Below are 55,706 nucleotides of genomic sequence, written 5' to 3'. Positions count from 1 at the left end.
GTGCCTGCATTGGCACGGGACGGGTTGAAGTCTGGCGCTGTCTGAGCCGATGCGACGGTCAGACCGGACACGAGGAAAGCCGCCACGGCGGCGGCTTGGGCAAAGGAAGCCCCGACGCGATGGCAGATGGAAGAAAAAACCGAAACCCGACCCGACATTCTTGTCCTCCCCGGAGGTGCCTTGTGGCTGTTGTCGCTTCGATCGTTTCGTTTTCAGGACTGATGAATGAAATGAAGTTAGAGACAAAGAATAACGAAACGAAAGAACGGTCATCGTATGCTCATGTAACCCATGGTCAATCGTGCTTAGCGTCCGGATTAGTACTCATGAAGTGATAGAGAATAATCAAAAAGAGATAGGTTTTATCTTTATATTCCTTGTGGAAGCTGAATTTCTTATCACCCTGTCTAGGTTTGCGGATCGGGCATCGCGGCGGATCGGCTGCGGCATTAAGAAATTTATGAGCGCCCGGCGCTCCCTTTAACCGTCCGTTAACCATAAGCGGTCGAAATCATAGGGCATTAAAGGAATCTGAACTCCCGTGACCATTGCCGTTCGAAATCGCCCGTCTCTTCGCTTCCGCGGCAGGTCCTTCATGGCCCTGGTCCTCGCGCCCGAAGTGCCGCTGAGGGACTGGCTCGAGGATCTCGATGCCGTCTCGGAGCGGTCCCCCGGATTTTTCACCGGGCGTCCCATCATTGCCGACGTCTCGTCCCTGAAGCCCTCGAAGTCCGAGCTGAAGTTTCTGCTGGCGGCCTTCAAGATGCGCAACATCCGCGTCATCGGGCTTGAGGGAGCAGCGCCCGAAAACGTCGATGCCGACATGCCGCCGCAGATCAGCGGCGGAAAGCCCACGGGCGAGATCGACGTGCCGGACGCGGCCAATGCGGCCATCGCCGCCGCGGGCTCGCCCTTTGCGGACGCTCCCGTACCGGAGAAGTCGCTCCTCATCGAGGGCTCCGTGCGGTCGGGCCAATCGATCCTTCATCCCGAAGGCGATGTGACGGTTCTGGGCTCCGTCGCCTCGGGCTCGGAGATCGTCGCGGGCGGCTCGATCCACGTATACGGTAGCTTGCGCGGCCGCGCCATCGCGGGCTGCACGGGCAACGGCAAGGCCCGCATCTTCTGCCGCAAGTTCGAAGCCGAATTGATTGCGATCGATGGACTCTACAAGACCGCTGACGATCTCGGCGGCAAGTTCCTCGGTCAGCCTGTGCAAGTGAACCTGGATGGCGATTCCATCATCCTGAAAACAATGGATTGAGAGAAAGAGAGACGACAATGGCCAAAGTCTTGGTCGTAACTTCCGGCAAGGGTGGCGTTGGCAAGACAACGTCTTCGGCAGCTCTAGGCGCGGCTCTGGCGCATGGCGGCGACAAGGTCGTGGTCATCGACTTCGACGTCGGCCTGCGCAATCTGGATCTCGTGATGGGAGCCGAGCGCCGCGTGGTGTTCGATCTCATCAACGTGGTGCAGGGCGATGCGAAGCTCAACCAGGCGCTCATCCGCGACAAGCGGCTCGAAAACCTGTCGCTGCTTCCCGCGTCGCAGACCCGCGACAAGGACGCGCTGACGGAAGAGGGCGTCGCCCGCGTTCTCGACGAGCTGCGCCAGAAGTTCGACTGGATCATCTGCGACAGCCCGGCCGGCATCGAGCGCGGCGCCACGATGGCCATGCGCCATGCGGATGTGGCCGTGGTCGTGACGAACCCGGAAGTGTCGTCCGTGCGCGACTCCGACCGCATCATCGGCCTCCTCGATTCCAAGACGGAGCTGGCCGAGAAGGGCGGGCGGATCGAGAAGCACCTGCTGCTCACCCGCTACGACCCCGTTCGTGCCGAGCGCGGCGAGATGCTGAAAGTGGACGACGTGCTGGAGATCCTCTCCATCCCGCTCATCGGCATCATCCCTGAGAGCGAAGAGGTTCTGCGGGCGTCGAATGTCGGCTCGCCGGTGACGCTCAACAATCCTGCCAGCGCGCCGGGCCGGGCCTATTTCGATGCCGTGCGCCGGCTCAAGGGCGAAACCGTCGAACTCACGATCCCCACCGACAAGAAGGGCCTGTTCGGCAAGTTGTTCGGACGGAGGGCTGCATGAATCTCCTGAGCTTCTTCAACCGGCGCACCTCCGCGCCTGTGGCGCGCGAGCGCCTGCAGATCCTGCTGGCGCACGAACGCGGCATCGTCGGAGGCAAGCCCGACCTCGTCGCCCAACTGCGGGAGGAGATCCTGGCCGTCGTCCGCCGCCACGTAATGGTGGAGCAGGACAACGTTCAGGTGAAGATGAACCGTGATTCGGATATCTCGACCCTTGAGATCGAGATCGAGATCCCTGCTCCGGTCGCCGCGCGCGCCTGAGATGCAGTGTCATAAAGGATGAGCGGCCCCGCCTGACGGGGCCGCTTTTTCATGGCTGCTGCTTGCCCCACACGCCGATCTTGGCCTCGCGGGCCTTGTCGGCTGCGGCCTTCAGCTCCGGCGTCGCATCGTTGGTCGGGCGCCCGCCGCCGTTGAACAGCACGACCCGGGACAGATCCTGATTGCCCACCTGGCACCGATAGACATCGTTGGAGCCCACGGGCTCGCAGGCGACCTCGCGGCCCTGAAGATAGCTGGTCAGATCCTCCGGCTTGCCGCCGCCGGGAGCCCATTCGACGCCGAACAGACGGACCACTTCTCCCTTGAGGGACAGGGTGGCCGTGTCGATCACGTCCGGGACCCCGCGAAGGGACGCTGACGTCGCAGTCGAGCCGGTCGTTGAGGGCTCGGGATCCTGAAGGGTGCTGGCCGTTTCATTGCTGGCCAGCGCGGGCTGTGCCGCGCTGGCCTGCGGAGCGGGTGCATCCTCTCCCTGGAACAGCAGGGCACCGACGCCGAGAAGTGCCAGGAGCGCAACAGCGCCCAACGCCAGGCCGGGCCGTGCCCAGGAGTGCGTGCGCATCCCGCCAAAGACAACCTGCTCATGCTCGGCTGCTGCCGGGGCAGATGGTTGTCCGGCCTCACTCCGCGAGCCGAGCTTTGGCGCCAGAGAGGTGCGCAAGCTGGCCAATGGGTTGCGGGACCAGTCGTGAATGCGTGGCTGTCTGAGGGGAGGGTTCTCAAGAGGAGCGGGTTCTGCCCGTACTGGAGGCGCTTCGACCTCGGGCTTCTGTGCTCCGTCGTCCAGCTTGAGCCAGTCCCGCTGTGGCTTCTCACGCTTTTCCGGGCGTTGCTCGGCGTGCACGCGGTCGGCCGAATCGGACTTGGCCGACCTGAACAGCACGCCATACCGGCCGCGCAGTTCCTCCAGGAGATCCTGAAGGGTGAACTCTCTCTGCTGCCCGTCCTTCGCGATCGTCCGGGGTTTGCCGTCCTGGTCGATGACGGTGAGTTTCAGCGCTCCATCCACCTCCGACGGACGCAGCGAGGATTCAATGATGAGTTCCAGGGCACGGCGGGCGTCATCGGTCGGGTTGATCTTGTCGAGCTCCGCATGGATGACCTCGCGCATTCTCTCCCTCGTCTGATTCCAATTGCGGCGCGGATCTGCGGAAGAATCGTGGGTCGTGGTTTCATCAATCATTGGAGGCACCCTCCAGGGCAAGATTTCGCTTGCGCTCCTGACCGAGCAGCGTGCTGTGTTCGGCAACGATGACGGGCCTGTCGCCGATAAAATGAACGACGAGCTGCAGGGCGCCCGTGCCTTGCGAGACCCGCCGGCGCCTGGGATGGGACGCCGTGTAGTCGAACACCGCGTGGACCGTGCAGACCTCGCCTGCCGGATTGCACGTTGTGCCCACCCCGTCCTCGCGCGGGCGGTAGTCCCGTTCGGGCCAGCGCTTCACGAAGCGGCGCTTCTCATCGAACAATCGCTTCATCGACACCTCACGCCCGTGAAAGAGCACACGCGGCGCATAGAAGGCTGCCGTCGATTCGAGAGCGGTGTCGTTGGGGGCCGACCATGAATTGAGGTAATCGACGGCGAATCGCTTCGCCGTGTCGGCCCGTGCCTCTCGCCTGTCGTCAGGGGGATCCTGCTTGGGCCGGGCGGTCGTCACAGGTGCGGGAGCGGCCGGTGCCGGAGCAGGTGGAGCGGGAGCCGCTTCAGGCTGCTGCGCCTGACGGGTCGCAGGCGTCTCGGGCCGGACAACGGGAGTCTGCGGTTGGGCCGTTTGTGCCGGTGGTGCCGCGGGTGCGGGCGGCGGTGGTGAGGCGGCCTGCTGCGGAGCGGCAGGAGCCGGCCTGACGGGTTCAGGAGCTTGAGGTTCAGGCGCCGGGGATGGCGCCGCCTGGCCCCCTGCGGGAGGGTCGACCCAGGGGCGTCCTGTTTGCGCCGCAGCCATGGAGCCCACAGCCATCAGCAGGGTCACGAGAGCGGATTTCGTTGCGAGCGGCCAGCCGGTTTTCATGCGTTTCCTAAGGCCTCTTCTCAAGAAAAGGTGACTGGGGAAAAGCGGGTGAAAGGCGTCCCGGTTCCATGAATATCCTGGCCGGAAGCTCCGGCCAGGATGGATGACAATGATTAGGTGATGAAATGAACTTGGCTAAAAGGCAGGTAAAATCAGAGCTGGGCCAGGGTGACGGATCCCACGCCTGAGATCCCGAGCGCCTGCGCGGAGGCTTTCGAAAGGTCGATCACGCGGCCATGAGCGTAAGGCCCGCGATCGTTGATGCGCACCACCACCGATTTGCCGGTCTTCTTATTCACCACCTTCACCTTCGTGCCGAAGGGCAGGGTGCGGTGGGCGGCGGTCATCTCGTTGGTGTTGAAGGTTTCGCCACTCGCCGTTTTGCGTCCGTGAAAGCCCGGTCCGTACCAGGAGGCGGGACCGCTCTGAATGACCTTGCCGGAGGTCTCTGCGGGTTCAGCCTGCGCGACAGGAGCAGAGAAGAAAGCCGATCCGGCGATGAACAGACTTACGAGTGTGAGCGTTACCTTGTGTTGATCCACGATGCATTCCCTTGTTTGTTGTGTTGGGTGTGCAAAATGGAGGCTAATGGGGCAACAATAAGACGTTCAACATGGTTGAACATCGTTTGTTGTAGCCTAGGCTGGCGCGCGGCTATGTAGATATACTAGATTATATATTATAACAATATGTAGATATAGCCTCGAAAACCGTTGTATTTCAACAGAAGATCGCTGTTGAAGTGCTAAGACGCCGTCGACCCCGGCTTGGTGCGGCTGGATGGAAGAAGCATCAGCCGAAAGGCTATCGCCAGAGCTGCGACGAGCAGAACCGCAACGAGACCCGCGACCCCAGGCCACGCGCCACGGGCCCAGAACACGCCGCCCAGGGTGCCGATCGTGCTGGAGCCGAGGTAATAGCAGAACAGGTAGAGCGCCGAGGCCTGCGCTTTTGCGCTCACGGCCCGGCTGCCGACCCAGCTGCTGGCGATGGAATGGCCGCCGAAGAAGCCGAACGTCACGGCGACGATCCCCCCAATGATCAGCAGGAGGTGGTCGAAAAGGGTCAGCGCCAGCCCTGCCAGCATGATCACGATCATCACCCAGAGAACCTGCTTTCGGCCAAGCCGGTCGGCCAAGCCTCCGATCCAGGCTGAACTCCAGGTGCCGATGAGATAAGCCCCGAAGACAGCCCCGATGGCGCTCTGGCTTAAGGCATAGGGTGGTTCCGTCAGGCGATAGCCGAGATAGTTGTAGAGCGTCACGAAGCCGCCCATGAGCAGGAACGCCTCAGCGAACAGGGCGCGCAGGCCCGGATCCCGCAGGTGCTCGCCCATGGAGCGCAGCAGATCCACCGGGCGACCCCGTCGCGGCTGGAAGTGCACCGAGGCCGGCAGGCTCCGCCAGGCGGCGAATGCCGATGCCAAGCCGATGCAGCCGATGAGCCCGATGGCGAGCCGCCAGGAGCCCAAATCCGTCAGCACGCCGCCGATGATCCGCCCGGACATGCCGCCCACCGCATTGCCGCCGATGAACAATCCCATGGCAAGGCCGATGGATTTCGGATCGACCTCTTCGCTCACATAGGCCATGGCCACAGCCGGCAGCCCACTCAAGGTGACGCCGATCAGCATGCGGGCGACGAGCAGGCTGGTCCAGTTGGGCGCCAGGGCGGACAGGATGGTCAGGAGAGCCGAGAGCAGGAGCGAAGCCACCATGATCGGCTTGCGCCCCAGCACCTCCGACAGGGAGCCGGCGACCAGCATGGCCACGGCGAGAAAGCCGGTGGACAGCGAAAGCGACAGGCTGCTCGCGGCAGCACTCACCTGGAACTCGCGCGAGAATTCCGGCAGCAGGGGTTGAACGCAGTAGAGGATAGCAAAGGTCGAGAAGCCGGACGCGAACAGCGCCAGGTTCAGGCGGCGAAAGGCCGGTGTTCCGCTCACCAGGCGGCTCGGCTTCTCCGGCGAATCATCCGTCATCTGGTGTTCCCGCACCTGGCATCTTCGATTGGGTCTGAGAGCCGTGAGTGTCTGTTATCCCATGCTCATGGCGCAAGGGTATGTGTGCTTACCACATCATCCATTCGCCAAAGGCATGCGGCATCTGCCGAGTTTGCACTTCTCTGCGGGTGAAAACAGTATTCTATGAGAAGCAATACCCTCCAGACTCGAGACCCTCAGGCTCGTCGCGGCCCCCGCGCGAGCCTCATTTTTTGAGCGCGTCATGACCTCCTCTCCCGCCGCTCGGGCGAGCGCTCCTCCCCTGGAGCCCTCGAGCCTGCCGGCCCCCTCGCCGCTGCGGGGCGTTCTGTTCCTGATCGCCTCCACCATCGTGTTCTCGGTGGCTGACGTGATCACCAAGCAGCTGGCCTCCACCCTGCCGCCACCGGAAGTGGCGTGGATGCGCTATGTGACCTTCGCGCTCGTGATCGTTCCGATTGTGCTCCTGAAGGGAGGGCCTGGGCTCCTGCGCTCCCGGCGTCCGAAGCTTCAGGTGCTCAGGGGCTTCGGCATGGTGGGCTCCTCGCTCCTGTTCATCGAGAGCCTGCCCTATCTGCCCGTGGCCGACGCCACGGCGATCTTCTTCGTCTCGCCCATCCTGATCATGGCCTTGTCGGTTCTTGTCCTCGGCGAGACGGTGGGCTGGCGGCGCTGGACGGCGGCGGCGGTTGGCTTCGTCGGGGTTATGATCGTCGTCCGACCCGGTACGGGAGCATTCCAGTTCGCCGCGCTGCTGCCGATGATGGCAGCTTCTAGCTGGGCGGTAGGCGCCGTTGTGACCCGCAAGATCGTCGGCGACCATGCCTTCACGACACTGGCCTATTCAGCCCTCGTCGGCACCTTGGTGCTGAGCGCGCTCATGCCGTTCAACTGGGTGACGCCCGATGCGACGGAGATTAGCCTGGGCCTCAGCATGGGCGTGCTGTTCGCCATCGGGCACTGGTTCATCGTGCTCGCCTACCGGCATGGCAATGCGTCGATGATCGCGCCGTTTTCCTATGTCCAGCTCATCTGGGCCGGCAGCCTGGGCTATCTGGTGTTCGCCACGGTTCCCGATGCCCTGACCATCACCGGTGCCGGAATCATCGCGCTCAGCGGCCTCTACACGGCCTATCGTGAGCGCGTGCGTGCGATGGAGAGGAAGTTCTCGGCTTGAAGGCCGGGAGTTCGGAAAGCATCAACCGCCCGAATGAACGACCCGAAGGCGCGGGCGCGCCGTCCGGCTGAGGAAGTTGATCTCGATGAAATCCCCCTCCTCGGAGCCTTCGACGAGGCGGTAGCCGAACTGCTCCACCAGGGCGCGCACTTGACCTAAGTTGTCGCGCGAGATCTTGCGGGTGAATTCCGTCAGATCCTGGCTCATGAGCGCCGCCACGATCCCGATCTCGACGCCCTGGTCGAAATCGGCGCTGCGTGCCGGAAAACGAAGCCGCATACCCTCAGCGAGATGGATGTGGTGCATGGGATCCTGGTCAGTTCACGTCCTGTGGGGCGGTGTTTATCGGGCCAAAAATCCTACCGGTTGCTTAAAGCAGGCGGGATGGCCCCGGGGTGTTCAAGGCGTGGTTAATCCTTCGTGCAGGGTGGATCCCGAAGCTGAGCTTTGCATTTACCCTGCATGACCCGCCCTGTGCGAGCAGGGGCGCGGCAAGGCAATGCAATGAGGCGCAGCATGAAGCAGCTTTTGGTCGGGATGGCACTTGCCGCAGGTCTGGTAGGCCCGGCGGCCCTGGCGGCGGATGTAACGACGGTTGTCGGGGTTCGCTCCAGCCAGGTCCAGACGACCCGCCCCATCGCGCGGCTCGCCGACCAGGGGCTCGGCTATTCGGTGCTTCATGATGGGCCGGGCGTGTCGCAGCGAGGCTATCGCGTGCACGTGACCTGCGCCATCGACGAGAGCTTCATGCAGACCTACTGCCCGACCCCGGTCTATGTCTCATCCTGCCCGCGGGCTCGCATCACCTGCGCGGGCGGCACGCAGGAGGTTCGCGCCCTGCGCCTGAAATATTGAACGGCTTTGAGGTTTGCCGCGCGGGCTGTGGTGGACTAGAACGCCCTCGTTCACCCATTAGGCCAATAGTTTGCACACCACGACACGAAGCGGCGTCTACGGCACGCCACCGGCCGAACTGGCCGAGGCGCCGGAGGGTGCCACCCAGTTCTCGCCTCTGATTCCAGGCTCCGCGAAGCTGGAAGAGCAGCCGGAGGGCTTGTTCAGCGATATGCTGGTGCTGGCGCCGCCCGGCACCGTGGAGCGGCGATACACCACCGCGCTGGCGCTGCGGGCGCTCGCCCCAGGCGGCGCCTTGACGATTCTGGCGCCCAAGGACAAGGGCGGCTCCCGGATCGCCAAGGAACTCAAGGCGTTCGGGTGCTCGGTCACGGAAACCTCCCGGCGGCACTATCGCATCTGCACGTGTGAGCGGCCCTCGTTGGTGACCGGGCTCGACGAAGCACTGGCTGAGGGCGGGCCGCGCCTGGACGAGGCTTTGAACCTTTGGACCTGGCCTGGCGTGTTCAGCTGGAACCGCCTCGATCCCGGCAGCGTGCTGCTGGAGCAGACCCTGCCCACGTTCAGCGGCCGTGGCGCGGATTTCGGCTGCGGCATCGGCGTTCTCGCCCGCAAGATCCTGGCCTCGCCGACGGTCGAGCATCTTGCGATGCTCGACATCGACCGCCGCGCCATCGACATGGCAGCCTGCAACATCGCCGATCCGCGTGCCGAGATGCGCTGGGTTGATGTCCGCAGCGGCACCGGGCTCCAGGGGCTCAACTTCGTTGTCATGAACCCGCCGTTCCATGATGGCGGCGCCGAGGACCAGAGCCTGGGCCAGAGCTTCATCCGCCGGGCGGCCGAGGCCCTGCGCCCCGGCGGAGTCCTCTGGCTCGTGGCCAATCGGCATCTGCCCTACGAAGGGGTTCTGAAGCCCCTGTTCCGGCGCGTGACACCGAAAGGAGAGGCGGGCGGTTACAAGATCTACGAGGCCATGAAATGAGCAAGACACCGACCCTGCGTCTCGACCGGCTCCTGGCCAATCTCGGCTATGGCTCCCGCCGGGAGGTGCAGCAACTCGTCCGTGCTGGGCTTGTAACCCTGGACGGGGAGGTGATCGAGGATTCCGACCAGCGCATTGCCGTGACCCGCGATCTTTCGGAGCGGATGCAAGTCCAGGGCAAGCCCCTCGATCCCTCGCCGGGCCTCATCCTGATGCTGCACAAGCCTTTGGGCGTCACCTGCTCGCACAAGGAGGCGGGCCCCCTGGTCTACAGCCTGCTCCCCGATCGCTGGCGCCGGCGCGATCCGGCCCTCTCGACGGTCGGTCGCCTCGACAAGGAGACCTCGGGGCTGCTGCTGATGACTGACGACGGCAACCTGCTCCACCGCATCATCTCGCCCCGCGCCAACGTCTCCAAGCGCTATCTCGTGACCCTCGACCGCGCCTTGCGGGGTGACGAGGCGGAGATCTTCGCTTCCGGGACCCTGATGCTGGAAGGCGAGGACAAGCCGCTCCTGCCGGCGCAGATGGAGGTGCTGTCCACGACGAGCGCCCATGTCACGGTCACGGAAGGGCGCTATCATCAGGTCCGGCGCATGTTCGCGGCCGTGGGCAACCACGTCACCGCCCTGCACCGCAACCGAATTGCCGCCCTGGACCTGCCGGCGGATCTTGAGCCGGGGCAGTTCCGGCTGCTCGGCGAGGCCGACCTCGCCCTCATCCTTCCGCCGTCCGGAACCGCCGCTCGGCAAGCTTCGTGAGCGGAGAGGTTGCCCTGAAGCCCGTAATCAGGTAGGGAAAGTGCAGGCGAACCGCCGCAAGCACCCGTAGCTCAGCTGGATAGAGCGTTGCCCTCCGAAGGCAAAGGTCACACGTTCGAATCGTGTCGGGTGCGCCACTTCTCGGCTCTTACAGCGCGGGAAGTCGGGCGCAACAGGTCGCTCCTTCCAAGGCAGTCATTAGCCCTCACGGACGACGCGATCAGCAACTGAGAGATTGGCGGGATCCGCGGCCGCCCGGACAACCCATACCTCCTGGATGAACCTACTTCCCGATGAAGGCGGATGCCAGGATTGTCGTGGCGTAGGCTGAGATCACGAAGAACGGACCCAGCACGGAAGCCGACACAAGCAGGACAAGCGAGTTCTTGAGGGTAGGCATCGTGAGGCTCCTATACTTCTGAGCCTCGATCCTAAGAGCGTTAAAGTTAACCTCAGACTAACCTTGGCAGGAAAATCAGATCGCGAGGATAAGGACCCCCGCATGCGCCGGAAGATCGGCTGACATGCGAGGGTCGAAATGCGATCAGTCGCAGCGGCGAACGCGACGCGTCACGGAACCGCCCCAGCGGTCCTCTTCCACGATGGTGACATTCCGGCAGTTTTCTTCGTAGGCGCCATAGCGCCGCTCATTGCGGCGAGCGTCACGCCGTCCCTGCTCGTAGGCACGCTCGGCATCCCGGCGATCACGCCACCGCTCACGCCGCTCGCGCTCCTCCTGCTGAGGATCACGAACGCCGATCTGAGGGCGACCATCAGGGCCGATGCCGAACTGAATGGCCGGTTGGGCCATCAAAGGCGTGCCGATGAAGAGACCAGAACCGATGGCAGCTACAGCCAAAAGGGCAAATTTTCTCATGGGTTCAATTCCTTAGGTGATCGCGACGTAACGTCCGATGACCAAGGCAGTTCCAACCCACAGCCGCGTCGCGGCACCTTGCCTCATACTCAATCAGAGCTCTCAAGTTCAACCATCTATGCCGGTTTTCAGGCCTCACGCTTTGCAGCGCTTACGGGAAGCGCTCTGACAAGGCAGATCGGGAGACATCAATCCTTCTCCTGCGCGCGATACCTGGCCTGCGCGAACCTGTTGCTCTCCTTCGGTGGAGCATCTCTGTCGAATGATCGACCGGTATGGCTTGCCTGAAAGATCAATCGTGATCTGACGGCCGGAGATGGGATCGAAGATCGTCATGAAGGTGTGCTCTCGTCGAGGCGCAAGGATCTTGCGGCCTGCACGAGAGAAACGGCCAAACCTGAACTCTGTTCGGATGACGCATCCTGCGGTGTGCGCTCCAGCACCGGGAAGGACTAAGGTCTTCAGCGGTAGGGCGAGGGGTTCCGCCTAGCGATGATCCAGACCGCGTGGACGATGCCGGGGATGTAACCCAGGATCGTCAGCAGGATGTTGAGCCAGAACTGGCCGCCAAGGCCCACGGTGAAGAATACACCGACGGGCGGCAGAAGAATGGCGAGGATGATGCGAAGCAGGTTTCCCATAGGTCAGATCATTGGGCTCAAGGTCTTGATGAGGATCATGAGTGGAACGGGATCGCGCTCGTCCTGTTCCAGTCCGTCATGCAATCGTGACGCCGCCGTCGACAACCACAGTTTGTCCCGTCATGAAGCTTGCCGCCGACGAAGCCAGGAAGGCGGCCACGGGGCCGATCTCGTCGGGCGTGCCGATCCGGCGCAGCGGAGTCTGGCTGTTGCGCTGCTCCAGAGCCTGCTGGTCCTCCCAGAGCGCGCGGGCGAAATCCGTTTTGACCAGGCCCGGCGCGATGCAGTTGATGCGCACATTCTGCGGCCCCCATTCCACCGCGAGGTTGCGCGCGAGCGCAAAGTCCGCCGCCTTCGAGATGCCGTAGCCGCCGATCACGCCGGTGCCGCGCAGGCCCGCAATCGACGAGACGATCACCACCGCTCCGCCACCGCGCGCAGCCATTTCCGGCATGACAAGATTGCAGAGCCAGAGATTGCTCTTCACGTTCGCGCCCATGATCTTGTCGAAAGCCTCGTCGGTGAGGTTGCTCATGGGGCCGTAGACCGGATTGACGGCTGCGTTGCAGACCAGGATGTCCGCCGGGCCAAGGCGATCCCGCGTCTGAGCAACGAGGGCTTCGACCTCGGTTTTTCGCGAAATGTTGCAGGCAATGGCAATGGCCTCGCCGCCTCTCTGGTGGATACCGTCGACCACAGGCTCGCAGGCTTCGATCTTGCGACTCGACACCACCACCCTGGCTCCGAGCGAGGCCATGGTCTCGGCAATGGAGCGGCCGATGCCGCGGCTCGAGCCGGTGACGATGGCGACCTTTCCGGTGAGATCGAAGGGGTTCGTCATGCGGCAGGTCCTGCATTGTGCGGCCGGTCGGTGGCCTTGTATTTGGCGAGCTCGATCTTCGCCACGGTCTCGCGATGCACCTCGTCGGGACCATCCGCGAGTCTCAGCACGCGGGCGCGGGCATAGGCGTATGCGAGATGGAAGTCCTGGGATACGCCGCCGCCGCCGCACACTTGAATCGCCCGGTCCACGACCTTCTGCGCCACGTTCGGCGCCACCACCTTGATCATGGCGATCTCGGCGCGCGCCGCCTTGTTGCCGACCTCGTCCATCATGCGCGCCGCCTGAAGCGTGAGTAGGCGCGCCTGATCGATCTCCATGCGCGACTCGGCAATCCAGTGACGCGTCACGCCGTGATCGGCCACCTGCCTGCCGAAGGTGCTGCGCGACAGGGCCCGCTTGCATAGGGTCTCCAGCGCGCGCTCCGCGAGGCCGATGGAACGCATGCAGTGATGGATGCGGCCGGGACCTAAGCGTCCCTGCGCAATCTCGAAGCCGCGTCCCTCGCCGAGCAGGATGTTGGAGGCGGGCACGCGCACATTCTCGAACAGAACCTCCGCATGGCCGTGTGGTGCATCGTCGTAGCCGAAGACGGTGAGCGGACGGACCACTGTCACGCCGGGCGTATCCATCGGTATCAGGATCATCGATTGCTGCTGGTGCTTGGGCGCATCCGGGTTGGTCTTGCCCATGACGATGGCGATCTTGCAGCGCGGGTCCATGGCGCCGGAGGTCCACCACTTGCGCCCGTTGATCACGTAATCGTCGCCCTCGCGGCGGATCTCAGTGCGGATGTTGGTGGCATCCGACGAGGCAACTTCGGGCTCCGTCATGGCAAAGCACGAGCGGATCTCGCCGTCCATCAGGGGCTTGAGCCAGCGCTCCTTGTGCTCCTCCGAGCCATAGAGAATGAGCGTCTCCATATTGCCCGTATCGGGCGCGGAGCAGTTGAACGGCTCGGCCCCGATGGGAGAGCGCCCCATGATCTCGCACACCATGGCGTATTCCAGGTTCGACAGGGAATCCGGATAGTGGCGCTTAGGGAGAAACAGGTTCCACAGCCCTTGAGCCTTGGCGCGCGCCTTCAGATCCTCCATGACCGGCGCCACGCCCCATCGGGTTGGCATGGCGTTGAGCTGCTGCTCGAAGACTTCTTCGGCCGGATAGACATGGGCCTCCATGAATTCCGTGACGCGGTGGCGCAAGTCTTCGGCCTTGGGGCTTATGGGAAACAGCATCGGTTCCTCCTATCAGGCCGCGATCAGACCACCGGTTTCGGCGAGCTTGGACAGATGGTGGTCGGCATCGCCGAACAGGGTGTCAATCATCGTCACGCGCTTGAAGAGATGGCCGACCTTGTACTCCATGGTCATGCCGACGCCGCCATGCAGCTGAACGGCCTGCTGGCCGACGAAGCGGCCTGAGCGGCCGATCTGCACCTTCGCGGCCGAAATCGCCTTGCGGCGCTCTTCCGGATTCTGCTCTTGGGCCATCATGGCGGCGAACATCGCCATGCTGCGCCCCTGTTCGACGGCGATGAACATCTCGGAAGAGCGGTGCTGCAGAACCTGGAAGGAACCGATGGTGGCGTTGAACTGCTTGCGGGTCTTCAGGTAATCGACCGTGAGCTTGAGCATCTCGTCCATGGCGCCGATAGCCTCGGCCGCAAGGGCCGCGATGGCGATGTCGGCGACCTTTTCCACGACCGGCAGAGCGCCTTCCGGGTTGCCGATGACGTTTCCGGCATCGACACGCACGGATTCCAGCGTCACCTCGGCGGCGCGTTGTCCGTCCTGTGTGGGATAACCGCGCCTGGAGACGCCGGGGGCATTGGCATCGACAAGGAAAAGGCCAATGCCGTCGCGGTCGCGGCGGGAGCCTGCGACCCGTGCCGTCACCAGGATCTTGTCGGCGCTGTCGCCGTGCAGAACGACGTTCTTCTTACCGTTGAGGATGAAGCTGCCGCCGTCGGGCTGCGCTGTCGTTCCGACATCGAAGAGGTCGTAGCGCGATTGCCGCTCCGTATGAGCGAAGGCGAGGCGCAGATCGCCGGATGCGACTTGGGGCAGATAGGTGGATTTCTGCTCCTCGCTGCCGCCGTGGTGCAGCAGGCCGCCGCCGAGGATGACGGTCGCGAGATAGGGCTCGAGCGCCAGCGAGCGCCCGAAGGCTTCCATGATCGTCATGGTTTCCACAGGACCGCCGCCGAAGCCGCCATGAGCCTCGTCGAAGGGCAGGGCAAGGAGGCCCAACTCCGCATAGGCGCTCCACAATGCCCGGCTCCAGCCCTCAGGCTCCTTGGCATAGCGCTGGCGGCTCTCGAAGTCGTAGCGGTCCGCCATCAGGCGATCGACGCTGTCCTTCAGAAGGCGCTGTTCTTCGCTGAGATCAAAGTCCATGTCGTGTCTCCTTGTCATTCCCGGCCGGAGCGCAGCGGAGGGGAAGGGAATCCATTGCTGGTGAACGTGTGGGTGGATCCCCTTCCCGCACTTCGTGCGCCGGGGATGACATTCATTGTCAGAACCCCAGGATCGCCTTGGCGATGATGTTCTTCTGGATTTCGTTCGAGCCGCCGTAGATCGAGATCTTGCGCCAGTTGAAATAGGTCGGCGCTGCGGTGCTCGCCCAATCGGGTCCGTCGGTGGGCTCGTTGCGGCCTTCCTCCTCCGGCTGGTAGGGCATGGCGAAGGGGCCGACGACCTCCATCAGCAGCTCGGTCGTGGCCTGCTGGATCTCCGAGCCCTTGATCTTGAGGATCGAGGAGGCCGGATCAGGCTTGCCCTTCTCGCGCCGGCTCTCGGCGGCCACCACGCGCAGCTGCGTCATCTCGAGGGCCTTCAGCTCCACCTCGACGGCGGCGAGCTTTTCGCGGAAGCGCGGAATATCGATCAGCGGCACGTCCCCGATGCGCTCGAGGCTTGCCAGCTCGCGCACGCGCTTCAGGCGCGCCTTCGAGATGCCGATGCGGGCGATGCCGACCCGCTCATTGCCGAGCAGGAACTTGGCATAGTCCCAGCCCTTGTTCTCCTGGCCGACGAGATTTTCGACCGGCACGCGCACGTCGTCGAGGAACACCTCGTTGACCTCGTGCCCGCCGTCGATGGTCTGGATCGGCCGCACGGTGATTCCCGGCGTCTTCATGTCGATGAGCAGGAAGGAGATGCCCTCCTGCTTCTTTACGGCAGAATCCGTGCGCACCAGGCAGAAGATCCAGTCCGCATGCTGGGCCAGCGTAGTCCATGTCTTCTGGCCGTTGACGATGTAGTGGTCGCCCTCGCGCTTGGCTGTGGTCTTGAGCGAGGCGAGGTCGGAGCCGGCGCCGGGTTCGGAGAAGCCCTGGCACCACCAGTCGTCAAGATTGGCGATGCGCGGCAGGAAGCGGCGCTTCTGATCCTCGTTGCCGAAGGTGTAGATCACCGGGCCGACCATGCTGACACCGAAGGCGAGCGGTTCGGGAGCGGGCGCCTGCTGCAGTTCGTCACGGAAGATGTACTGCTTCACCGGGCTCCAGCCGGTGCCGCCCCATTCCACCGGCCAATGCGGCACGGCCCAGCCCTTGGCATTGAGAATGCGGCTCCAGGTGACGAGGTCGTCCTTGCTTGGATGATGACCCTCGATCATCTTGCGGCGGATCGAGTCGGGCAGGGCGGTGCGGAAGAATTCGCGAACCTCGTCGCGGAAGGCGAGCTCCTCATCGGTGAAGCGCAGATCCATGGGCGATATCCTCTAGGCAGAGAAATGGAGGGAAGGGGGGATGGCTTGTCATGGCGTGGCGTTCTCCGCCCTGCGTCGCTCGGCATCGCGCAGCTCGATCTTCGACAGCTTGCCGACGGAGGTACGCGGAAGCGCCTCGCGGATTTCGAGAGCCGCCGGCATCTCGTGCTTGCCGACCTTGTCGGCGAGAAACGCCTGCAGCTCTTCGAGCGTAAAACCGGGCGCATCGTTCCTCAATTTCACGAACACCTTGGCGGCTTCTCCCCGATAAGGGTCCGGAATGCCGATCACGAGAGCTTCCTCCACCTGCGGGTGCTCGTAGACGGCCTGCTCGATCATCTGCGGGTAAACGTTGAAGCCGCCGGAGATGATCATGTCCTTGCGGCGATCGACGATGAAGAAGTATCCGTCCTCATCCATGTACCCGATATCGCCGGTGAGAAAGCCCTCAGGGGTGAAGGCCTCGGCCGTCTCCGTCTGTTTGTTCCAGTAGCCGCTGCTGACGTTGAGGCCCCGGACGCGAAGCTCGCCAGTCTCGCGCACGCCGAGCACCCGGCGGGGCTCGTCGAGGGATACGATGTCGAGCTCGACGCCCGGCATGGGGATGCCGATGGAGCCCGGCTTCGGCGGTCCTCTGAGCGGCAGGTTCGTGCCGGCGGGAGAGGTTTCCGTCATGCCCCAGCCGCCGAGAAGTCGCTGCCCTGTCAGGCGATGGAAGCGCTCCCCCACCTCGACCGGCAGGGGCGCCCCTCCGGAGCTGAGGTGGATCACGGAAGAGAAGTCGCGGTTCTCGATGCCGGGATGATTGGCCAGCGCAATCCACATGGTGGGGACGCCCGGAAAGGCAGTCGCCCGCTTCACCTCGATGTCGCGCAGCGTCGTCTCGGGATCGAAGCGCAGGCGCAGCAGGATCTCGTTGCCGTTCCGGATCTGGCGCAGCAGGATCGTGGTCAGGGCGAAGATATGGAACAGCGGCAGGACGCAGATCACCTTCTGCTCGCCCGGGCGCGTGTTCAGCTGCGGGCCGAACCACGCCTCGTACATGGCAACCGCTGCGGTCAGATTGCCATGGGTGAGGATGGCGCCCTTCGGCGTGCCGGTGGTGCCGCCGGTATATTGCAGCAGAGCGATGTCGTCCGGCGTGATCGCGGGCCACTGTGCGGGCAGCGCCGCATCATGCGTGAAGGCCTCGAAGGTGCTGACGTCGGGCCGCTCCGGGATCGGCATCGTGGGTGCCGGGCATGGTCCCCAGACGGCGTCCTCACCGACGATCAGGCGATCGACATGGCCGGCATCCAGGAGCTTGAGCGCCATGGATAGCATGCTGGTGAGATTGGTCGTCACGAGAACACGCGCGCCGCTGTCATGCAGCTTGTGCGCCAGCTCCCGTTCGGCATCGAGGGGGCTCAGATGAGCGACCCTGATTCCGGCCTTGGCGGCGCCGAAAAAAGCATAAGGATGATAGGGCGTGTTCGGCAGATAGAGCGCGACCGCTTCCGGAGTATCGGCGGGCGAGCGCAGGAGGGCGGCGGCGAACGCATCGGCCTGACGGCCGATCTCGGTGTAGCTGATGTGCCGGTCCCGGTATTCGATGGCCGGCCTATCGCCATAGGCTGCGACCGCGTCATCGAGGAGCTTGGGCAGCGTCGACGGCACGATGGGAGCATTCCATCGCACGCCGGGCGGATAGGAGCGCTCCCAGGCAAAGGCCATCCGGCTCATGATGCGTCCGCCCCATTCATGGTGACGACGATCTTGCCAAGAGCCTTGCGTGCGCTCAAGGCCGCGATGGCTTCGCCGGCCCGAGCCAGGGGAACGCGCTCGGAAATCACCGGCTTGATCTGCCCGTCTGCATAGAGATCGAGAAGCTCCCGCAGATTCGCCGCGTTGGCCTTCGGGTCGCGCTTGGCGAAAGCGCCCCAGAACACGCCGACGATCTGGCAGGATTTCAGCAGTGGCAGGTTGAGTGGAAGCTTCGGGATCCCAGCCGGAAAGCCGACCACGAGGAAGCGCCCTTCCCAGGCGATGGCCCGCAGAGCCGCCTCGGAATATTCGCCGCCCACCGGGTCATAGATCACGTCCGCGCCGCTCAGACCGCAAACCGCCTTGAACTGTTCGGCCAGAGCCTTGCTGGCTTCCTTGTCGAAGGGACCGGGCGCATAGACAAGGCTCTCGTCGGCGCCGTGCTTCTTCGCAAGCGCAGCCTTCTCGTCCGAGGAGACGGCGGCGATCACCTTGGCCCCCATCGCCTTGCCGAGTTCCACAGCGGCGAGGCCCACGCCTCCGGCCGCGCCCAGTACCAGCAGGGTCTCGCCCGCCTTCAGTCCGGCTCTGTCCTTGAGAGCGTGATAGGAGGTGCCATAGGTCATGACGAAGGCGGCCGCCTCGTCGAAGGGCATGGCGTCGGGCATGGGAATGCAGCGGTCGGCCGAGAGGGCGAGCTTCTCGGCCATGCCGCCCCAGCCGCAGGAGCCGATCACCCGGTCGCCGGCTTTCAGGAAGGACACGCCTTCTCCCACCGCCTCGACGATGCCGGAGACCTCGCTGCCCGGCGCGAAGGGGCGCTCGGGCTTGAACTGGTAACGGTCCTCGATGATTAGCCCGTCGGGATAGTTCACCCCGCAGGCCTTCACGGCCAGCAGGATTTCGCCCGGCTTCGGGCTGGGCTCGGCCACGGATTCCAGCACGAGCGTCTCGGGTCCGCCCGGCTGTTTGCTGAGTAGGGCCAGCATCCTTCGCTTCCTCCCCAGAAAGCGCATAATCTTTATGGGAAGCAGGGTATCCGGGCCGTCTCCAGATGCAAGCCGATTTTTCGAAAAAGTTTCAGGGCGTAAATTTTTCTCATATTTTCAAAGGGATTTGGGCTAGACAAAAACATACCGCTTTTGTCATTAATATCACCAGACAAGGTCAGGAGCGCTCGTCGCCGCCGGCGTCGGGTGGCTTGGAATGAAGGGGTGGCAACCGCCCCAGCGATCCAGGGAGGATCCCACAATGCGTGAAGCTGTCATCGTTTCCACGGCCCGCACCCCCATCGGAAAAGCCTATCGCGGCGCTTTCAACGACACCCAGGCTCAGGCGCTGGGCGGCCATGCCATCGCCGAGGCAGTGAAGCGCGCCGGGATCGATCCGGGCGAGATCGGCGATGTTGTCATGGGCGCGGCGCTGCAGCAGGGCTCGACCGGGTCGAACATCGCCCGTCAGGCGGCCCTGCGCGCGGGCCTGCCGACCGGCGTCGCCGGCATGAGCATGGACCGGCAATGCGCCTCCGGCCTCATGGCTATCGCGACGGCCGCCAAGGAGATCGTCGTCGATGGGATCGGGATCGCGGTGGGGGGCGGCCTCGAATCGATTTCCCTGGTCCAGAACGAGCAGGCGAATCGGTATCGCGCCAAGGACCCGGCGCTCGTGGAGACGGTTCCGGCGCTCTATATGAGCATGTTGGAGACGGCCGAGACCGTGGCCGACCGCTATGGCATCTCCCGCGAAGCGCAGGACGAATACGCCCTGCAATCGCAGCAGCGCACCGCCCAGGCCCAGGCCGAAGGGCGTTTCGCCGCCGAGATCGTGCCCATGACAACCCACATGACCGTGGTCGACAAGGCGACCGGCGCCACCTCCCAGCGGGAGATCACGCTCTCGCAGGACGAGGGCAACCGCCCGCAGACGCGGCTCGAGGACCTGCAGGCGCTGAACCCCGTGTTCAAGGATGGGCTGCGCGTGAAGGAAGGGCGGTTCATCACAGCGGGCAACGCCTCGCAGCTGTCGGACGGCGCCTCGGCGGCCGTTCTGATGGAAGCGAAGGAGGCGGAGCGCCGCGGCCTGCAGCCGCTCGGCGCCTATCGCGGCATGGCGGTGGCCGGCTGCGATCCGGACGAGATGGGCATCGGACCGGTCTTCGCCGTGCCGAAGCTGCTCAAGCAGCATGGCCTGACGGTGGACGACATCGACATCTGGGAGCTGAACGAGGCCTTCGCCTGCCAGGTGCTTTATTGCCGCGACCGGCTCGGCATTCCCAACGAGAAGCTCAATGTGAGCGGCGGCGCCATCTCCATCGGTCATCCCTATGGCATGTCGGGCGCGCGCATGACCGGACACATCCTGGTCGAGGGCAAGCGCCGCGGCGCGAAATACGGCGTCGTCACCATGTGCGTGGGCGGCGGCATGGGGGCTGCCGGTCTTTTCGAGATCTACTAAGACACGTCGTTCAGACAAGCGCACCGAATCAAGGGAGAGAACAGCATGAGCAGCGCGGCCGAGATGGGTTCCGCAACCCGCATCAATCCTGTCGTCGAACTGAGACGCGACGGCGAGATCGCCGTGCTCGCCGTCAACTCGCCTCCCGTGAACGCGCTCTCGGCACAGGTGCGCGAGGGCATTGTGGAAGGCATCAGGCAAGCCGGCACTGACGCGAGCGTCAAGGCCGTGGTGCTCCATTGCGAGGGCCGCACCTTCTTTGCCGGCGCCGACATCAGCGAGTTCGGCAAGCCGCCGAAGCAGCCGATGCTGCCCGAGGTGGTGGACTTCATCGAGGCCTCATCGAAGCCTGTGGTCGCCGCCCTTCACGGCACGGCGCTCGGCGGTGGTCTGGAGACGGCGCTCGCCTGCCATTACCGCGTGGCCGTGCCCTCGGCAAAATGCGGCTTTCCGGAAGTGAAGCTCGGACTGCTCCCGGGTGCCGGCGGCACGCAGCGCCTGCCGCGCCTCGTGGGTCCTGAGCGGGCAATGGAGATGGTCACATCCGGCAGCCCGATCTCGGCAAAGGCCGCGAAGGAGATGGGGATCGTCGATGAGCTCGTCGAGGAGAACGATTTGCTCGCAAGCGCCATTGCGTTCGCGCGCAAGGTAGTGGCCGAGAACCGACCGCTCAAGAAGGTTCGCGATCTCGATGACAAGATCGCGGCCGCCCGCGGCAAGCCGGAGGTTTTTGACGCATTCCGCAAGGCCAATGCCCGCAAGTTCCGTGGCTTCCAGGCGCCGGAATACAACATCCGCTGCATCGAGGCGGCCGTGAATCTGCCGTTCGACGAGGGCATCAAGCTGGAACGCAGGCTGTTCCAGGACCTCGTGAGCGGCGAGCAATCGGCGGCCCAGCGGCACGTGTTCTTCGCCGAGCGCCAGGTTTGGAAGATCCCAGACATCTCCGACAACACGCCGACCTTGGCCGTCAAGAAGGTTGGCGTCATCGGCGCCGGCACCATGGGCGGTGGCATCTCGATGAATTTCGCCAATGCGGGGCTGCCCGTCACCATTGTCGAGGCTAAGCCCGAGGCCTTGGAGCGGGGTCTCGGCGTCATCCGCCGCAACTACGAGAGCACGGCCAAGAAGGGCCGCATGAGCATGGACGACGTGGAGCGCCGCATGGGGCTCCTCACCGGCAGCCTCAACATGGAGGATCTCGCCGATTGCGACCTCATCATCGAGGCGGTGTTCGAGAACATGGCGATCAAGAAGGAGATCTTCTCCAAGCTTGATGCCATCGCCAAGCCCGGTGCGATTCTGGCCAGCAACACGTCCTACCTCAACGTGAACGAGATCGCCGCGATGACGAAGCGGCCTGAGCACGTGCTCGGCATGCACTTCTTCTCGCCGGCCAACATCATGCGCCTGCTGGAGGTGGTGCGCGGCGAGAAGACCGACAAGCGGGTCATCGCCACCGCCATGCAGCTCGGCCGCCAGATCGGCAAGATCGCCGTGCTGGTGGGCGTGTGCCATGGCTTCGTCGGCAACCGCATGCTCGAGCCGCGCCAGCGCGAAGCCAACCGCCTGATTCTTGAGGGCGCGATGCCGTGGGATGTGGACCGCGTTCTCTACGAGTTCGGCTTCCCCATGGGGCCCTTCGCCATGGCCGATCTTGCAGGCCTCGACATCGGCTGGTCGCGCGAGACCTCGAAAGGCGAGACCGCCCGCGAAATCCTGTGCGAGCAGGATCGCCGCGGCCAGAAAACGGGCGCGGGCTTCTACGATTACGACGAGAACCGCAACGCCAAGCCGTCCAAACTCGTGGAGCAGATCATCCTCGATCTCTCGGCCAAGAAGGGCATCGAGCGGCGCACGATCTCCGATCAGGAAATTCTGGAGCGCTGCGTCTACACGATGATCAACGAGGGCGCGAAGATCCTGGAGGAGGGCATCTCCATCCGCTCCTCCGACATCGATATCGTGTGGATCAACGGCTATGGCTGGCCGGTCTATCGCGGCGGACCGATGTTCTATGGCGAGCAGGTGGGGTTAGGCAAAGTGCTCGACCGGCTGCGCGCTTACGAGGCGCAGTACGGAGCGGACTTCAAGCCGGCTGCGCTGCTCGAACGTCTCGTTGCCGAGGGCAAGGGCTTTCGCGATCTCTGAACAAGGAGCGCGCCTGTCATGAACGACACGGCTCCTGGCCCGCGGCGTCAAACGCTGCTTGCATCCCTGGACGGTGCGCGCCCAGGCGCGCCGGCTTGGTTCGATCAGGCACTCGCGGATGCGCCGGAGCGGGGCTTCACCGAGGCGGCGGGCGCCCAAATCGAGACGCTCACCTGGGGCGAGCGCGGCAGGCCCGGCCTCCTTTTCCTGCACGGCAACGGAGCCCATGCGGATTGGTGGAGCTTCATCGCGCCGTTCTTCTCAAGCGAGTATCGCTGCACGGCCCTCTCCTGGTCGGGCATGGGCGGGTCGGACCGGCGCGAGCGCTATTCCTTCGACATCTTTGTTGAGGAGGCGATGACGGTTGCCGAGGCGACAGGGTTGTTCGACAGCGAGGTCAGGCCCGTCTTCATCGGCCATTCCTTCGGGGGCTTTCCCATCATCGAGACCGCCGCGCGGCACGGGGAGCGCCTGGGCGGCGGGATCATCGTCGACACGCCGATCTTCTCTCCCGAGAGGCGCAAGGAGCGCAAGGAGAAGGGCGCCGCCTGGGAGATGCGCCCCCACAAGATCTACCCGACCCTTGAGGAGGCTCTGAAGCGGTTCCGGCTCGTGCCGGCTCAGCCCTGCGAGAACCTCTTCATCGCGGATTTCATCGCTCGGACGTCTTTGACTCAAGTCGAGACGCCGGAAGGCTCTGGATGGACCTGGCGCTTCGATCCGTTTCTGTGGCGAGACTATGAATGGGAAGACCCGGCTCCAGCCCTGTCAGCTCCGAAATGTCCTCTCGCGGTCCTGCTGGGCGCCCACTCCACGCTGATGCACGAGGGGGACATCGCGCGCATGCGGAAAATCCTGCCGCCTGGCACCCCGGTGATCGACATCCCCGAGGCCTATCACCATGTTCCGATCGATCAGCCTCTCGCGCTGGTCGCGGCGCTGCGTGCCGTGCTCGCCGGCTGGGCTTCGACTTCACCTTCAGGCGAGAATACGCCGATGAACAGCGGCCTGGCGTAGATATCGGCCGCTGTCTCGCGTGTGACGCCTGAAATCCAGCGTTCGAGCTCCACTGCCGCGTTGATGGCGCTGTCGACAACGTGGGCGGCCACGAATGGATCGAGCGGGCGGACCGAGCCGTCCGCCATGCCGTCGACCACGAAGCTGCTGAAGCGCTGAGCCAACCGGTCCATGGTGCGCTTCGTCGGGCCTCTCAGGGCTTCCGGGAGGGCGCTGAAGGCGGAAATGCGCAGCAGCGGACCCTGATCGGACAGCTGGTAGCGGATCAGCTCGTTCGTTGCGGCGCAAAGATGATCCCAGCCTGTCGCCCCATCCGCTTCTGCGGCCTGCTGGACCTGCCGCACCACCGCGAAGGTGCGCTCGAAGCAGGCGGTCACGAGATCGTCCTTGTTGTCGTTGTGATGATAGAACGACCCCTTGGTGACGTTCAGCCGGGCCGAGATCTTCTCCACCGAAGCACCCCGGTAGCCCTGCTCGTTGATCAGGATGGTGGCCGAGCGCAGGAACGCCTCGGGCGATACCTCCTCGACCGAGGGCCAGGTCATCTGCGGCAGCACCGTGGGGCGCCAGGCCGATTGCGGCGTGGCGAGCCCATGGATCAGGATGTCGCTGATCCTGTCGGCAACCCGCCGGTAATCCTGGGGCTCGTAATGGTCGATCCAGTGCCGGACGCCGTGCATGACGGAGATCAGCAGATGGGCGCGCGCATTCTTCTGGGCCCGGCTTAACGGCGGCGCACCATCGAGATCGTATAGGCTGCGCAGGTGCCGGAACATCTGGTTATAGGTGTCGAACACCAGCTCCACGTGCGGAGAGGTCAGCGACCGCATGTCGCTGAAGCTCATGAGCGGCGGCCGGTCTCCCGAGGCGCTCTCCGCCAGCCTCTCGCAGTAGAGCCGCAGGATCGTTCGCAGGCGCTCCTCCGGCGTCTCCCGTTGCAGGGCGACGGCGATGAGATCGTCCAATGCTTCGATGGAGCGCAACAGGCAGGCCGTCGCCAGCTCCTCCTTCTTGCGGTAATAATAGGTGACGCTGTTGGTGATCAGCCCGACGCTCTGGGCCACATCGGCCAGGGTCGTCCCCTTCAATCCTTTCTGATTGAAGAGCTGGACGGCCCCGTCGAGGATGGCCTGTCGCTTCTGCTCGTAGCGCTTGGTCTGGCGCGGAAGAGCGTTGGAGGTCGGCGTCATGGTAGTTTCGTGGCTCCTGGCCCGCGGGCAGGCCCAGGGCCGCCCATGGTTGAGCTCCTAGCACGAATTGATGCAGGGAGCGATGCCGCGCGTGCAACTCTTCGACTGTACCGGTTATTCTAAGAGAGTGTCGAGCATGAATTCAGTGCCGCCGAAAGTCGGTGCAATTCTGCTACCATGATCCGTTGACGAGGCCATAGTCTCGTGTCAGTCTCCCCTCAGACATAGGACAGGGCCAATGAAGCTCTGCCGGCGGTGCGACTCTGAAAAGGACCGTACCGTTCATTCGAGAGGAAACGATCCGAGGAGCCCGGTTCGTCCGGTTTGAGGGTCCAGTGCCGCAAGTCACAGGCCCTCTGTCCTGCCCCAGCCAGGCAGGGATCGCGGTCGAGCACGGGAGCCCGGAGCCCAGGAGGAGGACGCGGCTCCTTGAACATCTTTTTTCAGCAGGTTCTGAACGGGCTGACGCTCGGGAGCGTCTATGCGCTCGTGGCCCTTGGTCTCACGCTCGTCTACGGGATTCTTCACATCCCCAACTTTGCCCATGGTGCCCTGTATATGGTCGGCGCCTATATGGCATTCTACCTCGTGGGTTCGCTCGGCGCGAATTACTGGGTTGCCATGGCGGGAGCGGCACTCGTGGTCGCTCTTCTCGCCGTTCTGTCGGATCGCCTGATCTTCCATCGACTTAGAAATGCGCCGCCACTGCACGACATGATCGCGGCGATCGGCCTTCTTTTGTTTCTTGAGGCCGGCATTCAGGCAATCTGGGGTGCGGAATTCCACCGCCTTGCTCCGCCTTACCCGCAGATCGTGCGCCTCTTCGATCTCGTGGCGCCTGCGCAGCGCCTGATCATCATCGCGGCCGCGTTCGGCCTGATGTTCGTGCTCCATCTCTTCCTCACCCGCACGCTCACCGGTTCCACGATCATCGCCATGGCGCAGAACCGTGAGGGAGCTTCCCTGGTTGGCATCGACGCCACGAAGGTTTCGGTTCTCACCTTCGCGATTTCCGGTGCGCTCGCGGCGGTGGCCGCAACGCTCTTTGCGCCCATCAACCTGATCTATCCCTCCATGGGACATCTCGTGATCATGAAAGCCTTCGTGATCATCATCCTGGGCGGCATGGGCAGCATTCCGGGCGCCATCGTCGGTGGCCTCGTGATCGGGTTCGCCGAGAGCTTCGGGGCCTTCTACGTCTCCACGAACTACAAGGACATCATCGCCTTCGCACTGCTCGTCCTGATCCTGTCGTTCCGGCCCCAGGGCCTCTTTCCCAGCGGAGCCCGGGCATGATGTCGAAGACCTGGCAAAAGCCTCTTCTCGCCGTCCTGCTCGTTTTGGCTATCGCCTTCCCGATGGTTGCGGCAAACGACTACTACATCTACGTGATGTCGCTCGCCTACATCATGGCGATCGCCGCGGTGGGCCTGAACCTCATCCTGGGCTACACGGGTCAACTCAATCTGGCGCATGCGGGCTTTATGGCCATCGGCGCGTACACGGTTGGCATCCTGACCGTCGATTACGGCGTGCCCTACTGGGTCGCCTTCGTGATCGCCGGAATCTTGAGCGCCGTCATCGGATTCTTCGCCGGCCTCCTCTCATTGCGGCTGAAAGGGCACTTCTTCTCGATCTTTACGCTCTGCGTCGGGTTCATGATCTATCTGATCATCGAGAAGTCGGATGCGCTGACCCATGGAACGGTGGGCATCATCGACATCCCGGCCCCCACCGGCATCGGCCCGATCCGCTTCGACAACACCTGGTCGCAGTATTACCTCGTGCTGTTCTTCCTGGTGGTGAGCCTGTGGCTGATGAGCCGGATCGTGCATTCGCTGCTCGGCCGCGCCTTCGTGGCCATCCGCAACGGTGAGGACCTCGCCGAGACCCTGGGCATCAACCTGATGCGCACCAAGGTGCTCGCCTTCGTGCTCTCCACCTTCTATGCCGGAATGGCCGGTGCGCTTTATGCCGGCTTCGTGCGCTTCATCGGTCCGGCCATGGCGCTGGAGAGCCACACCTTCGATATGATCGCCTTCATCCTCGTCGGCGGCATCGGCACTCTGTTCGGGCCGCTGCTGGGAGCGATCCTGCTGACCTGGCTCACCCAGTCGCTGCAGTTCCTGCAGGATTTCCGGATGATCGTGTTCGGCCCGCTGCTGATCCTCCTGGTCATGTATTTCCCGCAAGGCCTTATCGGTTACTGGCGCGAAAGGCAGGCGCGGCGGGCGGCAGCCTCCATGCAGGACAGGCGCCTTCAGCGGTCCGTGATCGGCTCGCAGCAGGAGGTCAGTACCAATGCTTGAGATCCAGGGACTGACCAAGCGTTTCGGCGGTCTGACGGCAGTCCGTGACGTGACCACCACCTTCGAGAAGAACCGGATCAACGCGATCATCGGCCCGAACGGCGCCGGCAAGACCACGTTCTTCAATCTGGTGAGCGGCTACCACAAGCCGACCTCCGGGCGCATCATCTTCGACGGGCAGGACGTGACAGGTCTGCGACCCGATCAGGTCGCGAAGCTCGGCGTCGCGCGTACGTTCCAGTCGACGACCCTGTTCGACAAGGCGACGGTGCTCGACAACCTCATCGTCGGGCATCGGCTTCGCACCACCTCCACTTTCTGGGACGTGGTGCTCAACACCAAGCGTCTCAAAGAGGATGAGCATCGCTGCCGCGCCAAGGCCGAGGAGGTGCTCGATTTCGTCGGCCTGTCATCCGTGGCGCACCACTTGGCGGCGGACATCTCCCAAGAGGAGCGCAAGCGCGTCGCCTTCGCCTTGGCGCTCGCCACCGACCCAAAAATCGTGCTGCTCGATGAGCCCGCCGGCGGCGTCAATCCGGAGGAGACGCTGGGTTTGGCCGAACTCATCCGTAAGATGATCCGCAAGGGCCTGACCGTGTGCCTGATCGAGCACAAGATGGACATGATCATGAGCCTTGCCGACAAGATCGTGGTGCTCGACCATGGCGAGATGATTGCCGAGGGAACGCCGGCGCAGATCCGGTCCGACCAGCGCGTCATTGAGGCCTATCTGGGAGCTGACTATGCTGCGGCTTGAGGGAGCACAGCTCAATTACGGCAGCTTCCGGGCGCTCGATGGAATCTCCATTCATGCGGAGCCCGGCGAACTCGTGGTAATGCTCGGGGCCAACGGCGCCGGCAAAAGCTCTCTGTTTCTGGCCATCAGCGGCTTGCGCAAGCTTACCCGCGGCAACATCTGGTTCAGGGATCAGAACATCGCCGGACGGAAACCCTCCCAGATCGTCCAGTCCGGTGTCGTGCACTGTCCCGAGGGGCGCAAGCTCTTTCCGGAAATGTCCGTGCGCAAGAACCTGCTTCTCGGCGCTTATGTCCATCGCCAGGACAAGAAGGAATCCGAGAAGATCCTCGATCAGGTCTTCGAGATGTTCCCGATCCTGTACGAGAAGCGCCACGACATGGCCGGCTCGTTGAGCGGCGGCCAGCAGCAGATGCTGGCGATCGGCCGCGCCCTGATGGGGCGGCCGCAGGTCCTGCTGCTGGACGAGCCGTCGCTCGGCCTCGCGCCTCTCGTGGTCAAGCAGGTGCTCGGCGTCATCAAGGCGATCAACGACAAGGGCACAACGGTTCTGCTCGCCGAGCAGAATGCCTACGCGGCCCTGCGGATCGCCCATCGCGCTTACGTCATCGAGAGCGGCCGGATCGTCATGGAGGGCGACCGGGATACCCTGCTCAATGACGAGCGTGTTCGGAAAGCCTATATCGGCGCCTGATCCGGCGCCGGTTATGGAAGCCTGCGAGCCTTAAAAAAGTTCGCCAACAGAGAGACGGGAGTCGATCACGGTCGAACTCCCGCCCCATGAAGAAAGAACAAGAGGAGAGGAAAACAAATGGCTCTTTGGAAACATCTGGTTCACACCGCAGGCGCAGTGACGCTGGCGGCCGGCTTCGCGTCCGTTGCATCGGCCCAGGAGACGGTGAATATCGGCTACACCGGCCCGCTCAGCGGCGGCGCCGCGCTCTACGGCAAGAACACCCTGGTCGGCCTCGAGATGGCCGCGAAGGAGATCAACGATGCCGGCGGCTTCGATGTCGGCGGCAAGAAGTACAAATTCAACATCGTGGCGCTGGACGACAAGTACTCGCCCAGCGAGGCAGCCGTGAACGCCAAGCGCCTGAAGGCGCAGAACAACACGCCAATGGTGTTCACGCCCCATTCCGGCGGCGCCTTCGCGATCCAGGCTTTCAACGAGCAGGACAACTTCATTCTTGGCGCCTATACCAGTGTGCCGAACATGACGGAGCGCGGCAACAAGCTCACCCTGCGCATTCCGCCATCCTTCGCGGGCTATGTGCAGCCCTTCATCAATGTGCAGATGAAGACCTTCGGCAAGAAGCTCGCCATGGCCGGCGGCGATCATGATTATGCGAAGGCCTGGGCGCAGCTCTTCGGTCCCGCCTGGACGAAGGCCGGCGGTCAGATCGTGGCCGAGAACCCGATGTCCTACAACAAGGACACGGACTTCTACAGCGGCGTCAGCCGTGTGCTCGCGGCCAGCCCCGACGTGCTGTTCATCGGCGGCGCCTCGGAGCCCACGGCTCTCATCGCCAAGCAGGCACGCGAACTCGGCTTCAAGGGCGGCTTCGCCGTGATGGATCAGGCCAAGCTCGACGAGATGGCTGCCGTCACCGGCGGCATGGACATGCTCGAAGGTTCGGTCGGCGTTCTGCCGCTGATCTATGACAAGCGTCCCGGCACTGAAAGCTTCATCGCGAAGTTCAAGAAGCTCTACGACCGCAACCCGGGCACGGAAGCCTCCTACCACTACTCGACCCTGAATGCCGTGGCCGAGGCTATGAAGCTCGCTGGTAGCGTCTCCGACCCGAAGGCCATTCATGCCAAGCTGAGCGAAGCCTATGGCAAGCTGCCGCCGGAGCGGAACCCGGCGCGCATCACCAGCGTCGATGACCGCGGCGGCACCAACGCCAACATCGTGGTCGGCGTCGTCAAGGGCGGTAAGGTCGAGACCGTCGAGGCGGCAAGCCTCGGCCAGTAAGACTTGATGGACAGGGCCGGCCTCAGAGCTGGCCCTGTCTCCTTCACTCAGGGGCAGGCGATCCGCATGGATGCAATCCCATTTGATGTTCGCGCTGCCGGCATCCGGGAGCGCGTGGCCCTCCAGGGCTTCATGCATCTCGTCGGCGCGCAGATCGACGAGCTGGCGCCCGGCTCCGCGACGATCTCCGTCGCTCGTCGCGATGATCTGCTTCAGCAGCACGGCCTGTTTCACGGCGGCGTCACGGCCTTCCTGATCGACAATGGCACGACCATCGCGGCTGCGACCGTTCTTAAAGCCGGCCAAGGCGTCCTCACGGCCGAATACAAGCTCAACCTGTTCTCGCCAGCGGACGGAGATCGGCTGATCTGCCGCTCGCGGGTGGTGAAGCCCGGAAGCCGCATGATCATCGTGGCAGCGGACGTGTTCACGGAAAAAGACGGGCGCGAAAAGCAGACGGCGGTTGCGCTCGCCACCATTGCCGTTCTGGACCAAGCCTCGATGCCGTCCCTGCGAGAGACTGGACAACACGCAAGCGGCCGATAAATTCCTGACAATAAGCAATAAATGAAGGGAAGAAACGATGTTGAAGGGAATGATGATGGATCGGCAGCTGTCGATCCCGGAAATCATCGATCTGGCTGCTGAGGTGCACGCCAATACCGAGATCGTCTCGGTGGCGACTGAGGGCGGCATCCACCGCACCACCTACAAGGATATTCACAAGCGGGTCGCTCAGCTGGCGCATGGCCTGCGCGCGCTTGGCGTCAAGCCGGGTGACCGCGTGGCAACGCTGGCCTGGAACGGCTACCGGCATTTCGAACTCTACTACGCCATCTCCGGCATCGGCGCCGTATGCCACACGATCAATCCGCGCCTGTTCCCCGAGCAGCTCGTCTACATCATCAATCACGCGCAGGACACGGTGTTCTTCTTCGACATCACCTTCGCGCCACTTGTCGCCGCCCTGCGGCCGAAGCTGCCGCAGAACATCACTTTCGTGGCGATGACCGGTCGCGAGACCATGCCGGCGCAGGAGGGACTCGACGGCCTTCAATGCTACGAGGATCTGCTCACCGGACAGCCTGACACCATCACCTGGCCCGACCTCGATGAGAACACCGCTGCGGCGCTGAGCTACACCTCCGGCACCACGGGCGAACCCAAGGGCGTGCTCTACTCGCACCGCTCGCAGGTGATCCATGCCATGACGTCGGTGATCGGCGCGTCGCGCTATTTCGGCATGGGGAAGAAGATCCTTCCCGTGGTCCCGCTCTTCCACGTCAATGCCTGGGCGCTGCCCTATTCTGCGCCTCTCTCCGGCACCTCCCTGATCTTTCCGGGCGCGAAGCTCGATGGCGCGAGCCTGTTCAACCTCATGGAGGCCGAGAAGGTTGACAGCAGCTGGGGCGTGCCCACCGTATGGCTCGGGCTTCTGCACGAAATGAAGCAGAGGGGCCGGAAGCCCGAGGGACTCGATTACGTCATCATCGGCGGCTCGGCGGCGCCGCAACCGATGATCGAAGCTTTCGAGCGTGATTACGGCATCAGCGTCTGTCACGGTTGGGGCATGACCGAGATGAGCCCCATCGGCACCTTCGGCATGCTGAGCCCCGCGATGGAAGAGCTGCCCTTCGACGAGAAGATTGCCCTGAAGGTTCGCCAGGGACGGCGATTGTTCATGGTCGACATGAAGATCGTCGACGATAACGGCAAAGAGCTCCCAAAAGACGGTGTAGCCTTCGGCGAGCTCTGCGTGCGCGGGCCTTCGATCGCCTCGGGCTACTACAACAACGAGGCCGCGACCGCGCAGGCCCTCGATCCGGAAGGCTGGTTCAAGACAGGTGACGTCGCCAAGATCACGCCGGACGGCTTTCTCCAGATCGTGGACCGCACCAAGGATTTGGTGAAGTCCGGTGGCGAGTGGATCTCCTCCATCGACCTGGAGAACGCAGCCCTGGGGGCGCCGGGTGTCGCCAACTGCGCCGTGCTTGCCATGCCGCATCCGCGCTGGGGCGAGAGGCCGCTGCTCGTGGTGGTGCCGAAGCCCGATGCGAATCCTGCCAAGGAGGACATCCTCGCCTATCTCACCACCAAGGTCGCGAGCTGGCAGGTGCCCGATGACGTGCTTTTCGTCGAGAGCATTCCGCTCACGGCGACAGGCAAGATTTCCAAGCTGGAGTTGCGCAAGATCCTGAAGGACTATGTCCTCCCCTCGGCAGCGTGAGCGGCCGATGGCTCAGGATTACCTCAGCTCATTGTTCTCCGTCGCGGGCAAGACGGCGCTCGTGACCGGGGGTGCCACCGGGATCGGACGCATGATCGCCGAGGCTCTCGTGCGGGCCGGTGCGCGGGTGCTGATCGCCTCGCGCAAGGGTGAGGCCTGCGAGGCTGTGGCACGCGAGCTGAATGCGCTCGACGCTGGCGGCACGGCGGAAGGTTTCGCCGGCGATGTAGGGACGGAAGCCGGCGTGATGTCTCTGGCTTCCGAGGTGAAGGCACGCACGGCGCACCTTCATATCCTCGTCAACAATGCGGGCAAGACCTGGGGTGAGCCGCTGGAGCACTTCCCGCATAAGGCGTGGGACGGCGTATTCTCCGTCAATGTGGCCGGGCTCTTTACGCTGACCCAACAGCTGCTGCCTCTGCTCGAAGCAGCAGCCAGCGACGACGATCCAGCCCGTGTCGTGAATCTCGGCTCCGTGATGGGGGCAGCGCCCATCGGCGACAACGCCTATTCCTATGCGGCGTCCAAAGCCGCCGTGCATCACCTCACACGGATCCTGGCGAAGGAGTTCGCCCCGCGCCGGATTACGGTGAATGCCTTTGCGCCGGGGCCCTTCCAGAGCCGCATGACGGCTTTCGCCACCGGCGACGAGCAGAAGCGGGCGCTGGTCGCCGCCAGCGTGCCCGCTGGCCGCATCGGCCGGCCTGATGACATTGCAGGCGCACTCCTGTTCCTCTGCGGCCGCGGCGGCGCCTATACGACGGGCGCCATCATCCCGCTCGACGGCGGCATCGGTGTGGAGACCGGGCACAAGATCTTCGGCGAGGCATCCCTATGAACGTGCATGCGCCGGTCTCCGTCTCCATCGATGACCTGAAGAGCCGGATCGGCCAGGAAGTCGGGGTGTCGTCCTGGAAGATGATCGACCAAGACAGGATCGACCGCTTCGCAACTGTCACCGAAGATCTCCAGTTCATCCACGTCGACCCTGAACGCGCCCTCGCGGAGACGCCCTTCGGCAGCACGATTGCGCATGGATTTCTCACCCTGTCGCTTCTCTCCGCCATGGGGCAGGAGGCGCTGCCGACAATCAGGAATAGGGTGATGGGCATTAATTACGGCCTGGAGCGTGTCCGCTTTCTCTCACCGGTGCCGGTGGGGGCACGGGTGAGGGGACGCTTCACCCTATCCGAGATCTCGATGCGCTCAGAAGGCCAAGCCATGCTGCGCTACCAGGTGTCTGTCGAGATCGAGGGCGCGGAAAAGCCGGCGCTTGCGGCCGAGTGGATTACGCTTTCCGTGCTCGGTTGAAGGCCCATGACAGCACAAGCAGCAGCCCATCTCGACACGGAGCGTCTCGGTCCGTATCTCGGCGCGCATGTTCCGGGCTTTGGCCGCTTCATCGGCGCTGAAAAGTTTGCTGGGGGGCAGTCCAACCCGACCTTCCTGATCACCTCAACGAAAGGCCGCTTCGTCCTGCGGCGCAAGCCGCCTGGAACGCTGCTGAAGTCAGCCCACGCGGTTGATCGCGAGTACCGGGTCATGGCGGCGCTCGCCGGCACCGACGTGCCGGTGCCGCGCGTCCTGCACCTATGCGAGGACGAGGCGATCATCGGCTCCATGTTCTATCTGATGGACTATGTCGAGGGCCGCATTTTCTGGGACGGCAAGTTGCCGGATCTCCAGATTTCCGAACGCAGTGCGATCTACGATTCCATGAATGCGGCGCTTGCCGCCTTGCACAAGGTCGATCCCGCAGCCGTTGGCCTCGCCGATTACGGCAAGCCGGGCAGCTATTTCGAGCGCCAGATCGCCCGCTGGTCGGGCCAGTACCGCGCGTCGGAAACCCATCCGATCCCAGAGATGGACGACCTCATCGCATGGCTGGAAGGCAACACGCCGGAGGACGACGGACGTGTCAGCCTCGTTCATGGCGACTACCGGCTCGACAACATGATCTTCGAGCCGGCCGGCACACGCATCCTGGCGGTGCTCGATTGGGAATTGTCCACCCTCGGCCATCCCCTGGCGGATCTCGCCTATCAATGCATGCAGTGGCGGTTACCCTCCGAGGGAGCGTTCCGCGGCTTGGGCGGCATCGACAGGAAGGCCCATGGCATTCCCACAGAAGCCGAGTATGTCGAACTCTACTGCCGCCGAACCGGAACCGAGGTGATCGGCCACTGGCCCTTCTATCTCGCCTTCAGCTTCTTCCGCCTCGCGGCGATCCTTCAGGGCGTCTACAAGCGCTCTCTTGACGGCAATGCATCCAACCCGGAGCGCGCCCGCCTTATGGGCGAAGCCGTGCCGATGATGGCCGGAATGGCGCTGGAAGTCGTCGGCGCCCGCTAGATCTTCAGCTGTCCCATTTAATGTTGAGTGCGCTGGTCACAAGTCGGTCGACGAGGACAGGCGCATCGGCCGCCATGCGCTCAATGCCTGCCACCGCTTGGCGCGTCATGCGCCCGTTCAGGAACGCGTAGTCCATCACGATCGCGCTGACGAGCGCGATGATGGTCTTGAAGGCGCGCGAGGCGAGATCGGACCAGGTCATGAGGCCTCTTAAGGGAAACGATGCCCGCCTCATGCCCGAAAGGCTTAGGCAGATCAAGCGACAGAAGACCTCAGGCTTAGCGCATCCTGCGGAGAAGCGGCTCCGGTTCTCCGCACTCAGCAATGCGCCAAGTCAAGATTTCAGCATCCACTCGTGATCCGGGTCGTTGTGGAACTTCCAGACCCGCTTCGGGCCGGCCATCACATTCAAGTAGTAGAGTTCATAGCCGTGCGGCGCGCCGACCGGATGATAGCCCTTCGGCACCAGCACCACGTCGCCGTTGGCTGCTGCCACTGTCTCGTCGAGGGAGCGGTCGTCCGTGTAGACCCGCTGCAGGGCAAAACCCGAGGGTGGGTTGAGGCGATGGTAATAGGTCTCCTCAAGCAGCGACTCCTGCGGCAGCATGTCCCGGTCGTGCTTGTGAGGCGGATAGCTCGACCAGTGGCCCGAGGGCGTGATGACCTCGACCACCAGCAGGCTTTCAGCTGTTTCCGTTTCGGGCAGGATGTTGCGCACATGGCGCGTGTTCGTGCCCTTGCCCCGGGTCTCCTGGCCGACCTGATCCGGGCCGATGACGCGGGCCGGCAGCTTGCCTTCGGCGGGCGCGGTGCAGACCGCGATCTCGCAATCCGTTTCCGCTGTCAGAGACCACTCCGAGCGAGCCGGCGCATAGAGCGACCACGGATCCGGCTCGAACGGCGAGTTGCGCCCGCCGATCGTGCCGAAATCCTGTCCGGCTGCGCCAACATGCGCCTTTCCGGACAGCAGGACGATGCAGGCTTCCCGGTCTCCCGTCGCTTGCTTCAAGCTCTGCCCGTTTTTCAGCCGGTAGACCTCGAACCCCACATAGGTCCAGCCGGCGGATTCCGGCGTGATCGCGTGAATGCGCCCGTTGCTATCGGGCGCCGACGGTTTGACGAGAAGCTTTGACATCGCAAGTGGTCCTTATCGCAGGCCGGCTTCCTTGAGGGACCGGGTGAGATTGGCATAGCCCATCTTGGCATAGGTGAGCGGATGCGCCTTCTTCGGATCCTGCTCCGCCTCGATCACCACCCAGCCGCTATAGCCCGGCAGTTCCTTAAATACGGAGACGAAATCAACCATGCCGTCACCCGGCACGGTGTAGACTCCTTCGATGACGGAATCGAGGAAGCTCCAGCCTTCCGCGCGCGACTTCTCCATCACGCTTTTGCGCACATCCTTTGTATGCACGTGGCTGATGCGGCTGCGGTAGCGGCGGGCAAGCGCGGCCGGATCCGCCCCTCCCCAGGTGGCGTGGCCCGTGTCGAGCAGGAGATGAACAGCCTCGCCGGTCGAGCGCATGAAGGCATCGATATCGGCCTCCGACTCCACGATGGTGCCCATATGATGGTGATAGACCACACGGACGCCTTCCTGCAGGGTGCGCTCGGCAACTTCAGTGATGCGGCGGCCGAACCCGACCCAGTCGCCATCTTTCATGACGGGACGCTGCGACAGGGGTTTGGAGCGGTCACCATGAATCGCATTCGACGTCTCGGCGAAGACCAGCACGTTGGAGCCCATGGCCTTTAAGAGATCGAGGTGCGGACGCAGCGCCTTCATCTCCGCCTCGGCATCGCGGGTGAGCAACTCGGCGGAGTACCAGCCGGACACGCAAGCCATGTTGAAGGGCGCAAGCGCCTTCTTGAGGGCCTCCGGCTCGCGCGGAAACTTGTTGCCCAGCTCCATGCCCTCGAAGCCGGCTTCCTTGGCCTCGGCCAGGCACACCTCCAACGGCGTCTCGCCGCCGAGTTCCGGCATGTCGTCATTGGACCAGCCGATGGGGTTCGCCCCGATGCGGATCGTCATGTTCTTATCCTTCTGTTGTATCAGTCGCCCACCCGCTGCGCGGCGAGGGCTGTTTCGTAATCCTGGCGCGCGGCTTTCACCTGCTCGCGCACGGACACCTCCGGCACCGCCACGTCCCACCAATGGCCGCCTTCATCCGTGGAGGCGAGGGGGTCGGTGTCGATGACGATCACGGTGCTGCGCTCCGCACTGCGCGCCTTTTTCAGCGCATCTTCCAACTCGCCGATGCCCTTCACCTTCAGGGCCTGCGCACCGAGGCTTGCCGCATGCGCGGCGAAGTCGATGTCGGGCAGCGTCACATGGTTGGTGTGCTGCAGCAGATTATTGAAGCTTTCTCCGCCCGTGGCGCGCTGCAGGCGGTTGATGCAGCCATAGCCGCGGTTGTCGAGGAGCACGACAGTGAGCTTCTGGCCCAGCATGACCGAGGTGGCGAGCTCCGAGTTCATCATGAGATAGGAGCCGTCTCCCACCATCACGATGACTTCGCGGGACGGATCCGCCATCTTCACACCGAGCCCACCGGCCATCTCGTAGCCCATGCAGGAATAGCCGTATTCCATGTGGTAGCCGAGCGGCTGCAGAGCCTTCCAGTGCTTGTGCAACTCGCCCGGCAGGCCGCCGGCGGCACAGACTACCACGTCGGTTGGCTGCGAATTGCGCTGCACGGCGCCGATCACCTGTGCGTCTGACGGCAGCTCCGCATTGGTCGGATCGGTGAAACGTGCGGCTGTATCGAACCAGCGTGGCTTCTCGTCACGCGCTTTGGCTGTCCAGGAATCCGGCGCCTTCCAGCTGCCGAGCGCCCGGCTCAGCTCTTCAAGGCCCACACGGGCATCGGCGACGAGCGGCAGCGCATTGTGCTTCGTCGCGTCGAAAGCCTGCACGTTGAGGCCGACAATGCGCCGGTTGGGGTTCTTGAACAGGGCCCAGGAGCCGGTGGTGAAATCCTGCAGGCGCGTGCCCACCGCAATCACCACGTCGGCGTCTTCCGCGAGCGCATTGGCAGCACCCGTGCCGGTGACGCCGACCGCGCCGAGATTGGCTGAATGATCATGAGGCAGGCTCGACTTGCCAGCCTGCGTCTCACCGACGGAGAGGCCGTGCCTTTCCGCGAAATCGGCCAGCACCTGTTCCGCGCCGGAATAGAGCACGCCGCCGCCAGCCACGATGAAGGGCTTCTTCGCACTGCGGATGAGATCGGCAGCTTCGGCAAGTTCCGTCTCGTCGGGACGGATGCGACGCGGCGCCCAGATCTTTTCGGCAAAGAAACTTTCCGGATAGTCGTAGGCCTCGGCCTGCGTGTCCTGGCAGAGCGCGAGCGTCACCGGCCCGCAATCGGCGGGATCCGTGAGCACGGCCATAGCGCGGTGGAGCGCGGGAATGATTTGTTCCGGCCGCGTGATGCGGTCGAAGTAGCGCGACACGGGCTTGAAGCAGTCATTGGCCGACACTGTGCCGTCGGAGAAATTCTCGATCTGCTGCAGCACCGGATCCGGCCTGCGGTTGGCGAAGACATCGCCGGGGAGCAGCAGCACCGGCAGGCGGTTCACATGAGCCACGGCTGCGGCCGTCACCATGTTGGTGGCGCCGGGGCCGATGGAGGTGGTGCAAGCCATCATACGGCGGCGCCGCGACGCCTTGGCAAAGGCGATCGCCGCATGGGCCATGCCCTGCTCGTTATGGGCGCGGAAGGTGGGAAGTTGATCGCGCACCCCATGCAGGGCCTCGCCCATGCCCGCCACGTTGCCGTGGCCGAAGATCGCCCAGACGCCGCCGAAGAGCGGCATCAGCTGCCCGTCGATTTCCGTCTTCTGCGCCGTCAGGAAGCGGGCGACGGCTTGCGCCATGGTCAGGCGGATCGTGCTCATGGATTTTCCTCTCGAATGGCGCCGACCTTGAACGAGGGGCGCAGCCTTCTCAAGCTCGTCTTCAGGATAACAGCTCCGTCGACTTCACGCGGCCTGCGCCCGGCCGGATGCCCGCTGCCACGCGTCGACAAGGCGCTGGAAGCGGGAGGTCATGTCGCTGACGGCGGCCTCGTCCGTGATCTCGCCCTTCAGCCAGCGCCGCGCGGCGTCGTTGAAGATCGTGCGGCCGACGGCGAAGCCCTTGACCTGCGGTTCCCTGGCTGCAGCCGCGAATGCTGCTTCCAGCTCGTTCTCCGGCGCTTCGAGTCCGAGCAGCACAATGCCGCGGCAATACGGATCGTTCGTCGTGATCACATGGCCGATGGCATGCCAGGCGGCTTCATCACGCTGGGGCTCGAGCTTCCACCAATCGGGCTTGATGCCGAGATCGTAGAGGCGCTGCAGGATGCCCGCGACGGTATCCGTCTTGAGAGATCCGTGCTTGCCGGCGATGATTTCCACCAACAATTCGCGGCCGATGCGGCGTGCGGCATCATGGAGGCGCAGCAGGTCGCGCTCCTGACATTCCTTCAACTCTGGCGGATCGTCGGGATGGTAGAAGCACAGACACTTGATGGTGTGTCCCACCGGCCATTCCACGAGCTTCGCACCGAGCGACCCGCCGCCTTCGAAATCGAGCGGGCGCGAGCCCGGCAGTTCCACCGGGCGGCCAATCCAGAACGGATGATCGGCGGCGCGGAACAGGGCCTCGCGGCCATATGTGCCGTCGATCAGCATGCCGAAGCCGGGGCGGCCATCCGCCACCCGCGCTGCGGCTTGCACAGCCAGCACCTTGAAGTCGGGAATGCGCTCGATTGGCGCGCCGATCTCCTGCGCCATCGCCTCCAGCTGCATGCGGTGGTCGATGGCCAGCGCCATGAGAGTGTCGGGTTGTGGCCGGCGCGTGGTTGCCCAGTGAATGTGGTTGATGTCCTCGTCGAAACGCAGGGCCTTGTGCCGGCTGCCCGTTTTGAGGAAATGCTGCAGCTCGGGAAAGGTCGGGATCTCGGGCGAGCAGAGCAGGCGCGACACGGCAAAGGCGCCGCTCGCATTGGCATAGGCGCAGCAGGTCTCGAGGGGCTCACCCTTCAACCAGCCGCGCAGGAAGCCGGACAGAAAGGCGTCACCGGCGCCGAGCACGTTGTAGACCTCGACCGGGAAGCCGGGCCCCTTCACGCCGTCATCGAGCGAGTCTGGAATGGCATCGGGAAACACCACGCAGCCCATGGGCCCGCGCTTGCACACGATGGTGGCCTTCGAGGCCGTGCGGATGGCGCGGATCGCCTCCAGCGTATTCTCCGATCCACCCGCGATGTGCAGCTCTTCTTCCGTGCCGACGATGAGATCGCAATCGGCGAGGATCGGTTGCAGATGCTCCGTGACTGCATCGGAGCGCACATAGCGCGATTCGCCCGCACCATGGCCGAGGAGGCCCCAGAGATTGGGGCGGTAATCCACGTCGAACACGACCTTGCGTCCATGCGCTTTCGCGACGCGAATGGCCTTCTTCTGAGCGGCAGCGGTCGTCTCACGAGAAAAATGCGTGCCGGTGACGACAACGGCTGCCGCCGAGGCGATGAAGGTCTCGCTGATGTCGCTCTCGGTCAGCGCCATGTCGGCGCAGTTGTCGCGATAGAAGATCAGCGGAAAGGAGTCTTCGTCCCGCACGCCGAGAATTACGAGGGCTGTGAGACGCTGCTTGTCGGTGACGATGCCTTGCGTCGCGACACCCTCGCGCTCCATCTGCTCGCGGATGAAGCGGCCCATGGCCTCGTCGCCGACGCGGGTGACGAGGCCCGATTTCAAGCCGAGCCGGGCTGTGCCGATGGCGATGTTGGCCGGGCAGCCGCCGACCGCCTTGGAGAAGGAGGCCATGTCCTCCAGCCGCCCGCCCACCTGCTGGCCATAGAGATCGACCGAGGAGCGACCGATGGTGATGACATCGAGGGCTGGCTTCATGCTATTCCTCCCGCTCTCGGGCGTTAGCACCGGGCGAGGGCCGTTCGGCCCTTGCGGCTATAGAACGTTTATTCTATTAGCAACTTATGTTGGAATATCAATTCTAAAAGTTGCCGTAGCCGGCAAAGGATCTGAGGGGAAACATGATCAGGATCGCCGTTCTGGGCGCTGGCCGAATCGGCCGCATTCACGGGCGCAACGCCGCCAGCCATCCCGACGCCCGCCTCGTGGCGGTCGCCGACCCACATGCCCCTTCGGCGCAGGAGCTGGCAGCAGCCACAGGCGCGGAGGTCGCGTCCTTGGACGAGATCGTGGAGCGCTCCGATGTGGACGCCATTCTGGTCTGCACGCCGACCACCACCCATGCCGACCTGATCGAGCGTGGCGCGCGTGCCGGCAAGGCGGTGTTCTGCGAGAAGCCGGTGGATCTCTCGAGCGCCCGCATCGAGGCCTGCCTTGCCACGGTGGAGAAGGCCGGCACGCCGCTGATGATCGGCTTCAACCGCCGCTTCGATCCGAACTTCGCCAGCCTCCGCCGCCGTCTCGCTGACGGCGAGGTGGGCGAGGTGGAGCTTGTGACGATCCTCTCCCGCGATCCCGGTCCTCCGCCGGTGAGCTACATCGCCACCTCCGGCGGCCTGTTCCGGGACATGATGATCCACGACCTCGACATGGCCCGCTTTCTGCTGCTGGGCGACGAGCCGGTGGAGGTGCATGCGGTCGGCTCGTCCCTGGTGGACTCGGCCATCGGCCAGGCGGGTGACGTGGACACCGCTGCCGTGATGCTCAAGACCGCCAAGGGCCGGATCGTCCAGATCTCCAACTCCCGCCGCGCCACCTACGGCTACGACCAGCGCATCGAAGTGCATGGCTCGAAGGGCATGATCCGCGCCGGCAACATCCACCGCACCACCGTGGAGGTGGCCAATGCGTCGGGCGTCACCGCCGATCCGGTGCAGGACTTCTTCCTGGAGCGCTATGCGGACGCTTATCGCGACGAGCTCACCACGTTCCTGAACGCCATCCGCGACGGCAAGCCGTGCAACCCGACCGGCTATGATGGCCTCATGGCTCAGAGGCTGGCAGATGCGGCCACGGAGTCGGCGCAGAGCGGAAAGCCGGTGCGGGTGTAATCCCACGCGTCATCCCGGACGAAGCGCAGCGAAGATCCGGGATCGGGCAAACCAGCCCAGCGCTGTCATCCCGGGGGCGCGCCAGCGGAGCCCGGGATCCATAAACGCTGACAGTGCAGCAAGAGGTGCGACGCTGCTCGCCCTCCTGGAAACGTCGCGTTTATGGATCCCCGCCTGCGCGGGGATGACAGTGATTATTCCGGTGCCATTCTTGTCCAGCGATCCCGGATCGGCTCTGCCGTCTGGGATGACGCCAGGTGGTCACCCCTCCGCCCGCTTCTCCGCCGTGCCGACGGCCAATGCCATCGCCAGCGCAAACGACGCGGACAGCGACCGGAAGGCGCCGAAATCGGCCTCCGCTACCTCCAGCCATACATCGGCGCTCGTCACCAGCGGGCTGAAGGCCGAATCCGTGATCGCCACCACCGGCACGTTGCGCTGCGCTGCGGCGGCGGCGAGATCGGCGGTGACGGGCGCGTAGGGCGTGAAGCTGATGGCGAGCACCGCGTCGCGCTTTGTGGCGGTGGCGAGTTGCTCCGGGCCGATTTGGCCCACATGATCGATGAGGATCGCCCGTACCCCGAGCTTGCCGAACGCATAGGCGCAATAGGCGATCACGGGAAACACGCGGCGCGCGCCGAGCAGATAGATCGTGTCGGCCTTGGCGAGCGTTTCGATGGCGCGGGACAGTTCTTCCGGACGCACGGAGCTGTGCATCCGGTCCAGCGAGACGGCGGCGGCATTGGTGAAGCCTTCCAGCAGGGAGGCTGCGTGGATGTGATGCCCCTCGGCATCGCGCAAGCCCTTCAGGCGCTCGCGATAATCCGGAAAGCGCTCCCGCAGGCGATCGCGAAAGATCTGCTGCAGGTGAGAGAAGCCGTCATAGCCGAGGCTCTTGGCGAAGCGCACCAGGGTCGAGGGCTGTACGCCCGCATGCTCGGCAATGCCCGCCACCGTGCCGAACGCCACGTCCTCGGGATGCTCCAGGGCGAAAGCCGCGAGCTGCTTCAGCCGTTTGGGCATGGCGTCATGGCGGCTGAGCAGAAGCGTCCGAAGTCCGTCGAAACTGTCCGGAGCCTCCGTGGTGACCTCTGCCTCGTCCATGCGCTTACCTGCCCTTGCGACCCACCTGCGGCTCCAGATCGGGCCTTGACACCAATCCTACAAAAATGGAATAAAAATTCCAATATATAAACAAAAAGGTTCTGGCGTTCCGCTTAAAGGAGCGACTGGGCCAGCAGAGGGAACGCCAGGAAACGGACGATTCGCTCTCGAATCATCTGGTGTTTCCCTGACAACTCATACCAGCGGCGCTGAAAGCCGCACCGCTCAGCCGAGCCAGATCTCTGGCAGATCGAGCGCATGAGATACCAGTTGGGAGGAAGCACATGAAATCACTCGTCACAGGCCTTGCAGCAGTTGCTGCTCTGACCCTCGCAGCGGTTGCTCCAGCTGCCGCGCAGCAGAATTCCCGCATCATCGTCGTCAGCCACGGACAGGCCAACGACCCGTTCTGGTCCGTGGTCAAGAACGGCGTGGCGGCAGGCGGCCAGGACATGAAGGTCCAGGTCGACTACCGCGCCCCCGAGACCTTCGACATGGTGGCCATGAGCCAGCTCATCGATGCCGCCGTGAACCAGAAGCCCGCCGGCTTGATCGTGTCGATCCCCGATGCTTCGGCGCTCGGGCCGTCGATCCAGAAGGCGGTGGCTGCCGGCATTCCGGTGATCTCCATGAATTCCGGCTCCGACGTGTCGAAGAAGCTCGGCGCTCTGCTCCATGTGGGCCAGGACGAGGTTCAGGCCGGGCGCATTGCCGGGGCTAAGCTCAAGGAAATGGGCGGCAAGGTCGGCCTGTGCGTGAACCAGGAGGTCGGCAACGTCTCGCTTGATCTGCGCTGCAAGGGCTTCACGGAAGGTTTCGGCGGCAAGGTCACGGTCCTGCCCGTGTCGAACGATCCGGCGGACATCCGCGCCAAGGTGAAGGCGGCGGTTGCGGCTGACGCGTCCGTCGACACGATCCTGGCGCTCGGCGCAGGCACGGCCGGGGAGCCGTCGGTTGCGGCCGTGAAGGAAGCGGGCAAGACCGGCGCCATTCGGGTTGCCACCTTCGACATGTCGGCGGGCTTCCTCAAGTCCGTGGCGGGCGGCGAGGCCGTTTTCGCCATCGACCAGCAGCAATATCTCCAGGGCTATCTGCCGGTGGTGTTCCTGGCCAACTACGCCAAGTACGGACTGATGCCGGGCGGCGACGTGGCCTCGGGCCCGAACCTGATCACCAAGGAGAAGGCCGCCCAGGTGGTTGATCTCTCCGCCAAGGGCATTCGCTAACCACGACGCAAAGCCCGCGGTCCACACGGATCGCGGGCTTTTCATTTTTTGTATTCTTTCGGGGAGGCGCCCATGGTGAACACCACTCAGCCGACCACGGATCTCAGCCCGCCTTCAACGGTCAAGCAGATCCAGGACGAGCGCCTGAGGGATGTCTCCCTCGTCACCAAGATCATGCGGCGCCCCGAGCTGGGCGCCTTGGCCGGCCTCATCCTGGTCGCGATCTTCTTCGCCTCCACGGCCGACGCGTCCATGTTCACGCTCGCCGGCATCATGAACATCCTCTCGCCCGCAGCCCAGCTCGGAATCCTCGCCATTGCGGCGGCGCTCCTGATGATCGGCGGCGAGTTCGATCTCTCCATCGGCTCCATGGTCGCCTTTACCGGGCTCATCTTCGGCGCGTTCCTTACCCTCAACAGCTGGCCCCTGCTGCTGGCGATCGTGGCCACCTTCGCCGTCGCGGCCCTGCTCGGAGGCCTCAACGGCCAGATCGTCATCCGCAGCCGGCTTCCGTCCTTCATCGTGACGCTGGCTTTCCTGTTCATCCTGCGCGGGCTCTCGCTGGTCGGCCTCAAATGGGCCACCGGCGGGTCGACCCAGATGCGCGGCATCGGCGATCAGGCCGGTGAGGGCCTCATCCGCGAGCTGTTCTCCGGCGTCGCCTTCGAGGGCGTCTTCGCGTGGCTCGCCGCCAACGATCTCATCGGCAAGTTTCCCAATGGCACGCCGACGGTCACGGGCGTGCCGGTCTCCATCGTCTGGTTCGTGGGCTTCGCGCTTGTCGCCACCTGGATCCTCCTGCGCACGCGCGCCGGCAACTGGATCTTTGCCGCGGGCGGCGATCCGAATGCGGCGCGTAATTCCGGCGTGCCCGTGGACCGGGTGAAGACCGCTCTCTTCATGCTCACCGCCTTTGCGGCTGCGCTGGTCGCCGTTCTGACCGTGCTCGATGCGGGCTCGACCGATGCACGGCGCGGATTCCAGAAGGAGTTCGAGGCCATCATCGCGGCGGTGATCGGCGGCTGCCTGCTCACCGGCGGCTACGGCTCGGCCATCGGGGCGTTCTTCGGCGCCATCATCTTCGGCATGGTGTCCATCGGCCTCACCTACACGCGCTTCGATTCCGACTGGTTCCAGGTTTTCCTCGGCGCCATGCTGCTGCTCGCGGTGCTGTTCAACAACTTCATCCGCCGCAAGGTGACGGGAGAGCGCTGATGGAGAACCAGGTTCCGCTCATCGAGATCCGCAACCTCGTCAAGCATTTCGGCTCCGTGATCGCGCTGTCCGGCGTGTCGCTCAACGTTCATCGCGGCGAGGTCATGTGCCTGCTCGGCGACAACGGCGCCGGCAAGTCGACGCTCATCAAGACGCTCGCTGGCGTTCACAAGCCGACCTCCGGCGACTTCCTGGTCGAGGGCAAGCCTGTGTCTTTCGCCAGCCCGCGCGACGCGCTCGATGCGGGCATCGCCACGGTCTACCAGGACCTTGCGATGATCCCGCTCATGTCGGTGACGCGCAACTTCTTCATGGGCCGCGAGCCGGTGAAGGGCGTCTGGCCGTTCCGCCGCGTCGACTTCGATCATTGCGACGAGGTCACCCGCGAGGAGATGCACAAAATCGGCATTGATGTGCGCGATCCACACCAGGCGGTGGGCACGCTGTCGGGCGGCGAGCGCCAATGCGTGGCCATTGCCCGCGCGGTTTATTTCGGCGCCAAGGTGCTGATCCTCGACGAGCCCACCTCGGCCCTCGGCGTGGCGCAGACCTCCATGGTGCTGAAATACATCCATCAGGTGCGCCAGAGAGGGCTCGGTGTGATCTTCATCACCCACAACGTGCGCCACGCCTATGCGGTGGGCGACCGCTTCACCGTGCTCAACCGCGGCAAGACGCTTGGCACCTACGCGAAATCCGAGATCGCCATTGACGAGCTGCAGAACCTCATGGCGGGCGGCAAAGAGTTGCAGGCGGTGTCGGCAGAGCTCGGCGGGATGGTTTAACGACAGTCTCTATACACTGCTCTCATCCTGAGGAGCAGCGCAGCTGCGTCTCGAAGGATCATCCAGTGCTCTCTGGAGCCTCCTTCGAGACGGTCACTGCGTGACCTCCTCAGGATGAGGGCAGTAGATAAGGAGCAAGCGCATGACATCTCTCGGCGTCGGCCTCATCGGCACGGGTTATATGGGCAAGTGCCACGCGCTCGCTTGGAATGCCGTTGCGGCCGTATTCGGCGATGTGGCGCGGCCGCGCCTTGCGGTGCTGGCCGAGCATTCGCAGGAGCTGGCCGACAGAAAAGCGCAGGAACTCGGCTTCGCGCGGGGCACCGGCGACTGGCGCACGCTTGCCACCGATCCTGCGGTCGACGTGGTGTCGATCACCACGCCGAACGCCTTCCATCCCGAGATGGCCATTGCGGCCCTGGAGGCCGGAAAGCATGTGTGGTGCGAGAAGCCGATGGCGACGCGGCTTGAGGATGCCGAGCGCATGCTGGCGGCGGCCCGCGCGTCAGGCAAGGTTGCGGCCCTCGGCTACAATTACATTCAGAACCCGGTTGTGCGCCTGATCCGGCGCCTTCTCGACGAAGGGCAGATCGGGGATGTGAACCATGTGCGCCTCGAGATGGATGAGGACTTCATGGCGGACCCTGAGGCGCTCTTCTACTGGAAGAGCGAGGCGACCTCAGGCCACGGCGCGCTCGATGATTTCGGCGTCCATGCCTTGAGCCTGATCCGCGTTCTGTTCGGCGGCGTGCGGCGCGTCTGCGGCCACATGGCGAAGCCCTATGCGGATAGGCCTGTGCAAGGCGGCGGGCGTCGCCCCGTGGAGACCTACGACATCGCCACCACCATGATCGAACTAACGAGCGGCGCATCCGGGATGATCGCGCTCAACCGTTCCGCCTGGGGTCGCAAGGGTCGCATTTTCGTGCAGTTGTTCGGCGCGAAGGGCACCATCGTGTACGACCAGGAGCGCATGAACGAGGTGCAGCTCTATACGATTGACGGAGCCAAGGAGACCCAGGGCTTCCGCACCATCCTCACCGGGCCGCAGCATCCGCCCTACGACAAGTTCATTCCGGCGCCCGGCCATGGGCTCGGCTTCAACGATCTGAAGATCATCGAGTGCCGCGAACTGATCCGACGCATCAGCGGCGAGGCGGCTCACCTGATCACGTTCGAGGACGGCATCCGCATCGAGCGCACGGTGGATGCGGTTGCGCGCAGCGCGCATGAGGGGCGGTGGGTGGAGGTGTGACCATCTAGCGTCATCCCGGGGCTGCGGAGCAGAACCCGGGATCGTTGGACGAGTGTGGCGCGGGAATACCTCTCCTTATGGGAGAGGTCGCGCCTTCAGGCGCGGGTGAGGGGTTAGAGGCCTCTCCGGATGAGACTGTAACCCCTCACCCCAACCCTCTCCCTGAGGGAGAGGGAGAGCCGAGCCCTCTTCTGAAAGCGATCCCGGATCGCCTCTGGCGTCCGGGATGACGGCATGTATCTGTTCTTAACCCGCGTGCGCCTTCACCACATCGAGAAACGCGTCCGCATAGCGGTCGAGCTTGGCCTGGCCCACGCCGTGGATCTCGCCGAAGGCGCGTACGGTTACCGGGCGCTTGGCCGCCATGTCGATGAGGCTGCGGTCGGAAAAGATCACGTAGGCCGGCACGCCCTCTTCCTTGGCGAGCTTGGTGCGCAGGGCCTTGAGGTCGAGGAGCAGCGGATCGTCGGAGGGCACCACGGATTCGGCTTCCATCCGGCCGCGCCTCCGGCGGCGCTCGGCGGGCTTCATCAGCACGTCGGAGCGCAGCTCGATCTTCTCCTGGCCTTTGAGCACGGCAACCCCCCGGTCGGTGAGGGTCCAGCGGCCGTATTCGGCGAGTTCCAGGCTGATCAGGCCGGCGGCATAGATCTGCCGCAGGAGCGAGCGCCATTCGGGCTTCGAGCGGTCGCCCCCGACGCCGAAGGTCTTGAGTTTGTCGTGCCCGAAGCGGCGGATCGAATCCGTGGCCTCTCCGGTCAAGATGCTGATGAGATGCTCGGTGCCGAAGCGCTCGCCCGTGCGCACGATGGCGGAGAGAATCTTCTGCGCCTCGATGGTGCCGTCGAAGGACATGACGCCGTCGATGCACAAATCGCAGTTGCCGCAGGGCTCGGTGGTTTCGCCGAAATAGGCGAGCAGCGTCTGGCGGCGGCAGCGCGGCGCTTCGCACAGGGCCACGAGCGCATTGAGACGCTGGCGCTCGACACGCTTCTGCTCGTCGGCCGCATCGCTCTCCTCGATCTGCAGGCGGCGCAGGCGCATGTCGTCGAGGCCGTAGAGAGTGAGCGTGTCGGCGGGCGCGCCGTCGCGGCCCGCGCGGCCGATCTCCTGGTAATAGGCCTCGATGGATTTCGGCAGGGCCGCATGGGCCACGAAGCGCACGTCCGGCTTGTCGATGCCCATGCCGAAGGCGACGGTGGCCACCATCACCACGCCGTCCTCCTGCAGGAAGATGTCCTGGTTCTTGGCCCGGTCCTGCTGGTGCATGCCCGCGTGATAGGGCAGCGCCCGGTAGCCCGCCTGGCTCAGCGAATCGGCGAGCCGCTCCGTGGCGTCGCGGGACGAGCAATAGACGATGCCGCTCTCGTGGCGGTGCTTGTCGAGGAAGCCGAAGAGCTGGCGCTTGGAATTCTCCTTCGACTGCATGGCGAGCCGCAGGTTCGGCCGGTCGAAGCCGTGGATGAAGAGGCGCGGCTCCTCCTCGAACAGCCGGTGCATGATGTCGCCGCGCGTGGCCACGTCGGCCGTGGCGGTGAGCGCGATGGTCTGCACGTTGCCGAGGCGGTGGCGCACCTCGCCGAGCATGGCGTATTCGGGCCGGAAATCGTGGCCCCATTGCGAGACGCAATGCGCCTCGTCGATGGCGAGCAGGTTCACGCCCGAGCGGGCGAGCCATTCAGTGGTGCTGGTGTTCGCAAGACGCTCCGGCGAGGCATAAAGGATGCGCATGCGGCGGTCGCGAACCGCGTCGACCACGCGGCGATTCTCGCCCTGGTCGTTGGCGGAGTTGAGGCTGCCCGCCTCGATGCCGAAATGGCGCAAGGCTGCCACCTGGTCGCGCATGAGGGCGATGAGCGGCGAGACCACGAGGGTCAGCCCTTCCCGGGCCAATGTGGGCAGCTGGAAGCAGAGGGATTTGCCCGCGCCCGTGGGCATCACGGCCAGAACGTCCTCGCCGGCCAGCACGGCGCGCACGATCTCCTCCTGTCCTTCGCGGAAGGAGGGGAAGCCGAACACGTCGTGGAGGATTTTAACCGGATCGATCACGTCTGCCGTGTGGCCGATGAAGGCTCCAAGGTCAATGCGGCATCGGGAATCCTTAAAAAGGCCAGCACGCCTTTGGCCGCCGCGATGCCGGTGGCGAAGGTGGCCTGGAGCAGGTAGCCGCCGGTGGGCGCCTCCCAGTCCAGCATCTCGCCGGCCACGAACACGCCGGGCAGCCGGCGCAGCATCAGGTGCCCGTCGAGTTCGCTGAACGGCACGCCGCCGGCCGTGGAGATGGCGCGGTCGAGGGATTTGGCGCCGGTGAGCCTCAAGGGCACGGCCTTGATGAGGTGGGCCAGAGCCGCCGGGTCCGTCGGTAAGGCAGGAGAGGCCTCCCGCAGCAGCGCGATGCCGACCGGGCTCAGGCCCGCTGCTTTGCGCAGGAAGGTGGAGGCGGATTGGCCTTTTCGCGGGGTCTCGAGCTTCTTCAGCAGGGCCTCGTGGGAGAGGTCGGGCCTCAGATCGATGTGGAGCAGGGCGCTGCCATCCTGCTCGATAGCGTCGCGTAAGCGGGCCGACAGGGCGTAGACCGCCCCGCCCTCGATGCCGTCCTGCGTGACGGTGGCCTCGCCTCTCACGGTGGCGCCCGCAAAGGTGAGGGCGATTCGCTTCAGGGGCTCGCCCGCGAAGCGGCTGCGCATGATCTCGGACCAGGGGCAGAGGAAGCCCATGTTTGAGGGGCGTAAGGCCGAGACCGCGATGCCGCGTTGGGCCAGCAGGTCCGCCCAGCTGCCATCCGAGCCGAGGCGGGGCCAGCTCGCGCCGCCGAGCGCCAGGATCGTCGCATCGGGCTTGGTCCACACCGGCTCGCTGGCCGCATCGGTGAAGATCAGGCGGCCCTCGTCGTCCCAGCCCTGCCAGCGGTGGCGCGTGGCGAAGCGCACACCGAGCCCGTCCAGCCGCCCCAGCCAGGCGCGCAACAGGGGGGAGGCCTTGAAGGCCTTGGGGAACACGCGTCCGCTGGAGCCCACGAATGTCTCCTGGCCCAGGCTCTCGCACCAGGCGCGCAGATCGGCCGGAGCGAAGGCCCCGATCAGCGGCTCAAGCTGCGGCCGGGCCTCGGCGTAGCGGGCGACGAATCGCTCCAATTCCTCCGAATGGGTGAGGTTCAACCCGCCCCGGCCCGCCATGAGCAGCTTGCGGCCGACTGACGGCATCTGATCGTAGATTGTCACGGAGAGGCCCGCGCGCCCGAGCACCTCCGCGGCGATCAGGCCGGCGGGGCCGCCGCCAATGATGGCGACTTCGGGAGCTGTTGGGGATGGAGACATGCGGTCAGCTGACGCGGGTTGATGAGGAATCTGGACCCTCACGCTGCAACATGGCATTGAGCGGCATCGGGTTCATGGCCCCTGCACATGAACGCCATAAGGCTTTTTTTCAAGGGGAGCGGCACCTCAACGCCGCCCGAAGGGGAATGCGATGCGTGCTCTTTTCATCCTCGGCGTGATCGCCCTGGGGCTGGCCGGCTGCGCGGGCGATTCCGCCCTGACGCCGACCGATACGGTTCTGGCGAGCTCGACGAACGATGCCGCCCAGGCGGCCGCCCTCATCTCGGCCTATCGCGTGTCGAAGGGCCTGAGCCCCGTGACGGTGGATTCCCGCCTCAACAAGGCGGCGGAGCACCAGGCGCGGGTCGTGGCTGCGGCGGGCCGGCTTAGCCATGGCAGCTTCGTGAGCCGCATGGATCAATACGGGATCAGCGGCTATTCCGCCGAGAACCTGTCGGCGGGCCAGAACTCCGTCGACGGCGCCATCAGCCGCTGGAAGGCCTCCCCCGGCCATAACAGCAACCTCCTGATGCCCCAGGCCCGGAGGATCGGCCTCGCCCGCGCGGATGCCGACAACCGCTACGGCCGTTATTGGGCGCTCGTTCTCGGGCAATAGCGCATCGTGCGGGAAAAGTGGGGTCCGGTTTTCCTCACCCAACGATGCGCCGCTCAAAAGGAGAGCATTGGGCACTAACAGGAGCGTGACGCGTTAGGACTCCGGTTCCTCTCGCTAGCGCTCCCTATGACCCAGCCACAAATGCTTTCCTTCGCCATCGTCGCCGGGATGATGGCCCTCTTCGTCTGGGGACGCTTCCGCTACGATCTCGTGGCGGTGCTCTCGCTCCTCGTGGCCGTGCTGGTAGGCATCGTGCCCGCCGACAAAGCTTTTGAGGGCTTCAGCGACGACATCGTCATCATCGTGGCAAGCGCGCTTCTGGTCAGCGCGGCCGTGGCGAAGTCAGGCATTCTCGAAGCCGGCCTCAACCACGTCGGGCCATACTTGCGCACGACGCAGATCCAGGTGGTGGTGCTGGTGGGCGTGGTGACGGTGCTGTCCGCCTTCGTGAAGAACATCGGCGCGCTCGCCATGATGATCCCGGTGGCGTTCCAGATCGCCCGGCGCACCAACACGCCGCCGTCGAGCTTCCTCATGCCGATGGCGTTCGGCTCGCTGCTGGGCGGCATCGTGACCCTGGTGGGCACCTCGCCCAACATCATCGTGTCGCGGGTCAGGGAGGAGCTGCTGGGTGAGCCCTTCGGCATGTTCGATTTCACGCCTGTCGGCATCGGCATCGCGCTTGCGGGCGTGGTCTTCCTGGCCTTCGGCTACCGCATGCTCCCGCAGGGCCGCAAAGGAGCCGCTTCGCTCGATGCAGCCCTCGACATCAAGGATTACGTGACCGAGGCCCGCGTGACGGCGGAGTCCGACGTGGTCGGCCAGACGGTGGCGGACCTGCACAAGCTCGCCAACGGCGAGGTCAAGGTCGCGTCGATCATCCGCAACGAGACCCGCAGCTCGAGCCCGCTGCCCGACGCGACCATCCGCGAGAACGACGTGCTCATGCTGGAGGGCGAATCGGATGCGCTGGAGAGCGCCGTCGCCCGCGCCGGGCTGAAGCTCAGTCGCGAACACCACCAGCCGGAAACCGACGAGGCCACGGATGAGATCGGCGTCATCGAGGCGATCGTCGGGCCGAATTCCGTCCTGACCGGGCTGTCGGCGGAGCGCATCGGTCTCTACGAGCGCTTCGGCGTCAACCTGATCGCGGTGAGCCGCAGCGGCGTACGGTTCAAGGAGCGGCTGCGCACCATCACGTTGCGGCCCGGCGACGTAATCGTGCTCCAGGGCAATCTCAAGCGGCTGCCGGACACGTTACGCGATATCGGCTGCCTGCCGCTCGCGGAGCGCGAGATCCGACTGGGGAGCGCCCGCAGGAGCCTGCTTCCGGCCGTCATCCTGGTTGGCACCATGGTGCTCGTCGCCTTCAACATCCTCCCCGTCGCCATCGCGTTCTTCGGCGCAGGCGTCCTGCTCGTGCTGTTCGGCTCGCTGACCCTGCGCGAGGCCTACGACACCATCGAATGGCCGATCATCGTGATGCTGGGAGCCCTGATCCCGGTCAGCGAATCGATCCGCACCACGGGCGGCACGGACCTGATCGCCGGTTGGCTGTCATCGGCCGCCAACATGCTGCCGCCGACGGGCGCGCTCGTGCTCATCATGGTGGCCGCCATGGCCGTGACGCCGTTCCTCAACAACGCCGCAACCGTGCTGGTGATGGCCCCCATCGCGGCGAGCTTCGCGGGCCAGCTCGGCTTCAAGCCGGATGCCTTTCTGATGGCGGTGGCGATCGGTGCGGCCTGCGATTTCCTCACGCCCATCGGCCACCAGTGCAACACCCTGGTCATGGGGCCGGGCGGCTATCGCTTCGGGGATTACTGGCGGCTCGGGTTGCCGCTCTCGATCATCGTCGTGGTGGTCGGCATCCCGCTGATCATGCTGGTCTGGCCGCTGAACTGATCTAGAGCATCGTGCGGAAAAGTGGACCCGGTTTTCCGGTCACACGATGCTCTCATTCAAGAAGAAAGCATCAGATTGGATCCCAAAAGTGCAAGTCCACTTTTGGGTCTGATGCTTTAGTGCAGCAAGGCCGTGAGCAGCAGGGTCGTGCCCGCCGCCGAGGACGAGAGGGCGACGATCATGGCCCAGATGTGCAGCCGGTCCCGTTCCTCCTGGTTGAGCAGCGGCCGGTAGCGCGAATCCGAGCGGCCGAAGATGAAGGTGGTGGTCCGCGCCTGACGCGGATCGTGAGGCATCACGCAGAAGCTCGATCGGGCCACCGATCGCACCGGCTGGGGTTGTACGCTGTAGGACGGCTCACGAGACATCGGCGGGTTCATGGCTTACGCAATACAGGAAGGGTCATGAGCCAGACGCTCGCCCCCAAGCCATGAACGCGGAGTAAAGATGCCGCGTCAGTTGTCAGCGTCGTAAACCAAACCTTTACAGGCCGGTCGATCTTCCCGGTGGACAAGTCCGGGGCTGCGGCGCACAGGCGCTTTCCGTACATGCCGTCCCAGCGGCACTGCATCCGCTCCCGACTGGTCACAGGAAACGGGTCGCCCGCCGGCTGGACTTGTGTCATTCCCTTAATTCGGCAGCGCAGGGCACTCGAATGACACAAGCACCCGTCCACAAGACCATGGCCGCGACCGACTGGGCGCTTCTGATCGCTTTGTCCGTCGTGTGGGGCGGATCCTTTCTGTTCGTCGGGATCGCCGTCAGGGAACTGCCTGCGCTGACCATCGTGGCATCGCGCGTGCTGATGGGAGCGGCGGCCTTGCTGATCGTGCTTCGCATCCTGGGGCTTCACCTGCCCCGCACCCGGCAGGCCTGGGGCGCTTTTCTGGGCATGAGCATTCTCAACAACGTCATTCCCTTCACGTTGATCGTCTGGGGACAGAGCCACATCGCCAGCGGGCTCGCCTCCATCCTCAACGCAACCACGCCGCTCTTCACCGTGATCGTCGCGCATTACCTGACGGAAGACGAGCGTCTCACGCCTCAGAAATTTGCGGGCGTCCTCGTGGGCTTTGCCGGCGTGGCCGTGATGATCGGTGCTGCGGCCATGGCCGCGTGGGATGCGAGCATCCTGGCGCAGCTCGCCGTTCTCGGAGCCGCCCTGTCCTACGGCTTCTCCGGCGTGTTCGGGCGGCGGTTCAAGACCATGGGCATCCCGCCGCTCGCCACCGCGGCCGGGCAGGTGACGGTGTCGAGCGGGCTTCTGGTGCCGGTGGCGCTGATCGTCGACCAGCCCTGGACCTTGAGCGTGCCGAGCACAGAGGCTCTTCTGTCCATGGTGGCCCTCGGCCTCGTCTCGACGGCCTTCGCCTATCTGATCTTCTTCCGGCTGCTGGCGCGGGCGGGAGCCACGAATGTGGGTCTGGTGACCTTCCTCATTCCGGTCAGCGCCATTCTTCTCGGCGTGCTTGTTCTCGGCGAAACGCTGGCTCCCCGGCACATCGCCGGGATGGCGCTCATCGCAGCAGGCCTCATCCTCATCGACGGCCGCGCGGTATCAGCGCTGACGGCGCGGTTTAGCGGGAAGCGGCTGGCTGCGCGCGGAAACGGTTGAACATCATGTCCGGCGCGCTGGTGTTGTGGCGCGACGGAACGAGCCGGCCCATCCAGGCATCCGTCGCCTTGCCGCCCCGGAAATTCATGATCATCTCCTCGCGCCAGGAGCGGGCGCCTTCCTCCCGCACGGCGACGCGGGCCACGTCCGCATTGAACTCGGTCACGTACATGGACCGCAAACCCGCAAAGGGCAGCCCGGAGACGGCCTGATCGAAGGCGACGTCGAGGGTCATGCGTTCTTCGTTGAGCGCTTTCATGGACACGGTTGCCTTGCCGCCCTTGGCCAGCGTCAGCGTGAAGGTCATGGTTGCCGGATCGAAGGCAACGTCCTTCAGGTTCACCACGGGCCGCTGATCGAACTCCACCGGGCCGACCAGAAAGGATGAGCCGTAGGAGGTCCAGTCGAGATGCTCAGGGGGAAGCGGCTTGATGCGCCAGTAGCCGTCGCCCGGATAGATCACGAGCACCTCCACGGCCTTGTCGCCGCGCTTCTTGAGCAGCTGGAGCAGGTGGATGTTGCGCTCGACTCGTGCGCCGATGGTCACCGTCACGTCGCTGGGGCGCCAGAACTCGGTAAAGGACAGGCCCATGATCCGCACGCTGCCGTCCTCGTAGAGGGTCGACATGGTCGGGTGCGGCTTGGTGGAGGTCTCCTCGGAAATGTCCTCGCAGGCGGTCCAGTCCGGCTCCCAGCGGTCCTGCTTGAGGGCCCCCATATAGGCCGGATGCACGGCCTCGATCTGGAAGTGCCGCACCTCCGCCGAGGCGAAGTTGATCGCCACATTGTCCTTCTCGGCGCAGAGCACCGGCTCGCTGGTGTTCGTCACCTCGACCGCCAGCCCGTCAAGGGTGGCGGCGCCGGCCGTGGTGGCGAGTCCAAGGAAGCCGAAGGCAATGAGCCGGGAAAGAAGCATGGAGGTTGTCCGGTGTTCTGCGGAAGCGGGGCTGGTAGATAGCGCGGGCGGACTATGCCGTCGAGCCAGGATACCTTTGCATCGCGGCCTGTTGATCCCGCATGGCAGGGGTCACATCTCTGGCATTAGAGATCGGACAGGGCCTGTGCTAGGGTGCGACGAGCCTTAAAGCGTGGCTTGAAGGGCCTGTGGCTCCGAAACGCCCGATTCTCTGCCAGATGTGAGGCTGTTTGCCCGAGTTTTCGATGATGCGCGTGACCTTGAGCCTGTCCGACAATCCCGCCACCACCCTGGTCGAGCGGGCGATCATGGAGTTCCGCAGCG

The 55,706-nt window shown here is 64.3% G+C and carries 54 protein-coding genes and 1 tRNA gene (1 of these 55 running past the window's edge); 29 read left to right on the top strand and 26 right to left on the bottom strand.

What is annotated here, in order from left to right; all coding sequences use genetic code 11:
* Positions 1-158: the 5' portion of a TAXI family TRAP transporter solute-binding subunit gene (locus IC232_RS11735; protein WP_190845119.1), read on the bottom strand. The gene continues 1,006 nt to the left of window position 1, outside the view; the window shows 158 of its 1,164 coding nt (coding positions 1-158); it begins with the start codon at positions 156-158; the stop codon falls past the left edge of the window.
* Between the two features lie 437 nt (positions 159-595).
* Between IC232_RS11735 and minC the strand changes: the two genes are divergently transcribed.
* From minC to minE, 3 genes are read left to right on the top strand one after another with little or no spacing between them, the layout of a single operon-like run.
* Positions 596-1,264: a septum site-determining protein MinC gene (gene minC / locus IC232_RS11730; protein WP_210335325.1), complete on the top strand. Its 669-nt coding sequence runs from the start codon at positions 596-598 to the stop codon at positions 1,262-1,264.
* Between the two features lie 17 nt (positions 1,265-1,281).
* On the top strand, positions 1,282-2,097 hold the full coding sequence (gene minD, locus IC232_RS11725; RefSeq protein WP_190845117.1) for a septum site-determining protein MinD: 816 nt from the start codon (positions 1,282-1,284) through the stop codon (positions 2,095-2,097).
* On the top strand, positions 2,094-2,357 hold the full coding sequence (gene minE / locus IC232_RS11720; protein ID WP_036354060.1) for a cell division topological specificity factor MinE: 264 nt from the start codon (positions 2,094-2,096) through the stop codon (positions 2,355-2,357). The genes minD and minE overlap by 4 nt, the downstream gene beginning before the upstream one ends.
* A gap of 49 nt (positions 2,358-2,406) precedes the next feature.
* On the opposite strand, the gene IC232_RS11715 is transcribed toward minE, so the two are convergent.
* From IC232_RS11715 to IC232_RS11700, 4 genes are all read right to left on the bottom strand, one after another.
* Positions 2,407-3,489 (bottom strand): hypothetical protein, encoded by a 1,083-nt coding sequence (locus tag IC232_RS11715; RefSeq protein ID WP_190845116.1) that lies wholly within the window; start codon positions 3,487-3,489, stop codon positions 2,407-2,409.
* A 64-nt stretch (positions 3,490-3,553) separates the two neighbouring features.
* Positions 3,554-4,387, bottom strand: coding sequence for a hypothetical protein (locus tag IC232_RS32870; RefSeq protein WP_190845115.1), 834 nt, complete (start codon positions 4,385-4,387; stop codon positions 3,554-3,556).
* 152 nt (positions 4,388-4,539) lie between these two features.
* A complete protein-coding gene (locus IC232_RS11705) occupies positions 4,540-4,929 on the bottom strand; it encodes a septal ring lytic transglycosylase RlpA family protein (RefSeq protein WP_190845114.1) in 390 nt (129 codons plus the stop codon).
* A gap of 203 nt (positions 4,930-5,132) precedes the next feature.
* Positions 5,133-6,368, bottom strand: a complete 1,236-nt coding sequence (locus IC232_RS11700; RefSeq protein WP_190845113.1) for an MFS transporter — start codon at positions 6,366-6,368, stop codon at positions 5,133-5,135.
* 244 nt (positions 6,369-6,612) lie between these two features.
* On the opposite strand from IC232_RS11700, the gene IC232_RS11695 reads away from it, so the two are divergent.
* On the top strand, positions 6,613-7,545 hold the full coding sequence (locus IC232_RS11695) for a DMT family transporter (protein ID WP_190845112.1): 933 nt from the start codon (positions 6,613-6,615) through the stop codon (positions 7,543-7,545).
* Between the two features lie 21 nt (positions 7,546-7,566).
* On the opposite strand, the gene IC232_RS11690 is transcribed toward IC232_RS11695, so the two are convergent.
* Positions 7,567-7,851 (bottom strand): hypothetical protein, encoded by a 285-nt coding sequence (locus tag IC232_RS11690; protein ID WP_190845111.1) that lies wholly within the window; start codon positions 7,849-7,851, stop codon positions 7,567-7,569.
* A 210-nt stretch (positions 7,852-8,061) separates the two neighbouring features.
* On the opposite strand from IC232_RS11690, the gene IC232_RS11685 reads away from it, so the two are divergent.
* From IC232_RS11685 to IC232_RS11670, 4 genes are all read left to right on the top strand, one after another.
* The gene (locus tag IC232_RS11685; RefSeq protein ID WP_190845110.1) at positions 8,062-8,400 is read left to right on the top strand and encodes a hypothetical protein; all 339 of its coding nucleotides are present in this window, start codon (positions 8,062-8,064) and stop codon (positions 8,398-8,400) included.
* Between the two features lie 70 nt (positions 8,401-8,470).
* Positions 8,471-9,385: a class I SAM-dependent methyltransferase gene (locus IC232_RS11680; protein WP_190845109.1), complete on the top strand. Its 915-nt coding sequence runs from the start codon at positions 8,471-8,473 to the stop codon at positions 9,383-9,385.
* Positions 9,382-10,146 (top strand): pseudouridine synthase, encoded by a 765-nt coding sequence (locus IC232_RS11675; RefSeq protein WP_190845108.1) that lies wholly within the window; start codon positions 9,382-9,384, stop codon positions 10,144-10,146. The genes IC232_RS11680 and IC232_RS11675 overlap by 4 nt, the downstream gene beginning before the upstream one ends.
* 60 nt (positions 10,147-10,206) lie before the next feature.
* Positions 10,207-10,283, top strand: a tRNA-Arg gene (locus tag IC232_RS11670).
* Positions 10,284-10,690: 407 nt separating this feature from the next.
* On the opposite strand, the gene IC232_RS11665 is transcribed toward IC232_RS11670, so the two are convergent.
* The 9 genes from IC232_RS11665 to IC232_RS11625 all read right to left on the bottom strand — a co-directional run bounded on the left by IC232_RS11665 (position 10,691) and on the right by IC232_RS11625 (position 18,951).
* Positions 10,691-11,023, bottom strand: coding sequence for a hypothetical protein (locus IC232_RS11665; RefSeq protein WP_190845107.1), 333 nt, complete (start codon positions 11,021-11,023; stop codon positions 10,691-10,693).
* 135 nt (positions 11,024-11,158) lie between these two features.
* On the bottom strand, positions 11,159-11,359 hold the full coding sequence (locus IC232_RS11660; RefSeq protein WP_190845106.1) for a hypothetical protein: 201 nt from the start codon (positions 11,357-11,359) through the stop codon (positions 11,159-11,161).
* Between the two features lie 125 nt (positions 11,360-11,484).
* Positions 11,485-11,664, bottom strand: a complete 180-nt coding sequence (locus IC232_RS11655; RefSeq protein ID WP_036347973.1) for a YqaE/Pmp3 family membrane protein — start codon at positions 11,662-11,664, stop codon at positions 11,485-11,487.
* Between the two features lie 76 nt (positions 11,665-11,740).
* Positions 11,741-12,505, bottom strand: a complete 765-nt coding sequence (locus tag IC232_RS11650) for an SDR family NAD(P)-dependent oxidoreductase (RefSeq protein ID WP_190845105.1) — start codon at positions 12,503-12,505, stop codon at positions 11,741-11,743.
* Positions 12,502-13,743 carry an acyl-CoA dehydrogenase family protein gene (locus IC232_RS11645; RefSeq protein ID WP_190845104.1) on the bottom strand — a complete coding sequence of 414 codons (1,242 nt, stop codon included), beginning with the start codon at positions 13,741-13,743 and terminating at the stop codon, positions 12,502-12,504. Before IC232_RS11645 ends, IC232_RS11650 begins: the two co-directional genes overlap by 4 nt.
* 12 nt (positions 13,744-13,755) lie before the next feature.
* The gene (locus IC232_RS11640; protein WP_190845103.1) at positions 13,756-14,904 is read right to left on the bottom strand and encodes an acyl-CoA dehydrogenase family protein; all 1,149 of its coding nucleotides are present in this window, start codon (positions 14,902-14,904) and stop codon (positions 13,756-13,758) included.
* 118 nt (positions 14,905-15,022) lie between these two features.
* Complete coding sequence (pimC, locus tag IC232_RS11635) at positions 15,023-16,219, bottom strand: pimeloyl-CoA dehydrogenase large subunit (RefSeq protein WP_190845102.1); 1,197 nt, start codon at positions 16,217-16,219, stop codon at positions 15,023-15,025.
* A 48-nt stretch (positions 16,220-16,267) separates the two neighbouring features.
* Positions 16,268-17,932: a dicarboxylate--CoA ligase PimA gene (gene pimA, locus IC232_RS11630; protein WP_190845374.1), complete on the bottom strand. Its 1,665-nt coding sequence runs from the start codon at positions 17,930-17,932 to the stop codon at positions 16,268-16,270.
* A 5-nt stretch (positions 17,933-17,937) separates the two neighbouring features.
* Positions 17,938-18,951 carry an NADPH:quinone oxidoreductase family protein gene (locus IC232_RS11625; RefSeq protein ID WP_190845101.1) on the bottom strand — a complete coding sequence of 338 codons (1,014 nt, stop codon included), beginning with the start codon at positions 18,949-18,951 and terminating at the stop codon, positions 17,938-17,940.
* Positions 18,952-19,213: 262 nt separating this feature from the next.
* Between IC232_RS11625 and IC232_RS11620 the strand changes: the two genes are divergently transcribed.
* The 3 genes from IC232_RS11620 (at position 19,214) to IC232_RS11610 (ending at position 23,584) form a co-directional block, all read left to right on the top strand.
* A complete protein-coding gene (locus IC232_RS11620) occupies positions 19,214-20,416 on the top strand; it encodes an acetyl-CoA C-acyltransferase (protein WP_190845100.1) in 1,203 nt (400 codons plus the stop codon).
* A gap of 81 nt (positions 20,417-20,497) precedes the next feature.
* Complete coding sequence (locus IC232_RS11615; RefSeq protein WP_409564926.1) at positions 20,498-22,567, top strand: 3-hydroxyacyl-CoA dehydrogenase NAD-binding domain-containing protein; 2,070 nt, start codon at positions 20,498-20,500, stop codon at positions 22,565-22,567.
* Positions 22,568-22,585: 18 nt separating this feature from the next.
* Positions 22,586-23,584 carry an alpha/beta fold hydrolase gene (locus IC232_RS11610; RefSeq protein ID WP_190845099.1) on the top strand — a complete coding sequence of 333 codons (999 nt, stop codon included), beginning with the start codon at positions 22,586-22,588 and terminating at the stop codon, positions 23,582-23,584.
* Here the strand turns inward: IC232_RS11610 and IC232_RS11605 are convergent.
* Positions 23,482-24,774 (bottom strand): TetR/AcrR family transcriptional regulator, encoded by a 1,293-nt coding sequence (locus IC232_RS11605; protein WP_190845098.1) that lies wholly within the window; start codon positions 24,772-24,774, stop codon positions 23,482-23,484. The two genes, IC232_RS11610 and IC232_RS11605, sit on opposite strands and share 103 nt — an antisense overlap.
* Before the next feature lie 429 nt (positions 24,775-25,203).
* Between IC232_RS11605 and IC232_RS11600 the strand changes: the two genes are divergently transcribed.
* The 10 genes from IC232_RS11600 to IC232_RS11555 all read left to right on the top strand — a co-directional run bounded on the left by IC232_RS11600 (position 25,204) and on the right by IC232_RS11555 (position 34,397).
* Complete coding sequence (locus IC232_RS11600; protein ID WP_190845097.1) at positions 25,204-26,070, top strand: branched-chain amino acid ABC transporter permease; 867 nt, start codon at positions 25,204-25,206, stop codon at positions 26,068-26,070.
* Positions 26,067-27,083: a branched-chain amino acid ABC transporter permease gene (locus tag IC232_RS11595; protein ID WP_210335324.1), complete on the top strand. Its 1,017-nt coding sequence runs from the start codon at positions 26,067-26,069 to the stop codon at positions 27,081-27,083. Before IC232_RS11600 ends, IC232_RS11595 begins: the two co-directional genes overlap by 4 nt.
* The gene (locus IC232_RS11590; RefSeq protein ID WP_190845096.1) at positions 27,076-27,840 is read left to right on the top strand and encodes an ABC transporter ATP-binding protein; all 765 of its coding nucleotides are present in this window, start codon (positions 27,076-27,078) and stop codon (positions 27,838-27,840) included. Before IC232_RS11595 ends, IC232_RS11590 begins: the two co-directional genes overlap by 8 nt.
* The gene (locus IC232_RS11585; protein WP_190845095.1) at positions 27,827-28,534 is read left to right on the top strand and encodes an ABC transporter ATP-binding protein; all 708 of its coding nucleotides are present in this window, start codon (positions 27,827-27,829) and stop codon (positions 28,532-28,534) included. The genes IC232_RS11590 and IC232_RS11585 overlap by 14 nt, the downstream gene beginning before the upstream one ends.
* Before the next feature lie 117 nt (positions 28,535-28,651).
* Positions 28,652-29,818, top strand: a complete 1,167-nt coding sequence (locus tag IC232_RS11580) for an ABC transporter substrate-binding protein (protein WP_190845094.1) — start codon at positions 28,652-28,654, stop codon at positions 29,816-29,818.
* Between the two features lie 66 nt (positions 29,819-29,884).
* Positions 29,885-30,364: a PaaI family thioesterase gene (locus IC232_RS11575; RefSeq protein ID WP_190845093.1), complete on the top strand. Its 480-nt coding sequence runs from the start codon at positions 29,885-29,887 to the stop codon at positions 30,362-30,364.
* 40 nt (positions 30,365-30,404) lie between these two features.
* Positions 30,405-32,045 (top strand): long-chain-fatty-acid--CoA ligase, encoded by a 1,641-nt coding sequence (locus tag IC232_RS11570; RefSeq protein WP_190845371.1) that lies wholly within the window; start codon positions 30,405-30,407, stop codon positions 32,043-32,045.
* A 7-nt stretch (positions 32,046-32,052) separates the two neighbouring features.
* Positions 32,053-32,883, top strand: a complete 831-nt coding sequence (locus IC232_RS11565) for an SDR family NAD(P)-dependent oxidoreductase (RefSeq protein ID WP_190845092.1) — start codon at positions 32,053-32,055, stop codon at positions 32,881-32,883.
* Positions 32,880-33,356, top strand: a complete 477-nt coding sequence (locus IC232_RS11560) for a MaoC family dehydratase (RefSeq protein WP_190845091.1) — start codon at positions 32,880-32,882, stop codon at positions 33,354-33,356. The genes IC232_RS11565 and IC232_RS11560 overlap by 4 nt, the downstream gene beginning before the upstream one ends.
* 6 nt (positions 33,357-33,362) lie before the next feature.
* Positions 33,363-34,397: a phosphotransferase gene (locus tag IC232_RS11555; protein ID WP_190845090.1), complete on the top strand. Its 1,035-nt coding sequence runs from the start codon at positions 33,363-33,365 to the stop codon at positions 34,395-34,397.
* A 4-nt stretch (positions 34,398-34,401) separates the two neighbouring features.
* Here the strand turns inward: IC232_RS11555 and IC232_RS11550 are convergent, their stop codons facing one another.
* The 5 genes from IC232_RS11550 to iolC form a co-directional block, all read right to left on the bottom strand.
* A complete protein-coding gene (locus IC232_RS11550) occupies positions 34,402-34,599 on the bottom strand; it encodes a hypothetical protein (protein ID WP_190845089.1) in 198 nt (65 codons plus the stop codon).
* 132 nt (positions 34,600-34,731) lie between these two features.
* On the bottom strand, positions 34,732-35,532 hold the full coding sequence (gene iolB / locus IC232_RS11545; RefSeq protein WP_190845088.1) for a 5-deoxy-glucuronate isomerase: 801 nt from the start codon (positions 35,530-35,532) through the stop codon (positions 34,732-34,734).
* Between the two features lie 12 nt (positions 35,533-35,544).
* Positions 35,545-36,429, bottom strand: a complete 885-nt coding sequence (gene iolE / locus IC232_RS11540; RefSeq protein ID WP_190845087.1) for a myo-inosose-2 dehydratase — start codon at positions 36,427-36,429, stop codon at positions 35,545-35,547.
* A 20-nt stretch (positions 36,430-36,449) separates the two neighbouring features.
* A complete protein-coding gene (iolD, locus tag IC232_RS11535; protein ID WP_190845086.1) occupies positions 36,450-38,297 on the bottom strand; it encodes a 3D-(3,5/4)-trihydroxycyclohexane-1,2-dione acylhydrolase (decyclizing) in 1,848 nt (615 codons plus the stop codon).
* An 84-nt stretch (positions 38,298-38,381) separates the two neighbouring features.
* Positions 38,382-40,295, bottom strand: coding sequence for a bifunctional 5-dehydro-2-deoxygluconokinase/5-dehydro-2-deoxyphosphogluconate aldolase (gene iolC, locus IC232_RS11530; RefSeq protein ID WP_190845085.1), 1,914 nt, complete (start codon positions 40,293-40,295; stop codon positions 38,382-38,384).
* 143 nt (positions 40,296-40,438) lie between these two features.
* On the opposite strand from iolC, the gene iolG reads away from it, so the two are divergent.
* Positions 40,439-41,428, top strand: coding sequence for an inositol 2-dehydrogenase (iolG, locus tag IC232_RS11525; RefSeq protein WP_190845084.1), 990 nt, complete (start codon positions 40,439-40,441; stop codon positions 41,426-41,428).
* Positions 41,429-41,689: 261 nt separating this feature from the next.
* Here the strand turns inward: iolG and IC232_RS11520 are convergent, their stop codons facing one another.
* Positions 41,690-42,532 carry a MurR/RpiR family transcriptional regulator gene (locus tag IC232_RS11520; protein WP_190845083.1) on the bottom strand — a complete coding sequence of 281 codons (843 nt, stop codon included), beginning with the start codon at positions 42,530-42,532 and terminating at the stop codon, positions 41,690-41,692.
* A gap of 284 nt (positions 42,533-42,816) precedes the next feature.
* Here IC232_RS11520 and IC232_RS11515 point away from each other — a divergent pair, with 284 nt between their 5' ends.
* From IC232_RS11515 to IC232_RS11500, 4 genes are all read left to right on the top strand, one after another.
* Positions 42,817-43,758, top strand: coding sequence for a sugar ABC transporter substrate-binding protein (locus IC232_RS11515; protein WP_190845082.1), 942 nt, complete (start codon positions 42,817-42,819; stop codon positions 43,756-43,758).
* A gap of 72 nt (positions 43,759-43,830) precedes the next feature.
* Positions 43,831-44,973, top strand: coding sequence for an ABC transporter permease (locus IC232_RS11510; protein ID WP_246812168.1), 1,143 nt, complete (start codon positions 43,831-43,833; stop codon positions 44,971-44,973).
* A complete protein-coding gene (locus tag IC232_RS11505; RefSeq protein WP_190845081.1) occupies positions 44,973-45,758 on the top strand; it encodes an ATP-binding cassette domain-containing protein in 786 nt (261 codons plus the stop codon). Before IC232_RS11510 ends, IC232_RS11505 begins: the two co-directional genes overlap by 1 nt.
* Before the next feature lie 142 nt (positions 45,759-45,900).
* Positions 45,901-47,013, top strand: a complete 1,113-nt coding sequence (locus IC232_RS11500; protein ID WP_190845080.1) for a Gfo/Idh/MocA family protein — start codon at positions 45,901-45,903, stop codon at positions 47,011-47,013.
* A 246-nt stretch (positions 47,014-47,259) separates the two neighbouring features.
* Here IC232_RS11500 and recQ read toward each other — a convergent pair whose 3' ends face one another.
* Both recQ and IC232_RS11490 read right to left on the bottom strand, forming a co-directional pair.
* A complete protein-coding gene (recQ, locus tag IC232_RS11495) occupies positions 47,260-49,062 on the bottom strand; it encodes a DNA helicase RecQ (RefSeq protein ID WP_190845079.1) in 1,803 nt (600 codons plus the stop codon).
* On the bottom strand, positions 49,059-50,330 hold the full coding sequence (locus IC232_RS11490; RefSeq protein ID WP_190845078.1) for a TIGR03862 family flavoprotein: 1,272 nt from the start codon (positions 50,328-50,330) through the stop codon (positions 49,059-49,061). The genes recQ and IC232_RS11490 overlap by 4 nt, the downstream gene beginning before the upstream one ends.
* Positions 50,331-50,481: 151 nt before the next feature.
* Between IC232_RS11490 and IC232_RS11485 the strand changes: the two genes are divergently transcribed.
* Together IC232_RS11485 and IC232_RS11480 are read left to right on the top strand one after the other, a co-directional pair.
* Entirely contained in the window at positions 50,482-50,946 is a 465-nt protein-coding gene (locus tag IC232_RS11485) for a CAP domain-containing protein (RefSeq protein WP_190845077.1), read from the top strand.
* 126 nt (positions 50,947-51,072) lie between these two features.
* Entirely contained in the window at positions 51,073-52,851 is a 1,779-nt protein-coding gene (locus tag IC232_RS11480) for an SLC13 family permease (RefSeq protein ID WP_190845076.1), read from the top strand.
* 116 nt (positions 52,852-52,967) lie between these two features.
* Here the strand turns inward: IC232_RS11480 and IC232_RS11475 are convergent, their stop codons facing one another.
* Positions 52,968-53,219: a hypothetical protein gene (locus IC232_RS11475; RefSeq protein WP_190845075.1), complete on the bottom strand. Its 252-nt coding sequence runs from the start codon at positions 53,217-53,219 to the stop codon at positions 52,968-52,970.
* A 287-nt stretch (positions 53,220-53,506) separates the two neighbouring features.
* Between IC232_RS11475 and IC232_RS11470 the strand changes: the two genes are divergently transcribed.
* A complete protein-coding gene (locus tag IC232_RS11470; protein ID WP_246812167.1) occupies positions 53,507-54,466 on the top strand; it encodes a DMT family transporter in 960 nt (319 codons plus the stop codon).
* Here IC232_RS11470 and IC232_RS11465 read toward each other — a convergent pair.
* Positions 54,429-55,382 carry a hypothetical protein gene (locus tag IC232_RS11465; protein ID WP_190845074.1) on the bottom strand — a complete coding sequence of 318 codons (954 nt, stop codon included), beginning with the start codon at positions 55,380-55,382 and terminating at the stop codon, positions 54,429-54,431. The two genes, IC232_RS11470 and IC232_RS11465, sit on opposite strands and share 38 nt — an antisense overlap.
* Between the last annotated feature and the right edge of the window lie 324 nt (positions 55,383-55,706).

Source organism: Microvirga sp. (genome assembly GCF_014699075.1).
Lineage (GTDB): Bacteria > Pseudomonadota > Alphaproteobacteria > Rhizobiales > Beijerinckiaceae > Microvirga.
This window is presented reverse-complemented; position numbering and strand designations above follow the sequence as displayed.

What these genes read in the sequence shown, in the direction of transcription:
- iolB (WP_190845088.1), bottom strand. Translation starts at nt 35,532, where the DNA reads ATGTCAAAGCTTCTCGTCAAACCGTCGGCGCCCGATAGCAACGGGCGC.
- IC232_RS11640 (WP_190845103.1), bottom strand. Translation starts at nt 14,904, where the DNA reads ATGGACTTTGATCTCAGCGAAGAACAGCGCCTTCTGAAGGACAGCGTC.
- IC232_RS11700 (WP_190845113.1), bottom strand. Translation starts at nt 6,368, where the DNA reads ATGACGGATGATTCGCCGGAGAAGCCGAGCCGCCTGGTGAGCGGAACA.
- pimA (WP_190845374.1), bottom strand. Translation starts at nt 17,932, where the DNA reads ATGGCCTTTGCCTGGGAGCGCTCCTATCCGCCCGGCGTGCGATGGAAT.
- IC232_RS11675 (WP_190845108.1), top strand. Translation starts at nt 9,382, where the DNA reads ATGAGCAAGACACCGACCCTGCGTCTCGACCGGCTCCTGGCCAATCTC.
- IC232_RS11625 (WP_190845101.1), bottom strand. Translation starts at nt 18,951, where the DNA reads ATGCTGGCCCTACTCAGCAAACAGCCGGGCGGACCCGAGACGCTCGTG.
- IC232_RS11610 (WP_190845099.1), top strand. Translation starts at nt 22,586, where the DNA reads ATGAACGACACGGCTCCTGGCCCGCGGCGTCAAACGCTGCTTGCATCC.
- IC232_RS11520 (WP_190845083.1), bottom strand. Translation starts at nt 42,532, where the DNA reads ATGGACGAGGCAGAGGTCACCACGGAGGCTCCGGACAGTTTCGACGGA.
- IC232_RS11650 (WP_190845105.1), bottom strand. Translation starts at nt 12,505, where the DNA reads ATGACGAACCCCTTCGATCTCACCGGAAAGGTCGCCATCGTCACCGGC.
- IC232_RS11690 (WP_190845111.1), bottom strand. Translation starts at nt 7,851, where the DNA reads ATGCACCACATCCATCTCGCTGAGGGTATGCGGCTTCGTTTTCCGGCA.
- minD (WP_190845117.1), top strand. Translation starts at nt 1,282, where the DNA reads ATGGCCAAAGTCTTGGTCGTAACTTCCGGCAAGGGTGGCGTTGGCAAG.
- IC232_RS11695 (WP_190845112.1), top strand. Translation starts at nt 6,613, where the DNA reads ATGACCTCCTCTCCCGCCGCTCGGGCGAGCGCTCCTCCCCTGGAGCCC.
- IC232_RS11510 (WP_246812168.1), top strand. Translation starts at nt 43,831, where the DNA reads ATGGTGAACACCACTCAGCCGACCACGGATCTCAGCCCGCCTTCAACG.
- minE (WP_036354060.1), top strand. Translation starts at nt 2,094, where the DNA reads ATGAATCTCCTGAGCTTCTTCAACCGGCGCACCTCCGCGCCTGTGGCG.
- IC232_RS11475 (WP_190845075.1), bottom strand. Translation starts at nt 53,219, where the DNA reads ATGTCTCGTGAGCCGTCCTACAGCGTACAACCCCAGCCGGTGCGATCG.
- iolE (WP_190845087.1), bottom strand. Translation starts at nt 36,429, where the DNA reads ATGACGATCCGCATCGGGGCGAACCCCATCGGCTGGTCCAATGACGAC.
- IC232_RS11560 (WP_190845091.1), top strand. Translation starts at nt 32,880, where the DNA reads ATGAACGTGCATGCGCCGGTCTCCGTCTCCATCGATGACCTGAAGAGC.
- IC232_RS11605 (WP_190845098.1), bottom strand. Translation starts at nt 24,774, where the DNA reads ATGACGCCGACCTCCAACGCTCTTCCGCGCCAGACCAAGCGCTACGAG.
- IC232_RS11515 (WP_190845082.1), top strand. Translation starts at nt 42,817, where the DNA reads ATGAAATCACTCGTCACAGGCCTTGCAGCAGTTGCTGCTCTGACCCTC.
- IC232_RS11485 (WP_190845077.1), top strand. Translation starts at nt 50,482, where the DNA reads ATGCGTGCTCTTTTCATCCTCGGCGTGATCGCCCTGGGGCTGGCCGGC.
- IC232_RS11580 (WP_190845094.1), top strand. Translation starts at nt 28,652, where the DNA reads ATGGCTCTTTGGAAACATCTGGTTCACACCGCAGGCGCAGTGACGCTG.
- IC232_RS11655 (WP_036347973.1), bottom strand. Translation starts at nt 11,664, where the DNA reads ATGGGAAACCTGCTTCGCATCATCCTCGCCATTCTTCTGCCGCCCGTC.
- iolD (WP_190845086.1), bottom strand. Translation starts at nt 38,297, where the DNA reads ATGAGCACGATCCGCCTGACCATGGCGCAAGCCGTCGCCCGCTTCCTG.
- IC232_RS11685 (WP_190845110.1), top strand. Translation starts at nt 8,062, where the DNA reads ATGAAGCAGCTTTTGGTCGGGATGGCACTTGCCGCAGGTCTGGTAGGC.
- IC232_RS11550 (WP_190845089.1), bottom strand. Translation starts at nt 34,599, where the DNA reads ATGACCTGGTCCGATCTCGCCTCGCGCGCCTTCAAGACCATCATCGCG.
- IC232_RS11665 (WP_190845107.1), bottom strand. Translation starts at nt 11,023, where the DNA reads ATGAGAAAATTTGCCCTTTTGGCTGTAGCTGCCATCGGTTCTGGTCTC.
- IC232_RS11480 (WP_190845076.1), top strand. Translation starts at nt 51,073, where the DNA reads ATGACCCAGCCACAAATGCTTTCCTTCGCCATCGTCGCCGGGATGATG.
- IC232_RS11505 (WP_190845081.1), top strand. Translation starts at nt 44,973, where the DNA reads ATGGAGAACCAGGTTCCGCTCATCGAGATCCGCAACCTCGTCAAGCAT.
- iolG (WP_190845084.1), top strand. Translation starts at nt 40,439, where the DNA reads ATGATCAGGATCGCCGTTCTGGGCGCTGGCCGAATCGGCCGCATTCAC.
- IC232_RS11620 (WP_190845100.1), top strand. Translation starts at nt 19,214, where the DNA reads ATGCGTGAAGCTGTCATCGTTTCCACGGCCCGCACCCCCATCGGAAAA.
- IC232_RS11490 (WP_190845078.1), bottom strand. Translation starts at nt 50,330, where the DNA reads ATGTCTCCATCCCCAACAGCTCCCGAAGTCGCCATCATTGGCGGCGGC.
- minC (WP_210335325.1), top strand. Translation starts at nt 596, where the DNA reads ATGGCCCTGGTCCTCGCGCCCGAAGTGCCGCTGAGGGACTGGCTCGAG.
- IC232_RS11590 (WP_190845096.1), top strand. Translation starts at nt 27,076, where the DNA reads ATGCTTGAGATCCAGGGACTGACCAAGCGTTTCGGCGGTCTGACGGCA.
- IC232_RS11565 (WP_190845092.1), top strand. Translation starts at nt 32,053, where the DNA reads ATGGCTCAGGATTACCTCAGCTCATTGTTCTCCGTCGCGGGCAAGACG.
- IC232_RS11500 (WP_190845080.1), top strand. Translation starts at nt 45,901, where the DNA reads ATGACATCTCTCGGCGTCGGCCTCATCGGCACGGGTTATATGGGCAAG.
- IC232_RS11595 (WP_210335324.1), top strand. Translation starts at nt 26,067, where the DNA reads ATGATGTCGAAGACCTGGCAAAAGCCTCTTCTCGCCGTCCTGCTCGTT.
- IC232_RS11660 (WP_190845106.1), bottom strand. Translation starts at nt 11,359, where the DNA reads ATGACGATCTTCGATCCCATCTCCGGCCGTCAGATCACGATTGATCTT.
- IC232_RS11715 (WP_190845116.1), bottom strand. Translation starts at nt 3,489, where the DNA reads ATGCGCGAGGTCATCCATGCGGAGCTCGACAAGATCAACCCGACCGAT.
- IC232_RS11575 (WP_190845093.1), top strand. Translation starts at nt 29,885, where the DNA reads ATGGATGCAATCCCATTTGATGTTCGCGCTGCCGGCATCCGGGAGCGC.
- IC232_RS11470 (WP_246812167.1), top strand. Translation starts at nt 53,507, where the DNA reads ATGACACAAGCACCCGTCCACAAGACCATGGCCGCGACCGACTGGGCG.
- IC232_RS32870 (WP_190845115.1), bottom strand. Translation starts at nt 4,387, where the DNA reads ATGAAAACCGGCTGGCCGCTCGCAACGAAATCCGCTCTCGTGACCCTG.
- iolC (WP_190845085.1), bottom strand. Translation starts at nt 40,295, where the DNA reads ATGAAGCCAGCCCTCGATGTCATCACCATCGGTCGCTCCTCGGTCGAT.
- pimC (WP_190845102.1), bottom strand. Translation starts at nt 16,219, where the DNA reads ATGGATCTGCGCTTCACCGATGAGGAGCTCGCCTTCCGCGACGAGGTT.
- IC232_RS11555 (WP_190845090.1), top strand. Translation starts at nt 33,363, where the DNA reads ATGACAGCACAAGCAGCAGCCCATCTCGACACGGAGCGTCTCGGTCCG.
- IC232_RS11645 (WP_190845104.1), bottom strand. Translation starts at nt 13,743, where the DNA reads ATGCTGTTTCCCATAAGCCCCAAGGCCGAAGACTTGCGCCACCGCGTC.
- IC232_RS11585 (WP_190845095.1), top strand. Translation starts at nt 27,827, where the DNA reads ATGCTGCGGCTTGAGGGAGCACAGCTCAATTACGGCAGCTTCCGGGCG.
- IC232_RS11465 (WP_190845074.1), bottom strand. Translation starts at nt 55,382, where the DNA reads ATGCTTCTTTCCCGGCTCATTGCCTTCGGCTTCCTTGGACTCGCCACC.